Origin of the sequence: Actinoplanes cyaneus, from assembly GCF_016862095.1 — a bacterium.
GTDB lineage: Bacteria > Actinomycetota > Actinomycetes > Mycobacteriales > Micromonosporaceae > Actinoplanes > Actinoplanes cyaneus.
This window is the reverse complement of the sequence record NZ_BOMH01000011.1, coordinates 1-51,350: the sequence shown is the minus strand read 5'-3', so window position 1 is coordinate 51,350 and position 51,350 is coordinate 1. Positions and strand designations below refer to the sequence as shown.

The 51,350-nt window shown below is 71.6% G+C and carries 48 protein-coding genes; 23 read left to right on the top strand and 25 right to left on the bottom strand.

The window, feature by feature from the left end; translation table 11 throughout:
• Positions 1 to 113 precede the first annotated feature (113 nt).
• The 4 genes from Acy02nite_RS07470 to Acy02nite_RS07455 all read right to left on the bottom strand — a co-directional run bounded on the left by Acy02nite_RS07470 (position 114) and on the right by Acy02nite_RS07455 (position 2,443).
• Positions 114 to 353 carry a hypothetical protein gene (locus Acy02nite_RS07470; RefSeq protein ID WP_203739079.1) on the bottom strand — a complete coding sequence of 80 codons (240 nt, stop codon included), beginning with the start codon at positions 351 to 353 and terminating at the stop codon, positions 114 to 116.
• A gap of 150 nt (positions 354 to 503) precedes the next feature.
• Complete coding sequence (locus tag Acy02nite_RS07465) at positions 504 to 1,031, bottom strand: pyruvoyl-dependent arginine decarboxylase (RefSeq protein WP_203739078.1); 528 nt, start codon at positions 1,029 to 1,031, stop codon at positions 504 to 506.
• 94 nt (positions 1,032 to 1,125) lie between these two features.
• Positions 1,126 to 1,566 (bottom strand): MarR family winged helix-turn-helix transcriptional regulator, encoded by a 441-nt coding sequence (locus Acy02nite_RS07460; RefSeq protein ID WP_203739077.1) that lies wholly within the window; start codon positions 1,564 to 1,566, stop codon positions 1,126 to 1,128.
• Positions 1,567 to 1,570: 4 nt separating this feature from the next.
• Complete coding sequence (locus Acy02nite_RS07455; RefSeq protein ID WP_203739076.1) at positions 1,571 to 2,443, bottom strand: alpha/beta hydrolase family protein; 873 nt, start codon at positions 2,441 to 2,443, stop codon at positions 1,571 to 1,573.
• A gap of 23 nt (positions 2,444 to 2,466) precedes the next feature.
• Between Acy02nite_RS07455 and Acy02nite_RS07450 the strand changes: the two genes are divergently transcribed.
• Entirely contained in the window at positions 2,467 to 3,360 is an 894-nt protein-coding gene (locus Acy02nite_RS07450; protein ID WP_203739075.1) for an endonuclease/exonuclease/phosphatase family protein, read from the top strand.
• Positions 3,361 to 3,434: 74 nt separating this feature from the next.
• On the opposite strand, the gene Acy02nite_RS07445 is transcribed toward Acy02nite_RS07450, so the two are convergent.
• A complete protein-coding gene (locus tag Acy02nite_RS07445) occupies positions 3,435 to 4,127 on the bottom strand; it encodes a response regulator (RefSeq protein ID WP_239174397.1) in 693 nt (230 codons plus the stop codon).
• Positions 4,124 to 5,257 carry a sensor histidine kinase gene (locus Acy02nite_RS07440; protein ID WP_239174395.1) on the bottom strand — a complete coding sequence of 378 codons (1,134 nt, stop codon included), beginning with the start codon at positions 5,255 to 5,257 and terminating at the stop codon, positions 4,124 to 4,126. Before Acy02nite_RS07440 ends, Acy02nite_RS07445 begins: the two co-directional genes overlap by 4 nt.
• Positions 5,258 to 5,382: 125 nt before the next feature.
• Here Acy02nite_RS07440 and Acy02nite_RS07435 point away from each other — a divergent pair, with 125 nt between their 5' ends.
• The 3 genes from Acy02nite_RS07435 to Acy02nite_RS07425 all read left to right on the top strand — a co-directional run bounded on the left by Acy02nite_RS07435 (position 5,383) and on the right by Acy02nite_RS07425 (position 9,389).
• Entirely contained in the window at positions 5,383 to 6,132 is a 750-nt protein-coding gene (locus Acy02nite_RS07435; protein ID WP_203739074.1) for an ABC transporter ATP-binding protein, read from the top strand.
• Positions 6,129 to 8,573, top strand: a complete 2,445-nt coding sequence (locus Acy02nite_RS07430; protein WP_203739073.1) for an FtsX-like permease family protein — start codon at positions 6,129 to 6,131, stop codon at positions 8,571 to 8,573. The genes Acy02nite_RS07435 and Acy02nite_RS07430 overlap by 4 nt, the downstream gene beginning before the upstream one ends.
• 162 nt (positions 8,574 to 8,735) lie before the next feature.
• Positions 8,736 to 9,389 (top strand): LuxR C-terminal-related transcriptional regulator, encoded by a 654-nt coding sequence (locus tag Acy02nite_RS07425; protein ID WP_203739072.1) that lies wholly within the window; start codon positions 8,736 to 8,738, stop codon positions 9,387 to 9,389.
• Between the two features lie 42 nt (positions 9,390 to 9,431).
• On the opposite strand, the gene Acy02nite_RS07420 is transcribed toward Acy02nite_RS07425, so the two are convergent.
• The 5 genes from Acy02nite_RS07420 to Acy02nite_RS07400 form a co-directional block, all read right to left on the bottom strand.
• Positions 9,432 to 10,445, bottom strand: coding sequence for an LLM class flavin-dependent oxidoreductase (locus Acy02nite_RS07420; protein ID WP_203739071.1), 1,014 nt, complete (start codon positions 10,443 to 10,445; stop codon positions 9,432 to 9,434).
• A 78-nt stretch (positions 10,446 to 10,523) separates the two neighbouring features.
• Complete coding sequence (locus Acy02nite_RS07415) at positions 10,524 to 13,664, bottom strand: type 2 lanthipeptide synthetase LanM family protein (RefSeq protein WP_203739070.1); 3,141 nt, start codon at positions 13,662 to 13,664, stop codon at positions 10,524 to 10,526.
• Positions 13,665 to 13,736: 72 nt separating this feature from the next.
• Complete coding sequence (locus Acy02nite_RS07410; protein WP_203739069.1) at positions 13,737 to 13,931, bottom strand: hypothetical protein; 195 nt, start codon at positions 13,929 to 13,931, stop codon at positions 13,737 to 13,739.
• Between the two features lie 463 nt (positions 13,932 to 14,394).
• A complete protein-coding gene (locus Acy02nite_RS07405; RefSeq protein WP_203739068.1) occupies positions 14,395 to 15,249 on the bottom strand; it encodes a ParB/RepB/Spo0J family partition protein in 855 nt (284 codons plus the stop codon).
• A gap of 470 nt (positions 15,250 to 15,719) precedes the next feature.
• A complete protein-coding gene (locus Acy02nite_RS07400) occupies positions 15,720 to 16,193 on the bottom strand; it encodes a hypothetical protein (protein ID WP_203739067.1) in 474 nt (157 codons plus the stop codon).
• Positions 16,194 to 16,394: 201 nt separating this feature from the next.
• On the opposite strand from Acy02nite_RS07400, the gene Acy02nite_RS07395 reads away from it, so the two are divergent.
• From Acy02nite_RS07395 to Acy02nite_RS07355, 9 genes are read left to right on the top strand one after another with little or no spacing between them, the layout of a single operon-like run.
• Positions 16,395 to 16,805 (top strand): response regulator, encoded by a 411-nt coding sequence (locus tag Acy02nite_RS07395; protein WP_203739066.1) that lies wholly within the window; start codon positions 16,395 to 16,397, stop codon positions 16,803 to 16,805.
• The gene (locus Acy02nite_RS07390) at positions 16,705 to 17,202 is read left to right on the top strand and encodes a TadE/TadG family type IV pilus assembly protein (RefSeq protein WP_264653258.1); all 498 of its coding nucleotides are present in this window, start codon (positions 16,705 to 16,707) and stop codon (positions 17,200 to 17,202) included. The genes Acy02nite_RS07395 and Acy02nite_RS07390 overlap by 101 nt, the downstream gene beginning before the upstream one ends.
• The gene (locus tag Acy02nite_RS07385) at positions 17,190 to 18,521 is read left to right on the top strand and encodes a pilus assembly protein TadG-related protein (RefSeq protein ID WP_203739064.1); all 1,332 of its coding nucleotides are present in this window, start codon (positions 17,190 to 17,192) and stop codon (positions 18,519 to 18,521) included. Before Acy02nite_RS07390 ends, Acy02nite_RS07385 begins: the two co-directional genes overlap by 13 nt.
• A 23-nt stretch (positions 18,522 to 18,544) precedes the next feature.
• Positions 18,545 to 19,351: an RcpC/CpaB family pilus assembly protein gene (locus tag Acy02nite_RS07380; RefSeq protein WP_203739063.1), complete on the top strand. Its 807-nt coding sequence runs from the start codon at positions 18,545 to 18,547 to the stop codon at positions 19,349 to 19,351.
• 37 nt (positions 19,352 to 19,388) lie between these two features.
• On the top strand, positions 19,389 to 20,558 hold the full coding sequence (locus tag Acy02nite_RS07375) for a CpaE/TadZ family protein (RefSeq protein WP_203739062.1): 1,170 nt from the start codon (positions 19,389 to 19,391) through the stop codon (positions 20,556 to 20,558).
• Entirely contained in the window at positions 20,555 to 21,922 is a 1,368-nt protein-coding gene (locus Acy02nite_RS07370) for a TadA family conjugal transfer-associated ATPase (protein WP_203739061.1), read from the top strand. Before Acy02nite_RS07375 ends, Acy02nite_RS07370 begins: the two co-directional genes overlap by 4 nt.
• A 2-nt stretch (positions 21,923 to 21,924) precedes the next feature.
• The gene (locus Acy02nite_RS07365) at positions 21,925 to 22,887 is read left to right on the top strand and encodes a type II secretion system F family protein (RefSeq protein ID WP_203739060.1); all 963 of its coding nucleotides are present in this window, start codon (positions 21,925 to 21,927) and stop codon (positions 22,885 to 22,887) included.
• Between the two features lies 1 nt (position 22,888).
• On the top strand, positions 22,889 to 23,806 hold the full coding sequence (locus tag Acy02nite_RS07360) for a type II secretion system F family protein (protein WP_203739059.1): 918 nt from the start codon (positions 22,889 to 22,891) through the stop codon (positions 23,804 to 23,806).
• A 40-nt stretch (positions 23,807 to 23,846) separates the two neighbouring features.
• Positions 23,847 to 25,505: a sensor histidine kinase gene (locus Acy02nite_RS07355; protein ID WP_239174393.1), complete on the top strand. Its 1,659-nt coding sequence runs from the start codon at positions 23,847 to 23,849 to the stop codon at positions 25,503 to 25,505.
• On the opposite strand, the gene Acy02nite_RS07350 is transcribed toward Acy02nite_RS07355, so the two are convergent.
• The 4 genes from Acy02nite_RS07350 to Acy02nite_RS07335 all read right to left on the bottom strand — a co-directional run bounded on the left by Acy02nite_RS07350 (position 25,492) and on the right by Acy02nite_RS07335 (position 28,796).
• Complete coding sequence (locus Acy02nite_RS07350; protein WP_203739058.1) at positions 25,492 to 25,896, bottom strand: VOC family protein; 405 nt, start codon at positions 25,894 to 25,896, stop codon at positions 25,492 to 25,494. The genes Acy02nite_RS07355 and Acy02nite_RS07350 overlap by 14 nt on opposite strands.
• 10 nt (positions 25,897 to 25,906) lie before the next feature.
• Positions 25,907 to 26,341 (bottom strand): helix-turn-helix transcriptional regulator, encoded by a 435-nt coding sequence (locus tag Acy02nite_RS07345; RefSeq protein ID WP_203739057.1) that lies wholly within the window; start codon positions 26,339 to 26,341, stop codon positions 25,907 to 25,909.
• A gap of 100 nt (positions 26,342 to 26,441) precedes the next feature.
• Positions 26,442 to 27,008: an Rv1733c family protein gene (locus tag Acy02nite_RS07340; RefSeq protein ID WP_203739056.1), complete on the bottom strand. Its 567-nt coding sequence runs from the start codon at positions 27,006 to 27,008 to the stop codon at positions 26,442 to 26,444.
• Between the two features lie 330 nt (positions 27,009 to 27,338).
• Complete coding sequence (locus Acy02nite_RS07335; RefSeq protein ID WP_203739055.1) at positions 27,339 to 28,796, bottom strand: alpha-amylase family protein; 1,458 nt, start codon at positions 28,794 to 28,796, stop codon at positions 27,339 to 27,341.
• Positions 28,797 to 29,061: 265 nt separating this feature from the next.
• Between Acy02nite_RS07335 and Acy02nite_RS07330 the strand changes: the two genes are divergently transcribed.
• Positions 29,062 to 30,297, top strand: coding sequence for a pyridoxal phosphate-dependent aminotransferase (locus Acy02nite_RS07330; RefSeq protein WP_203739054.1), 1,236 nt, complete (start codon positions 29,062 to 29,064; stop codon positions 30,295 to 30,297).
• A gap of 128 nt (positions 30,298 to 30,425) precedes the next feature.
• On the opposite strand, the gene Acy02nite_RS07325 is transcribed toward Acy02nite_RS07330, so the two are convergent.
• Complete coding sequence (locus Acy02nite_RS07325; protein ID WP_203739053.1) at positions 30,426 to 31,412, bottom strand: aldo/keto reductase; 987 nt, start codon at positions 31,410 to 31,412, stop codon at positions 30,426 to 30,428.
• Positions 31,413 to 31,949: 537 nt separating this feature from the next.
• Positions 31,950 to 32,630: an SDR family NAD(P)-dependent oxidoreductase gene (locus Acy02nite_RS07320; RefSeq protein WP_203739052.1), complete on the bottom strand. Its 681-nt coding sequence runs from the start codon at positions 32,628 to 32,630 to the stop codon at positions 31,950 to 31,952.
• A gap of 111 nt (positions 32,631 to 32,741) precedes the next feature.
• Between Acy02nite_RS07320 and Acy02nite_RS07315 the strand changes: the two genes are divergently transcribed.
• Positions 32,742 to 33,152: a winged helix-turn-helix transcriptional regulator gene (locus tag Acy02nite_RS07315; protein ID WP_203739051.1), complete on the top strand. Its 411-nt coding sequence runs from the start codon at positions 32,742 to 32,744 to the stop codon at positions 33,150 to 33,152.
• A 10-nt stretch (positions 33,153 to 33,162) separates the two neighbouring features.
• Here the strand turns inward: Acy02nite_RS07315 and Acy02nite_RS07310 are convergent, their stop codons facing one another.
• The 6 genes from Acy02nite_RS07310 to Acy02nite_RS07285 all read right to left on the bottom strand — a co-directional run bounded on the left by Acy02nite_RS07310 (position 33,163) and on the right by Acy02nite_RS07285 (position 40,554).
• Complete coding sequence (locus Acy02nite_RS07310) at positions 33,163 to 33,798, bottom strand: RloB family protein (RefSeq protein WP_203739050.1); 636 nt, start codon at positions 33,796 to 33,798, stop codon at positions 33,163 to 33,165.
• A complete protein-coding gene (locus Acy02nite_RS07305) occupies positions 33,795 to 35,018 on the bottom strand; it encodes an AAA family ATPase (protein WP_203739049.1) in 1,224 nt (407 codons plus the stop codon). Before Acy02nite_RS07305 ends, Acy02nite_RS07310 begins: the two co-directional genes overlap by 4 nt.
• 200 nt (positions 35,019 to 35,218) lie before the next feature.
• Complete coding sequence (locus Acy02nite_RS07300; RefSeq protein ID WP_203739048.1) at positions 35,219 to 37,018, bottom strand: glycoside hydrolase family 15 protein; 1,800 nt, start codon at positions 37,016 to 37,018, stop codon at positions 35,219 to 35,221.
• 85 nt (positions 37,019 to 37,103) lie between these two features.
• Complete coding sequence (locus tag Acy02nite_RS07295) at positions 37,104 to 37,958, bottom strand: geranyl diphosphate 2-C-methyltransferase (protein ID WP_203739047.1); 855 nt, start codon at positions 37,956 to 37,958, stop codon at positions 37,104 to 37,106.
• Positions 37,955 to 39,142 (bottom strand): family 2 encapsulin nanocompartment cargo protein terpene cyclase, encoded by a 1,188-nt coding sequence (locus Acy02nite_RS07290; RefSeq protein WP_239174391.1) that lies wholly within the window; start codon positions 39,140 to 39,142, stop codon positions 37,955 to 37,957. Before Acy02nite_RS07290 ends, Acy02nite_RS07295 begins: the two co-directional genes overlap by 4 nt.
• A 2-nt stretch (positions 39,143 to 39,144) precedes the next feature.
• Positions 39,145 to 40,554, bottom strand: a complete 1,410-nt coding sequence (locus Acy02nite_RS07285) for a family 2B encapsulin nanocompartment shell protein (RefSeq protein ID WP_239174389.1) — start codon at positions 40,552 to 40,554, stop codon at positions 39,145 to 39,147.
• Between the two features lie 159 nt (positions 40,555 to 40,713).
• Here Acy02nite_RS07285 and Acy02nite_RS07280 point away from each other — a divergent pair, with 159 nt between their 5' ends.
• The 4 genes from Acy02nite_RS07280 (at position 40,714) to Acy02nite_RS07265 (ending at position 44,276) form a co-directional block, all read left to right on the top strand.
• Entirely contained in the window at positions 40,714 to 41,697 is a 984-nt protein-coding gene (locus Acy02nite_RS07280) for a hypothetical protein (RefSeq protein WP_203739045.1), read from the top strand.
• Positions 41,698 to 41,801: 104 nt separating this feature from the next.
• On the top strand, positions 41,802 to 42,311 hold the full coding sequence (locus Acy02nite_RS07275) for a hypothetical protein (RefSeq protein WP_203739044.1): 510 nt from the start codon (positions 41,802 to 41,804) through the stop codon (positions 42,309 to 42,311).
• Between the two features lie 173 nt (positions 42,312 to 42,484).
• Positions 42,485 to 43,678: a GAF domain-containing sensor histidine kinase gene (locus tag Acy02nite_RS07270; RefSeq protein ID WP_203739043.1), complete on the top strand. Its 1,194-nt coding sequence runs from the start codon at positions 42,485 to 42,487 to the stop codon at positions 43,676 to 43,678.
• A 19-nt stretch (positions 43,679 to 43,697) separates the two neighbouring features.
• Positions 43,698 to 44,276, top strand: a complete 579-nt coding sequence (locus Acy02nite_RS07265) for a hypothetical protein (protein ID WP_239174387.1) — start codon at positions 43,698 to 43,700, stop codon at positions 44,274 to 44,276.
• 393 nt (positions 44,277 to 44,669) lie between these two features.
• Here Acy02nite_RS07265 and Acy02nite_RS07260 read toward each other — a convergent pair whose 3' ends face one another.
• Positions 44,670 to 45,248: a cadmium resistance transporter gene (locus Acy02nite_RS07260; protein ID WP_203739042.1), complete on the bottom strand. Its 579-nt coding sequence runs from the start codon at positions 45,246 to 45,248 to the stop codon at positions 44,670 to 44,672.
• Positions 45,249 to 45,446: 198 nt separating this feature from the next.
• On the opposite strand from Acy02nite_RS07260, the gene Acy02nite_RS07255 reads away from it, so the two are divergent.
• Together Acy02nite_RS07255 and Acy02nite_RS07250 are read left to right on the top strand one after the other, a co-directional pair.
• Positions 45,447 to 47,774 carry a sensor histidine kinase gene (locus Acy02nite_RS07255; protein ID WP_239174385.1) on the top strand — a complete coding sequence of 776 codons (2,328 nt, stop codon included), beginning with the start codon at positions 45,447 to 45,449 and terminating at the stop codon, positions 47,772 to 47,774.
• A 32-nt stretch (positions 47,775 to 47,806) separates the two neighbouring features.
• Positions 47,807 to 48,379 (top strand): FBP domain-containing protein, encoded by a 573-nt coding sequence (locus Acy02nite_RS07250; RefSeq protein ID WP_203739041.1) that lies wholly within the window; start codon positions 47,807 to 47,809, stop codon positions 48,377 to 48,379.
• 80 nt (positions 48,380 to 48,459) lie between these two features.
• On the opposite strand, the gene Acy02nite_RS07245 is transcribed toward Acy02nite_RS07250, so the two are convergent.
• Positions 48,460 to 49,125 (bottom strand): TetR/AcrR family transcriptional regulator, encoded by a 666-nt coding sequence (locus Acy02nite_RS07245; protein WP_203739040.1) that lies wholly within the window; start codon positions 49,123 to 49,125, stop codon positions 48,460 to 48,462.
• 92 nt (positions 49,126 to 49,217) lie between these two features.
• On the opposite strand from Acy02nite_RS07245, the gene Acy02nite_RS07240 reads away from it, so the two are divergent.
• Both Acy02nite_RS07240 and Acy02nite_RS07235 read left to right on the top strand, forming a co-directional pair.
• Positions 49,218 to 50,201, top strand: a complete 984-nt coding sequence (locus tag Acy02nite_RS07240) for an NAD(P)-dependent alcohol dehydrogenase (protein ID WP_203739039.1) — start codon at positions 49,218 to 49,220, stop codon at positions 50,199 to 50,201.
• Between the two features lie 9 nt (positions 50,202 to 50,210).
• Complete coding sequence (locus Acy02nite_RS07235; RefSeq protein WP_203739038.1) at positions 50,211 to 51,005, top strand: isocitrate lyase/PEP mutase family protein; 795 nt, start codon at positions 50,211 to 50,213, stop codon at positions 51,003 to 51,005.
• The last annotated feature ends 345 nt before the right edge of the window (positions 51,006 to 51,350 follow it).

Genomic DNA, 51,350 nt, shown 5'->3' with positions numbered 1-51,350 from the left:
GGCGCGGGGCGGCGCGGGGCGGCGCGGGGCGGCGCGGCGCGGCGCGGCGCGGGGTGGCGCGGGGTGGCGCGGGGTGGCGCGGGGTGGCGCGGCGCGGGGCGGCGCGAATGCGGTCAGGCTTCGGCTGGGCGGGGCAGGCAGTGGAGGACTCCGGCGGAGGCGACGGCCGCTGCCAGCAGGGACATGACGGTGGGGACGTCGCCGAGGGCGTACGCGGCGGCCACCGGAATCGCGAACCCGGCGGTCAGCAGCGGGGTGAAGCGCCAGGCCCGGATGCGCGGCGTGCGGGCCGGGGACGAGAACAGCAGGAACGCCGCGGACGAGACCGTCCAGATGCTCAGAGCAATGACCACCGCACCCATCATCGGAGCATCACATCAGAACGAGGACCGTGGTACGGCCCGGATGCGGATTTCAATCATCACGGGTGACCCGGCGGACCGCGGCCGGACGTGGAAAGGCCTCGCTCCGAGAGCCGGAGCGAGGCCTTTGGGGTGCAACGATCAGTTCATGCCGGGCGGGTCGGTGGCGCGGATGCCCCGCCACGGAGCGGTCTCGTAGGGTGCGAGGACCATCGCGCAGACGGGCTCGCCGTCGGAGACCACGCCGTGGACGACGTAGTCCGGGCCGTCGAACTCGTCCTCGTGGCCCTTGACGAGGTCACCGAGGCTGGCCTTGATCTGCTCGCGGACGAACGCCTCGCTGGTGCCCTCGTGCTCGACGAACAGGCCACCCTGCCCGTCGCGCCGCTGGACCCAGCCGATGCCGGCCCACGCCTCCTCGCCGGGCTGGCTGGCGTGCTGCTCGGCGTAGACGCAGTAGAGCTTGTCGCCCCACGCGCCGACCGGGACCGGCGCCTTGCCGCTCGGGTCGACGGCGGTGCCGGGCGGGATGACGCTGGAGAGCCGGACGAGGTTGTAGAAACCGCACTCCATGGTCACCAGCGCGTCGTGGAAAGCGGCCAGCGAGGTGGTGCCTCGCCCGATGGCACGGACGACGGGGATCTGGTCGAAGACGACGGAGTCAGCCATGGGTCTCCTTAGAGGCGGTAGCGAGGCTTGCGACCTCCTCGTTCGGCGACCCGCCCCGGGGCTTTAGCCGGTTACCGGGACGGCACCCACGTGCTCACCGGTCCGCACCTGACTCACGATTGATGGAGACGCGCGTCACGTGCTCGAGCCAGCGCTGGATCACCGCGATCTCGGCATCGTCGAAGCCGGCTGTGAGCTGCACGTTCAGGTCGTCGACCAGGTCCCGGGCGCGGGCCACGGCCTGGTGCCCGCGCGGGGTCAGGGCGAGCCGGACGGCACGGGCGTCGGCCGGGTCCGGCGAGCGCGTCACGTACCCGCCGCGTTCCAGACGGTTGACCAGGCCGCTCATTCCGGAGGGGGACGCGCCGAGGGCCGCGGTCACGTCGCCGATCAGGGCGTTCTCGTGCCCGGCGAGGTAGAAGAGCACGCCGGCGCCGGACGCGCCGATCCCGGTGTCGGAGGAACGGGCGTCGATCCAGCGCCGGACCGCGCGGTCGGCGTTGAAGAGCAGAAAGATCAGGCGAGGCAGGCGCACGCGGTCATCTTGACGCCTTCTCCGCGTGAGCGTGCAACCAGGCCAGCAGTTCCGGCCAGACCGTGTCCCGCACGGCGCGCCGGAACAGGCCGTGATGACCGATCATCGGGACCCCCGTGGCCGCCGGCGTGTAGGTGCGCCGCTCCACGTCCGCGCTGGTCAGATGGTCGGTGAGAGCGTCCATCTGGGTCGGGGTGGACCACGGGTCGTCCGAGGTGCCGACGGCCAGGACCGGGCCGGTCAGGGTGGCGGTTCGTTCGCGGGCACGCATCGAGGGGTCGTCGAAGAAGTAGTTGCCCCGGCGCGCCCAGCCGCCCCATTCCAGCATCGCGGCGACCGGCAGGTCCTCGCCGAGGCCCAGGCTCTTGGCCGGCACATAGCCCAGAAGGCGGCCCAGGGCAGGGCCGAGGACGTGCAGCATGATGCGCACCCGGATCCGCTCCAGGCGGCTCGGGATGGTGCGCAGTGCCGCGATGTGCGAGGCGACGATCACCGAGGCGGCCAGGTCCGTGCCGGCCGCACCGAGCGCGATCACGTGCCCACCGAGGCTGTGCCCGACGGCCATCCTGGGCAGGCCGGGGAATCGCTCGGCGGCCCACGCCGCGACGGCCGGGGCGTCGGCGCCGATCCAGTCGCGCATGCCGAGGTCACGGTGGTCACGCGGGGAGCCGGACCGGCCGGTGCCCCGGTAGTCGTAGGTGACGGTGGCGATCCCGTTCTCCGCCAGGTACGTGGCGAACGACGTGTAGAACCCCTGCGGGGTCGCGGTCGCGGGGTGCACGACCAGCACGGCACGCGCGGACTCCGGGGCGAACAGCGTGGCCGTGACGGCGCCGCCGGTCGCCACCGGGATCCGTACCGTCTCATTATTTCGCATGCGAAATAAGATAACATCTCCCGATGCCGATCTTGTGGTCCGCGATTCTGGCCGCGGTGGTCCTTCTCGGTCACCGTCTGGTCCCCGACGGGATCGGCCGACTGGGCAGCCTGATCGAGGCGTTCCTGCCCTGGACCGGGCTGTCCATCCCGGTCCTGCTCGTGCTGGCGATGCTGCGGCGGTCACCGCGCGGGCTCGCGGCCGTCCTGCTGCCGCTGGTCGCGTGGCTGATCACTTTCGGCGGCTACCTGCTGCCCCGCGACACCGGCATGCCGGACCTTACGGTGCTGCAGCACAACGTCAGCGACGAGAACCCGGACCCGGCGGGGACCGCCCACGCGCTGCTGGCGGCGCATCCGGACCTGGTCGGGCTGGAGGAGGTGCTGCCGGAAACGGCGCCCGTCTACGACGGTGTGCTCGCCGGTGAGCTCCCGTTCCACGCCGTACGGGGAACCGTGGGGTTGTGGTCGCGTTATCCGCTCGTGGAGGCGGAAGCCATCGACATCCGGCCGCATGACCCCGGCGCGGACTGGAATCGCGGCTTGCGGGCGGTCGCGCGGACCCCGGCCGGGGACCTCGCGGTGTACGTCGCGCACCTGCCGTCGGTGCGGATCGGGGTCACGGGCTTCGCCTCGGCGCGGCGGGACGAGAGCCGGCGCAAGCTCGATGCCCTGCTCGCCGCCGACCGGGCCGCGCGGCTGCTCGTCATCGGCGACCTCAACACCACCGTTCACGACCGCGGCCTGGACACCCTCACCCCGCTGCCGGAGGACTTCGCGTTCACCTGGCCGGCGTCGGCACCCGTTGCCCGGATCGACCAGGTGCTGGCCCGGTCGATGACGGTCACCCGATTGACGGCCCGGCCGCGGACCGGCAGCGATCATCTGCCGCTGGCCGCCGAGATCCGGCTGTCCTAGGCGGCGTCTCGTAGTGCGGCCGAGTGCCGCAGCCCTGGCCGCACTACGAAACGCCGCCTGGAAGACCGCGCGCCTCAGGTCCGCGCGGCGCCGTTCTCGTAGGCCCAGATGACCACGTTCACCCGGTCGCGGACGCCGATCTTGGCCAGGACCCGGCCGACGTGGGTCTTGACAGTGACTTCCGCGAGGTTCAACCGGCCGGCGATCTCCGCGTTGCTGGCACCGGCCACGATCAGGTCGAAGACCTCCCGCTCCCGGGCGGTGAACGTCTCCAGCAGGGCGGACGGGCGTGCCGGGCGCGGGGGCCGGGCGGTCACCAGGCGGTGGGTGGTCGACGGCGCGAGGACCGAGCCGCCGCGGTGCACGGTCCGGATCGCCGCGGTCAGTCCTTCGGCGGTGGTGTCCTTGAGCAGGTATCCACTGGCGCCGGCGGCCAGGATCCGGGTGGCGTACTCATCGTTGTCGTAGGTGGTCAGCGCGACGATCTTCGGCGGCTGCTCGCTGCCCTCGAGAATCGCCCGGGCCGCGGTGATGCCGTCGACGCGGGGCATCCGGATGTCCATCAGCACCACGTCGGGACGGAACTCGGCGGTCAGCCTCACCGCCTCGGCGCCGTCCGAGGCGGTCGCGACTACCCGCATGTCCGAGGCCGCGTCGACGACCAGGGCGAAGCCGGTCCGGACCAGGTCCTGGTCGTCGGCGATCAACACGTCGATCCGCCGCGGCTGATGCTGCTCGGCCATCACCCGGCCGGGTCGCTCGGTCATGAGACGGCCACGTCCAGCGGGGTGAGCGGCCAGCGGGTGACCACGCTGAAGGTCTCGCCGGCCGCTATCTCGCAGTCGCCGTTGAACAACGAGCACCGCTGCCGGATCCCGGACAGCCCACGACCCTCCCGGGGCACCTCGGCGCCCGGCGCGGCCGGCGGGCTCGTCACGGTGACCTCCAGCCGCGCCGGTGTCCACACCAGGCTGAGCCGCGCCCGCCGCTGCGTGGCGTGTTTGAGCACGTTGGTCAGCGACTCCTGGATCACCCGGTACACCGCCAGGTCCATGCCGGACGCCAGCGGTTGTTCCGGGCCGGACACGTCGAGCGTCACGTCCAGGCCGGCGGCGGAGACCCCGGCCAGCAGGTCGGGCAGCTCCCGCAGACCCCTGGCGAAGTCGCCCGGCGAGTCGCAGTCGATCGAGTTCAGCAGTCGTTTCACATCGTTGAGGGCCTCCCGTCCGATCTGCGCGATGCGGTCGAACAGGGGGCCGGCGACGACCGCGTCGGCGCGCGCGGCGACGCGGCCGCCCTCGGCCTGCGCGATCACCGAGGCCAGCGAGTGGGCGATGATGTCGTGCATCTCCTGGCTGATCCGGGTGCGTTCCTCGATGGTCGCGAGCCGGGCGCGCATCGCGCTGTCCTGCTCCGCGAGGCGGCGGCGGTGGTCGGCCTCGATCACGTCGGCCCGCTGCCGCCGTTGCATCAGGCCGGTCGACCAGGCGGCCAGGGTCGCCGCGACGATCAGCGCGGCGGGCAGGGTCGCGGCCGACAGCAGCCCGTCGTGCAGCGCCCGGGCGGTCACCATCAGGCTGCCGGCCACGCCGAGCAGCAGGCCGAGGTGCCGGGACCGGGCCGGGCCATACCCCGCGACGGCGTGCACGGCGACCAGGTCGACCAGGTCGCCGGGGAACGCGAAGCTGCCGGACTGGACGAGGTGGACGCCGGAGAGCACCGCGACCAGCGCGAGGAAGACCAGCGGAGCCGAGCGCCGGATCACCAGGACGACGGAGAGCAGGGCCGACCAGTACCACTCGGCGAGACCGGCCAGCCCGAACAGCAGGCACACCATGACCGCGGCGCCGGCGATCACGGTATCGACCAGCAGCGTTCTCCTGTCCCAGCTTCCCACGCTCTCAGAGTAGGGACCGCAAGCGCTCACGGCACCATCCGCACGCCAGGTCGATACCTTGGTATCGCTCGCCGCGATGCCCCGGAGGGATGTGGGCGGCCCGCCTCTTCCCTAACGTCGCAACGGTGACGATGCAGACGAAGAGCAGCTCCATGGTCAGTTGCCACCACCTGCGTAAACGGTACGGGACCGGGGATGCCGCGGTGGTTGCCGTCGACGGGGTGTCGACCTCCTTCGCGGCGGGTGAGTTCACCGCGATCATGGGTCCGTCGGGCTCCGGCAAGACCACGCTGATGCACCTGCTCGCCGGCCTGGACACGCCGACCGAGGGTGAGGTCAGCCTGGCCGGCACCTCGCTCACCGGGCTGGACGACCGCGCGCTCACCGACCTGCGCCGGGATCGTGTCGGCTTCATCTTCCAGGCGTTCAACCTGTTGCCGACCCTGACCGCCGAGCAGAACATCGTGCTGCCGCTGCGGCTGGCCGGCCGGCCCGTCGACCGTGGGCGGCTGCAACGCATCGCCGCGTCGCTGCAGATCGCCGACCGGCTCGGGCACCGGCCCGCGGAGCTGTCCGGTGGTCAGCAGCAGCGCGTCGCGGTGGCTCGTGCGCTGCTCACCGAGCCGTCGGTGGTGTTCGCGGACGAGCCGACCGGCGCGCTGGACATCGCCACCGGCCGGGCACTGCTCGCCGGCCTGCAGAACGCCGCACGCCAGTCCGGCCAGACGATCATCATGGTGACCCATGACGCCGCCGCCGCGACGTACGCCGATCGAGTTCTGATCATGGCCGACGGGCGGCTCTGGGAAGAGCTCCGGGCACCCCGGCTGGAGTCGATCATGTCCGTGATGGCCTCGGTGACGGTGCCGTCATGATCTTCGCACTGGCCTGGTCGCAGGTGCGGGCGCATCCCGGCCGGCTGCTCGCGATCGTCGCCGCGGTGGTCCTGGCCACCGGCTTCCTGGCTGCCACCGCGACCTTCGCGAGCACCTCGGACGAGGGCCTGCGGCTCACCGCCGCGGCCCCGTTGACCACCGCGGACATCGTGCTCGATGCCGGTGACACGGTGCACGATCCGCACTGGTACCGGGCAGCCGCCGGGGTGCCGGGCGTGCGCAGCGTCGATCCGCAGTACGCGCGGACGGTCAGCGTGTTCGGCGGTGCCCGGCGCGGGTCGGCCAACGTGCAGAGCATCCCGGCGACCCCGTCGGTGCGATGGTTCACCGTCGACGAGGGGACCTGGCCGACCGCGGCCGGGCAGGTCGTCGCCGACCGGCGCACCCTCACCGACCTGGGCGTCGGCGTCGGCGCCCGCCTCGACTTCCGGCAGGGCACGGGCGCTCCGGTGGCGGTGGTCGTGGTCGGCTCGGCCGATCTCGGCTTCCGCCCGCTGACCGGCTCGGACTACCGCTTCTACGCCGCTCCGTCCTTCTTCGCCGGTGACACCCCGCCGGCCGCGCTGCTGACCGTCACCGACCGGGACCGGTTGCCCGCGACGGTCGACGCGGTCGGCCGGGCCATGCCCGCGGGGGTGACCGCCACCGACGCCGTGGCGGCGTCCGACGCGGCCGCCTCCCGGTTCGCCGGCGGCAACACCCAGCTGGTGGTGCTGATGCTGGCCTTCGCCGCGGTGGCGCTGCTCGCCTCGATCCTGGTCATCGCGAACACCTTCCAGGTGATCGTCTCCCAGCGGATCCGTCAGGTGGCACTGCTGCGCCTGGTCGGCGGGCATCGCCGGCAGGTGAGCCGGGTGGTGCTGGCGGAGGCGGCGATCGCCGGGACGATCGGCGCGGTGCTCGGTGCGGTGGCCGGTGTCGGGCTCGGCTATCTCGGGGCCGGGCTGCTCGACATCAACGGCGGCGGCCTGGCGATCAACCCGATCGTGCTGGCGCTGTGTGTGCTCACCGGGGTGGGCGCCACTGTCGTCGCAGCCTGGGCGCCGGCCCGTCGCGCGACCCGGGTCGCACCCGTGCGCGCGCTGCAGGAGGTGGCCGAGGCTCTTCCCGCACCGGTCCGCGGCGGCCGCCGGCTGGTCGCCGGGCTGATCCTGCTCGTCCTGGCCGTCGGTGTGCTGGGGCTGGCCGCGGTCGGCACGTCGCTGCCGCTGGCGCTGGCCGGCGGGGTGCTGCTCGCCGCCGGATTGCTGATCGCGCTGCCGCTGGGCATCGCGCTGCTGCTGTCGCCGGCCGCGCGGGGCCTGGAACGGTTCGGGGTGGCGGCCGGCCTGGCCGGCAGCAACCTCCGGCAGAACGCCCGGCGGACAGCGTCGGCGACGATGGCCGTGGTCGTCGGCGCCGCGCTGATCACCGGGCTCGCCGTGGCGTCGGCCAGTGGGCGGGCCACGGTGGAGGCGGACCTGGAGGCGCGTTATCCGGTGGCGGCCGGCGTGCACACCGACGGCGCCGCGATCGACGCTCGCACGGTTCAGGCGATGGCCGGGATCACCGGCCTGACCACGGCCACGGTGGCGACCGCCACCGCGACGTTCCCGGCTGCCGGCAAGCCCACGCCGGCCCGGATCGCGGCGCTTCCCGCCGAGCTGGCGGGCCGGGTGGCGCCGGAGCTGAGCGTCTCCGGGGGCGACCCGGTACTACTGGTGCCCGGCGCCTACCTGACGGCCCGCGGTTTGAAGGACGGTGCGCCGCTCACGGTCAAGGCCGGCGGACGGGACCTCCGCTTCACCGCCCGTGGCTCGCGGCTGGCCGACACCACCGGGCAGCTGCTCGGGGTCACCTCCGGCGAGGTGCTGACCGCCGCCGGGGTCCGGACCGTGCCGACCGCGGTCTGGGGCACCGCGTCCAGCGGTTTCGACCGCGAGACCCTGGCCGGTGACGTCAACGCGGTGGCGGCCCGCGACGCCGCGGTGGAGGTCGGCGGCGGCGTCACCGAGGGCGGCGACATCATGAACGTCCTGTCCATCCTGCTCGGACTGTCGCTGGGCATGCTGGCGGTCACCGTGGTGATCGCGCTGCTCGGCATCGCCAACCTGCTCGGCCTGTCGGTGATCGAACGGGGCCGGGAGATGGCGCTGTTGCGGGCGCTCGGCACCCGCCGGGGCCGGCTTCGCGCGATGGTCGCCGTCGAGGCGGTCACAATCACGCTGGTCGGCACGGTGGCCGGCATCGTCATCGGGGTGCCGGTCGGGCTGGTCGGCGTGATCGCCGCGGTGGGCCGGCAGGCCGAGCCGGTGATCATGCTGGCCTGGCCACAGCTGGGGCTGGTGCTGGTGGCCGCCGTGGTCACCGGGGTGCTGGCCAGTCTGGCGCCGGCTCGGCGAGCCACGCGGATCGCCCCCGCGCAGGGGCTCGTGCGATAGCCGCGCCCCAGGGACGATCCGAGACGCCGGCCCGGGCGTCTCGGATCGTCCTGGTTGGCGGACCGATAAATCACTTACATACATGTATGCTTCGATAGAGCAGCAATTCGATAGCTTTAGTGCACTATCGAATCCTGTACGGCTACATTGCCCGGGGGAGGCATGGCGGACGTACTGGTGGTGGCCGAGGAGGCCTTGGTATCGATCGGCATCAAGATGATTCTGGAGACGATGGGTGGCTTCACCGTCGTCGCCGCGGACCGGGACAGCGCGCTCGCCGCGGCCGGCGAGCACCGGCCCGCGGTCGTCCTCCTGGACGCCCACGCGACGCTGCCGGAGACCGTGCCGTTGCTGACCCGGTTGCGTGACCTGGAGTCCGGGGCGGCGCTGGTGGTGCTGGCCACGCTCGCGGCGCCCAGCACCGTGCTGGAGTCGCTGCGTGGTGGCGCGTGCGGGTTCCTGCTCAGGGACAGTCAGCCGGAGCAACTGGTGGCGGCGGTTCGCGCGCTGGCGTCCGGGGTGACCGTGCTGGCGCCGGAGGCCTCGTCGATCATGCTGGGCGCTGCCTGCCGGGGCACACCGGCCGCCGACAGCGCGGTCGACGAGATCAAACAGCTCTCCGACCGCGAACAGGCCATCGTGGGGCTGGTCGGGCAGGGACTGACCAATGCGGAGATCGCCCGCCGCCTGTTCGTCAGCGACTCCACCGTCAAGGAGTACGTCAGCGTCATCCTGCGCAAACTGGGCGTGGCCAACCGGGTGCAGGCCGCCGTGCTGGCGTACGCCGCCGGCCTCACCACCGACGATCTGGACTGATCCGACGATCGGGCCTGACGCGACAACCGGGACCGGCCCGCGTCAGGCCGTGGCGGTCAGCCCGAACTCGGCGGCCAGCAGCTCGTAGGATCGGCGCCGGGCGTCCGCGCCGGGACAGTTCGTGGTGAGCATGACCTCGGCGACGTCGTACACCTTGCGCAGCCGCCGGATCTCGTCACCGACCGTCTCAGCCGTGCCGGAGATCTGCAGGTACGGCCGGCTCGCGCGCAGCTCCAGGTCCTCGGCGGTCAGCCGATAGCGCTGGGCGTCCGCCAGGTTCGGCACGCCGCCCCGGTAGTCGTCCTCCGGCCGGACCTGGGCCCGCCACCCGGTGGTGCACGACATCCAGAAGCCGGTGGCCAGTTCCTCGGCCTCGTCCGTCGTGCCGGCCGCGAGCACCCGCAGCGCCAGCATCGCCTGCGGCTCGTCGAGCCACGGCGAGGGCCGGAAGGCCTCGTGGTAGGCCGCGACGGCCTCCGGGCACTCGTCGGCCGCGATGAACTGCGCGAAGCAGAACGGAACGCCCAGCATCCCGGCGAGGCGGGCACTGCCCCGGCCGGAGCCGAGCAGCCACGGCATCGGCGGATCCTGCACCTGCGGCGTGACCGAGACCCGGCTGACCGTCCGCGTGTCGCCGAGAAACGCGAGCAGGCGGCCGACCTGCTCGGCGTACGCCTCCTCGGTGGCGATCGTGTACGGGTTGAGCAGTTCCGCCATCACCGCCGGGCCGCCCTTGCCACGCCCGAACCCGAGGTCGATCCGGCCCGGGTGCAGTGCGGCCATCACCCGGAAGGTCTCCGCGACCTTGAGCGGGCTGTAGTACGGCAGCAGCACTCCCCCGGGACCGACCCGGATCCGTTCGGTGGCTCCGGCGACCGCCGCCACCAGCACCTCCGGCGCCGCACACGCGTTGGCGGCGCTGCCGTGATGCTCGGCGATCCAGAACCGGTGGTAGCCCAGCGATTCGGCGGCGCGGGCCAGCCCGACGGCCTCGCGGACCGCCGCGGCGGGGTCGTCGCCGCGGAACACGGGCACCTGGTCCAGGACACTGAGCATGGCGGACACCTCGATTTCAGGTCAGCGGTTGCTGGGTGGTGAACTCGCGACAGGCCGGGTCCTGCTCTGCCACAGGTCTCAGCCGTGCTCGCCCCGCGGCGGTTCCAGCCAGGCCACCGCGGGAACGTCGGCGGGCGCGGCCAGCCGGAGCAGACTCAGGCCGGCGCCCGCGGCGCCGAGCATCAGGCCGGGCATCCGGATGCCGTTGCCCAGCCCGCAGCGCAGGCCGGTCCCGGCGATGTCCCGCACGACCGCGCCGGCCCGGTCGTCGTGGCCGCCCGCGCCGGGCCACGCGCGGTCGGCCAGGTCGAGCAGGGCCAGAGCGCCGAAGTCGCCGTGGCACAGGCTGTGGTTGTGACCGAAGCCGTGCCGCCGGACCAGCGCCACCGCGGCGCGAGCCTCGGCGGCGAGCCGCTCGTCGGGCCGGATGCGGTGGATCAGCAGCCGGGACAGGCCGATGCCGGCGGCGCCGTGACACCAGAGCGCCGGGTACGCCTCGGTGCCGGCCATCTCGGGCCGCAGGTCGCGCCAGGCGCCGTCGGCGGGAACGTACAACCGCCGGTCGAAGCCGACCGCCCGGTCGGCCAGCTCGCGCAGGTCCCGGTCGCCGAACTCGCTCGCGAGCTCGTACAGTGCCCAGGCCGTTCCGGCCGAGCCGTGCGAGAACCCGCCGAGCATCACGCCGGTCCGGGTGGCGTACCAGCCGGCAGTGCCCTCGACGTCGACGGCCGTGCCGGACAGGCGTTCCCCGCAGATCGCGGCGACCTCGAGGTAACCGGCCATGCCGTGCCGCCGGTACAGCGACAGCGCGACGATCGCACAGCCGGCCAGGCCCGCGATCAGGTCCGGGCACTCCTCCCGGGTGGCGCACTCCCGCAACCAGGGCAGCGCGGCGTCGACGTCCTCCAGCAGCGACGTGTCGCCGGTGGCGTGTGCGACGTGATCCAGCGTGTAGAGCAGACCGGCCATCCCGCTGTAGGCGCCGACCGTCTCGACGATCCGGTGCTCGGCCAGGTACCGCAGATAGCCGGAGACCAGCTTGGCCGTACGCCGGGTCAGGTCGAGGTAGCGCTCGTCGCCGAGGGTGCGGGCGGCGTAGGCGTACGTCAGCGCCATTCCCGCGATGCCGTCGTACAGGCCGGTCGCCATCGGCTTGTAGCTGAACGTCTCCTGGTCCAGGCCCTCGATGCTCACGCCGATCCAGCCGGCGTCGTCCGCGCCGAGGATCGCCTCGTCGGCGAGTTCCCGTACGAGCCGGTCGCCGAGCTCGGCGGCCTCGCGGCGGTCGAGGCCGCCACGCCGATCGGAGGGTCGCTCCGGGGTGCCGGTGATCGGGCCGGGCGCGGGCATCGTCCCCATCGACTCGCGGATGATCCGAACCTGCGCGGCCCGATGCACCGGCCCGAACTGCCGCAGACGGCCGGCCAGCACCTCGATGCCGGGCGCGTCGAAGAACTCCGCCGCCACCGGGGCCGCCGCGGTGCGGATGTCCCGCGCGCCGGCCAGCGCGCGGAAGCACGGGATGTCCCCGGCCAGCAGCTGGCGTTTCTCCGACTCGATGATGGGGATCAGATCGGGACGGGCGCCCGCGGCGGTCCACAGCTTGTCGAGCAGCCGGTCACGGTCACGCGCGTCGCGCAGATAGTCCGGGTGGTAACTCTCGGTCAGGAACATGCTGTACCGGCGGGTGGGGCGGGGCAGGTAGCGCACCTCGACACCGCCGAAGCCGGCCAGCAGGTCGTCGAAGGTCTGACGGTGCCGGACGATCAGGTCGTACACCTCGGTGAAGCCGGCCACCACCGCCTCGGTGTGTTCCTCCGGCCGTACTTGGGCGCCGGCCAGCACCGGACGGTTCTGCGCGCCGAGCATGGTCGCGTCCACGGCCTCGATCCGCGCCACATCGGTGAACGGCTCGACGACCATCGGCACCGGCCGGGGTGCGGTCTGCGCCTCGCCACCGCCGATCGCGCTGACGTCGACGCTCTTGCGCTCCCGGCCGCCGAACGCCCGGGCGGGCAGGATCCCGATCGCCAGCACGCTCTGGTTGAGCAGGTCGAGCGCCCGGTGGTAGGCATCCTTCGCGTCGCCGGCCGGGACCCCGGGCTGCAGCAGCGTCTCCAGGTCGATGGGCATGCAGGAGGAGCCGGCCGCGATGACGTTCTCCATGTGCACGTCGACGGCGCCCAGCAGCAGGGTGGTGGCCAGGACCGCGCCGGTACGCCGGTAGAAGCGCTCCAGGTCGGCCCGGTCGGCGCACGGCTCGTGCCGGACGAACTCGCACCAGCCGTAGGAGCCGCGGTCCAGCACGTCCACCGCGGTGAGCGGCAGGCTCGGGCCCAGGCGGTTCAGGGTCGCCACCGTCTCGGCGTACGAGCGTTCCGGGCCCACCGGCCGCGGTTTGTACACCAGCCGGGCGCCGGACGCGAAGGTCAGGATCGCGACCGCGCGACCGCTGTTGTGCGGGTCGCCGAGGTCGGGCCGGAGCTCGGTGACCGCGCCCGCATCGGCCGGTAGCAGGCCGGCGCCGTGCAGGGCGGCCCGGTCGGCGTCCAGCCGCTGGAACAGCTCGGCCATCGCCGACGCCCATCGGCGGCCGCATTCCACCATGGCCCGGCCGAGCACCGGGTACTCGCCGAACAGCGAGCGCAGATAGTCAGGGTCGGTCAGCAGGACGCGGTCGTAGTACTCGTAGCGCTGCTCGGGGGTGTCCCCGGTCAGGCGGCCGTGCACCCGGGCGACGTTGAGCTCCAGCAGCAAGGTGCGGGTGGCCACCGTGAGCAGCCGGTTCGCCAGGCTCTCCAGCAGGGACACCCGCACGGCGCCGGATGTCCGCGGCAGCCGCGGCTCGTAGTGGGCGAGGAACCTCTCGATCAGCCCGGCGAACGGCAGCCGATCGAAGCCCTGCGCCCAGAGTTTGGCCGACCGGGCGAGTCCGGTGACCGCGCCGGTGCCGGTGGTCAGGATCGCTGCCAGTTCGCCGGCCCAGTCGAGGGCCGCGCTGTCGGCGTCGTACCCGCCGTCGGCGAGCAACCGGCCGAATTCGGCCCTGGTCAGACCGAGCTCACGCAGGCGGATGTCCAGGACCGGATCGTCCAGGAACGCGGACTCGCGCCACGACTCGATCCGCTCCCGCTCCAGCACGGGGTCGCCACCGGGACCGGCGGAACGCTCGTGCAGGTACGCGCTGGCCGGGGAGGCGGCGATCGCAAACGATGACATGCGGGCTCCTGCCGGGAGAAGGTGCCGGGACCGGGGGCGAACCCCGGTCCCGGCAGTACGATCGACCGTCGCTCAGCAGGCGCAGACCAGCGTGCCGCACTCGATGGTCAGGGTGCAGACCCAGCCGCTGCTGGCCGCGTAGATGGTGCGGTCCTCGCGCAGGTCCTCGAAGCTCAGCTCGCCGAAGCCGAGGCCGGCCGGGTGAGCGGTGAGGTCCTCCCGGAGGTCGGTGTTCTTCCAGGTCGTTTCCACGGTGATGGCCGACATGATGTCTCCTTCTGCGGGAACTCCGGACAGCTAAGCCGGAAGTACTTCGGGACGAATCCGCGGCCACGGCGCCATGGCCACGAAGGGTTCCGCCGAGTACCGCGGAGGTATTCGTTGCGGTATCGACGAGAGCCATTGGAGCAACCCTGATCGGTGAATGCCTACCCGCGCATCGGGCACCGGACGGATACGGTCGGCAGCCGCCCGGCGGAAGGATGTCGGGAACTACCCGCAGATCGGCGGGTTGACAACGAGAGTGAGCCGCTGAGCTGGGAAGACAGGCGACATGGCGTCCAACTGTGACAGCTGGGGAACGGCCGCTCGGACACCATTCGAGGACGGTTCCCGGCCGCGCTCAGGAACCTCTCGCGGCGCCATGATCGCGCCTGACGGAAACGGGGCAGGCTCACCACTGCCGACCGGCTGAGCGCCCACTCATGGGGCGTCCGTCGAGAAGGGCGGCTTACGCGGCGTCCCTCTCGAGGGTGTCCGCGAATTCCCGCCACTCACGCGAACAATGGCGGGCGATCCTGGCCAGCACTTGCGTGGAATGAGCGGGAATGGCGTCGACGAGACCTTTCCATTCGCCGTCCTGGACAGCGTGGGTAATCAACCAGCGCAGTAGATCACGCCCGGATTCACTGAATCGCAACGACGGGTCGCTCGCCAATCCTTGGACCAGTGACCGCAGCGGCGGAGAATCGCTCCCCGGCCGGGGACGCCGCGTCACCGGGATCGGGCTCTCGCCGCGGTGCAGCCGATCACGTACGTCGCGGGCGGTCGACGGGGAGACGCCGGCGTGCCGGGCGATCTCCCGCAGCGACGCCCCCGGCCGGCCCTGGAGGTAGTCGACCGCCTTCAGCCGGCCGGTGGTGCTGTCCACCGGCCGGACGCGGCCGCCCCTGCCGACCCGGGAACCAGCACCCGCCCGGTCGGCGCCGGAGGCCGCGCGCCGCCGGCGGATGCTGCCGACGGTCCGCGCGCCGAGCCCGCTGGACGCCGCGATCGCCCGGTCCGACCAGTCCGGATGCATGGCGACGATGCGCTCCGCGGCCCGGGTGCGCTCGGTGGCGGACAGTGGCAGCCCGTGCGCCACGTTGGCCTTGACGCTCAACACATAGGCTTCCTGCTCGGTGCCGTCGAACAGCACCGCCTTGATCCGCTCGTCGCCGCGCAGGCGGGCCGCGCTCAGCCGGTGCACGCCGTCGATGACCCGCATGGTCGCCCGGTGCACGATGATCGGTGGCAGTTCCGTGCCGATGCCGGCCAGCGCTTCGGTGTGCCGGCGGTCCTCACCGTTCAGTCGCGGGGAATCCACCACCCGCACCGCATCGATCGATAGGAATGCGATCCGCACCCCGGATTCGCGATCGGCGGGTTCCGGAACGCGCGCCCCACTCGCGACGGGAACGGGGTTGCGCCGGTCTCGACTTTCCGGAGTGAAATCCTGCCGATGCACCGCGGTCCCCCGAATACCTGGACGATGTCGCCCGACCGACATTAACGACTTGTCGCGAACCCGTAAAGCGCGGAACTCGCGGCTGCGCGGCATTGCGGCACGGCCATCGGGGCGCCGCCGATCGGGTCGTTTCCCGAGCGGCCGGACATTCATCCTGGTCACTTCATCATCGCGGAGGGTGCCCGGGTCGGCACACAAGGCAGCCGGCAAGGCATGAGGTGTCCGAAATCTGCAAGTTGCATACTGCGCACGGCCGCCGCGTCCACATCGGAACGGCACTCCGATCCCGCCCGCGCCGGACGGTCACCCCCGCGCGACGCCGTCCGCCGTCACCGATCCGCCCGGGCGCCGGCCCGGCCCCCGGGAACACTCGGAGAGCGGCGGGCCGCCCGGCTCTCCCGGAAGGCCAGCCCCGTCGCCGCGAGCGCGCCCAGCAGGCCGCCGATCATGCACATCCACAGGCCGGGCCCGATCGTCGTGCCGGTGTCGGCGGCGACCAGCGCGGCGGTCATCGAGGTCAGGTGCCGGCTGTCCCACAGCCCGAGGGCGAACAGCACGAGACCGGCGCCGACCGAGAAGACCGTCTCCCGGGCGGGCAGGCGGTCGCCGCGGACGGCGGGCACCGCGTAACCAGCGATCACGACCCCGAAGAACGCGGTGAACAGGTCCGACACGAGGCTTCCGGAGACCTTGCTGCTGCCGCTCACGGGAAAGTCGACATACGCCCACGGCAGGAATGAGCCGACGACCGCCGTGAAGCCGGCCACCAGCATAACCCACGCGAGAACCGGCCGCAGTCTCATGGCCCGTCAACCTACGCCATCGACGGGGCGCCGACGAACGAGGCAGGCGGCGGCGGACACGGCACACGGGCGTACGGAGTTGTCCGGCCGGAAGGCATTTCCACCGAACGGCGGCGGTCCGGGCGGACCGCTGGATAGCGTGAACGGAGGCAACGACGCGACGAGCCGTCGCCGGATTCCTCGTGCTCCGGGAGAGGAATGATGTGGAAAGCAACCGAGCGGCAGGGGCCGGTCGTCCTTCTGGTGGAGGACGACGAGGACCTGCGTGAGCTCGCCACCCAGATGCTGGAGATGCGCGGGTTCAGCGTGCTCGTCGCGAAGGACCCGGTCAGCGCCATCATGACGTGCCGGGTGCACAGCGGGGCGATCGACGTGCTGCTCACCGACCTGGGCCTGCCCGGCGTCTCCGGCGGGGAGCTCGCCCGCTCGGCCTCCGAGGTGCGACCGGGCATGAAGATCGTCTACGTCTCCGGTGTGCCGGAGGAAATCGCCGTCAAGAAGGGGCTGATCCGTGCCGGGTCGCCATTCGTCGCGAAACCGTACACGGCGGACCGGCTGGCCGGGATGTTGCGCATGGTGCTCGCCCAGGGAGCGGAGAGCACCGCGAGGTAACCGGGACCGGGGCGCGGCGGCGCTGGAGACCGCCGTGGTGATGCCGGTGATCCTGCTGATCCTGTTCGGCATCGTCGACATGGGCCGGCTGCTGCAGCAGTACATCCAGCTCACCGAGGCGGCCCGGGAGGGCGCCCGGCTCGGCGCGCTCAACGGCACGCCCGCGGCGGTGCAGACCAAGGTCAACGGCATCGTCGGGGCCGGCGGCGCGTCGTCGGTGACCCAGGCGGTCACGGTCTGCTCCGCCGCCTCGCTCGTCGGCGCCGACGCCAAGGTCGTCCTGACCCGCCAGTACCAGCCGATCACGCCGATGGTGGCGCTGGTCAAGCTCGTCGGCGGCCAGAGCATGGGCACGATCACGATGAGCGCCACCGGGGTGATGTCATGCGTCGGCTGATCCGCGCCCTGTCACCGCCGCGCGGCGAGCACGGCGTGGTCACCGCGCTGGTCGCCGCGCTGGCCGGCACCGGGGTGCTGCTCGGCATGGCGGCTCTGGTGATCGACATCGGCGCGCTCTACGCCGAGCGCGAGCAGTTGCAGAGCGGGGCGGACGCGGCCTCGTGGAAGATCGCCCAGGTCTGCGCCGCGACCGCCGACAGGAACCTGGTCTCGCCGTCCTGCACGGTCAGCGCCCAGCGGGACAACGCGCAGCAGTACGCCGACAAGAACGCCAAGGACCTCGTCTCCGACGTGCAGTTCTGCATCTACACGGTGTCCGCGGCCGGCGTCACCACCCCGGACAGCGGCTGCCCCGGCTCCTGGAACACCCCGGTCAGCTGTCCCGCGCTGCCCAGCACCTCCGGGCCGTACCGGTACGTCGAGGTCCGCACCACCACCCGCAACGCCGACAACACCACAGTGGTGCCGCCGCTGTTCGGCGCCGGGCTGGCCGGAGCGGCGTACGCCGGGGCGCGGATGGGCGCGTGCGGCCGGGTCGCCTGGGGGGTGCCGGCGATCAGTGACGTCTTCGCCCTCGGCATCTCCAGGTGCGACTTCCTGCGGATCACCGGCAACCACAGCAAGTTCTTCGCCCCGCCGCTGCTCGGCGGCCTGAACCCGCTGCTCCAGGGCACCGGCGTGTACCCGCTGCTCGGTCTCTCCAGCCCGGCCACCGACTACGTCTCGATCAGCAACGGCATCCTGTCGTCGTCCTGCCCGGCGGCGGTCACCGAGACGGTCGGCGGCTACGCCTGGCTGGGGCAGCCGAACGGCTCGACCGCGCTGCTGGGGATCCTGCCGGTCAGCGCGCCGAACCCGGCCACCTGCACGCTGGCCGACATCCCGGCGACCAACGGGACGGTGGACAGCTGGGTCGGCGGGTTCACCCTCGGCCTCGCCACCGCGACAGCGGCGACCGCCTGCGTCAACCGGCTGAACGCGCTGGTCACCTCGGGTCAGCCGGTGCTGGTGCCGATCTTCGACAGGCAGGCCGCGCTGATCAACATTCTGCCGTCCTACTACCGGATCGTCGGTTTCGCGCCGTTCGTCTTCACCGGTTACGAGACCCTGGTCAGCGGTCTCGGCGGGCTCCTGACCGGGCTGCTGGCGCCGAACTCCGCGATCCCCTCCGCGGTCTCCGGGGTCCAGAAGCTGCTGTGCGCCGCACAGTCCTGCGTCTACGGATACTTCACCAAGACGCTGGCGACCGACCATCTCCCGACGCGGTTCGCGACGTCGCAGTACTACGGCGCCATGGTGATCGGCCGTACGGGATGACCGGTGCCTGAGGGGATGACGCGATGCGCCGCCGCATCCTGATCCTGCTGGCCGCGCTGGCGCTGGCCGCGATCAGCGGGATGGCCGTGCTGTCCTACGCCCGCTCGGCCGACCGCCGGGCACTGAGCGGGAAGGAGGGCACCTGGGTCCTGGTGGCGAGCAGGCACATCGCGGCCGGGACCAGTGGCGCCGACATCCGCGGCCGGGGCCTGACCGAGCGGCTCCTGGTCCCGACCGTCACGGTGCCGGCCGGGGCGATGACCACCTGGGACGCTGCGCTCGACCGGCTCCGGCTCGGCGCTGACCTGCAGCCGCGGCAACTGATCATGCAGACGCTCTTCGTGCACGCGCCGCCGTCACCGTCGCACACCGGCCGCATCCCGGTGCCGCGCAAGTCGCTCGCCGTGTCGGTGGCGCTCAACGTCGCCCCGCAGGTCGCCGGGAACATCACGCCCGGCGACGAGGTGGCGGTCTATTACACGTACCAGCTGAGGGTCCTGACCGAGAGCGACAGGGACACCGTCCCGATGACCGAACTGCTGCTGCCGAAGGCACAGGTGATCACCATCGGGGAGGCGGCGCCCCAGCCTGCCGCCACCACGGCGGCGTCCCCCTCCGCGCCGGCCGGCGTCTCCCCCACCCCTGGGCCCACGACCTCGAACCAGCAAGAGACGACTCAGCGGTACGTCGTGACGCTCGCCGTCGGCGACACCGACGCCCTGCGGCTGGTGCACGCGGCGCAGAGCGGGTCCCTCTACCTCGCGCTGCTCGGCGCGGACGCCACCGCGAGCACCGGCCCGGCCGTCGACACCAGCTGGGTCGTCCGATGAGCGGGCCCGGGATCCGTGGTGCAGCGCTGGTGACGCCATGAGCCTGTACGTCTACGTGGAGCCTGACGACGAGCGCCGTCAGCACTGGGGCAACGACTTCCGCGCGATCGGCGGCACGATGCTCAAGAGCATGAGCGAGCTGGAGTCCTACCTGCCGCGATACCCGGAGACCCTGCTCGTGGTGCTCGGCCCGGAGGTGGATCTGGACGAGGCGCTGATGTTCACGGCGTACCAGCGGCTGCAGCGCCCGGTGATCGGGGTGGTGCTGATCCGCCGGGTGATCGAGGCCGGTGTGGTGCTGCGCTGTCTCCAGTCCGGCATCCGGGAGCTGGTCGCCGAGGATGACGAGGAGGGCCTGCGCAACGCGTCGGTACGGTCGGTCGACCTCTCCAAGGCGTTGAGCACCAGCATGCGCGGCTCCGGCGACCGCGCCCCGTACGCCCGGGTGGTGACGGTCTTCGCCGGCAAGGGCGGCTGCGGGCGCAGCGTGGTGGCGGTCAACCTGGCCGTCGCGCTGGCCGGTGCCGGGCGCCGGGTGCTGCTGATGGATCTGGACCTGCAGTTCGGTGACGTGGCGATCATGATGAAGCTGGCCCCGGAACGCAACATCGCCGGGGGCCTGCCGATGGCCGGGCGGCTGGACGAGCCCGGGCTGCGGTCCATCGTGACGACGTACCGCCAAGGTCTTGACGCTCTGCTGGCCCCGCCGAGCCCCGCCGAGGGCGAGCAGGTGCGCCGGGAGTTCGTCGTCGAGTTGCTGGACGTGGCCCGCCCGCTCTACGACTTCGTCGTGGTGGACACGCCGGCGGTGGTCACCGATCAGGTGCTCGCCGCGCTGGACATGTCCGACTGGTTCGTCCCGATCGTCACCCCGGACCTGCCCACGCTGAAGTCGGTGCGGCTCACCTCGGAGATGTTCGACCTGCTCGACTACCCGAAGGACAAGCGCCTGCTGGTCCTCAACCTGGCGAACACCCAGGCCGGCCTGAGCCCGTCCGAGGTGGAGGCGGCGGTCGGGATGCCGTTCACGGTGCAGGTGCCGGCCAGCCGGGACGTGCCGCTCTCGGTCGACAAGGGCGAGCCGATCGCCGCGTCCCACCCGCTGCACCCGGTCAGCCGGGCGATCCGGGAGCTCGGGGACCGGGTCGCCGGGGTCGACACCGGACCGCGGCGGCGGCGTGGCTTTCTCCGGAGGTTGTTCTCATGAGTCTCTCCAGCCGCCTGGGCGGCGCCGGCACGCCGCCACCACCGCCGGCCGAGACGCGCGGCGGCGAACGCTACCGGGCAGCCGGGCGGCAGCCGGTCGACCAGGTCGGCGAGGTGCGGCTGCGGATCCAGCGGCGGCTCGCCGACGAGCTGGGCCCGACCCTCTACGGCAGCGGTCACGGCGAGGACCTGGACGCGAAGGTCCGGGAGGTGCTCAACGACCTGCTGGCCCGGGAGGAGACCCCGCTCTCCGGCGCGGACCGGGCCCGGATCATCCGGGAGGTGACCGACGAGGTGCTCGGCCACGGCCCGATCGAGTCGCTGCTGCGCGACCCGTCGGTGAACGAGGTGATGGTGAACGGGCCGCACTCGGTCTACATCGAACGGTTCGGCCGGCTCGAGAAGGTGGCCGCCGAGTTCGACGACGAGCAGCACCTGCGCCGGATCATCGACCGGATCTGTTCCCGGGTCGGCCGGCGCGTGGACGAGGCCAGCCCGACCGTCGACGCGCGGTTGCCGGACGGGAGCCGGGTCAACGCCGTGGTCCCGCCGATCGCGCTGGACGGGCCGACGCTGACCATCCGTAAGTTCGCCGCGGTGCCGCTGACCGTCGGGGACCTGCTGCAGTACGGCACGCTGACCCGGCAGGCCGCGGAGTTCCTGGACGCGTGCGTGCGCGGCCGGCGCAACATCCTGGTCAGCGGCGGCACCGGCTCCGGCAAGACCACGATCCTGAACATCCTCTCCGGATTCGTCCCGGCCGACGAGCGCATCGTCACCATCGAGGACGCCGCCGAGCTGCAACTGGTCCAGGACCACGTGGTGCGCCTGGAGTCACGCCCGCCGAACTCCGAGGGCCGGGGCACGATCACCACCCGCGATCTGGTCCGCAACGCCCTGCGGATGCGCCCGGACCGGATCGTGGTCGGCGAGGTCCGCGACGCGGCAGCGCTGGACATGCTGCAGGCGATGAACACCGGCCACGACGGCTCGCTGACCACCCTGCACGCGAACACGCCGCGCGACGCGGTGTCCCGCCTCGAGACGATGGTGCTGATGGCCGGCATGGACCTGCCGATCCGTGCGATCCGCGACCAGATCAGCTCCGCGGTCGACCTGATCCTGCAGGTCAGCCGCTTCAAGGACGGCGCCCGCAAGGTCACCCACATCACCGAGGTGGTGGGCATGGAGGGCGACGTCGTCACGCTGCAGGACCTGTTCGTCTACGACGCGGCGGCCGGCGCCGAGCTCCCGGGCGGTTCCGGGGTCCTGCGCACCACCGGGATCCGCCCGCATTTCACCGACACCCTTCAGATGTACGGCGTGACGCTCCCGTCCGGGATGTTCGCCACCCGGCGGCGGTGACCATGAGCGCCCTGGTCACGGCGGTCGTCGCCGGCGCGGCAGCGGTGTTCGTGATCGCGTTCGTGATCCTGCGGGCCACCCTCGGCCGGACCCCGGTCCAGCGCCGGCTCGCCACGCTGCGGCGCTTCTCGGCGCACCGCGAGGCGGAACCGGAACCGCCGCTGCGCCGGGTGCTCGCGGCCCTGGGCCGCCGGGTGGAGCAGCGCCCGGGCCTGGCTCGGCTGGCCGGGCGCAGCGCCCCGATGCTGGACCGGCTCGGCGGCACGCTGCGGCCGTCCGAGTGGCTGGTGCTCCGGGCGCTCGCCGCCGCGGCGATGGCACTGGCGGCGGGTCTGCTGCTGAGCCCGGTCACCGCCGTGGTCCTCGGGCTGCCCGCCGGCTTCGCCGGTGCGAACAGTGTGCTGCGCTCCCGGGTCCGCCGCCGGGAGCAGGCGTTCTCCGACGAGCTTCCGGGCGTCCTCCAGCTCATGATCAGCTCGCTGCGATCCGGCTTCACGCTGCACCAGTCGGTCGAGGCGACGGTCCGGGACGACGACGGGCCGGTCGCCGGTGAGCTGCGCCGGGCGCTGTCCGAGACCAGGATCAGCGGCGAGTTCGAGGACGCGCTGGAGCGCGTCGGCGACCGGATGAACAGCACCGAGATGCTCTGGCTGGTCATGGCGTTGCGCCTGCAGAAGGAGGTCGGCGGCAGCCTGGTCGAGGTGATGCAGACGACCGCCGACACCATGCGGGAGCGGGCCTACCTGCGACGACAGGTGCGGTCGTTGTCCGGCGAGGGGCGGGTTTCGGCGTACGTCCTCGGAGCCATGCCCTTTCTCGCCGCCGGCGGGATCTGGGTGACCCAGCCGGGCTACCTGCGTCCCCTGTTCCAGCAGCCGATCGGCCTGGTGATGGTGGCCGCCGCGGTCGTCCTCATGGCGATCGGGGCGGTCTGGCTGCGCGCCGTGGTCAAGGTCGAGGTCTGAGGTGGACGCGTCCGTCGTCGCGGTCGCCGGCGCCCTCGGGACGGCCCTCGCCGTGCTGCTCGCCGCCACCGCCGCGGTCCTGCCACCGCCCCGACGGGACCGGATCCTGCGCGCCCTCGCCCCCTACGGCCCGAACGCCGCGATCCCGGCCGGGACCGGCCACTCGCCCGGCGGCCGGCTCGGTTCGCTCGTCCGGTCCGCGGCGACGCGCTGCGGTGACGTGCTCACCTCCGGCCGCGATCGACGCCGGCTGATCCTGGGGCTGGACCGCGCCGGAAACCCGCCCGCCTGGCCGCTGGCCCGGGTGATCCGGATCCGGCCGCTCGCGTCAGTGGCCGCCGCCGCGTTCTGCGCCGCGGTCGGCCACGCCCTCGGCGGCGGCCGGGGCGGGCTGCTCGGCGCTCCGGCCGGGCTGATCGCCGGTTTCCTGCTGCCCCGGCTGCTGCTCTACAACGCGGGGCTCAAACGCCAGCAGTTGCTGCTGCGGTCGCTGCCGGACGTGATGGACGCGCTGGTCATCGGCGTGGAGGCGGGCCTGGGCCTGGACTCCGCGATGGATCACGTGGGCCGTGGCATGGCCGGGCCGATGGCCGACGAACTGCGCCGGGTGCTGCAGGAGATGCGGCTCGGCGTGGCCCGCGCCGACGCGCTGCGCGCGCTCGCCGACCGTACCACCGTCCGCGACCTGAAACGCCTGGTCACCGCGTTGGTGCAGGCCGGCGAACTGGGCATCTCGGTGGCGAACATCCTCCGCGAGCACGCCCAGGACCAGCGGGTCCGGCGCCGGCAGCGGGCCGAGGAACTGGCCCAGAAGGTGCCGGTCAAGCTGATCTTCCCGGTGATGTTCTGCATGCTGCCGGCGATCTTCGTGATCCTGATCGGGCCGGCCGTCCTGCAACTCATCAAGTCCTTTGAATAGGAGCGCTAAGAATCGTCGCCGGGCGGCCGATGAACGAGGGGTGACCCTGCTGATCGACGTGCCGTTCCGGGACCTCGAACAGGACCGGCTGGCGGCGCTGCACGAGTACCAGCTGCTCGACGAGCCGGCCGACGACGAGCTGGAGGCGGTCGTCCGGGTCGCGGCGATGGTGGCTGACGTCCCGCACGCCACCCTGAACCTGATCGACGCGAATCGGCAGTGCCAGCTCACGGCGGTCGGCTTCGAGTGCGGTGAGCAGCCCCGCACCGAGTCGATGTGCAACGTGCACTTCCTGGCCGGTGACACCATCCAGATCACGGACGCGAGCAAGCACCCGGCGTACGCGGGCAATCCCTTCGTCGACGGCCGTCGCGGCGACATCCGGTTCTACGCCTCCACGTCGCTGATCACCCCGTCCGGCTACGCTCTCGGCACGCTCTGCGTGTTCGACGACGTGCCCAAGACCCTCGGCGAACGGCAGATGGCCCGGCTCGCCGACCTGGGCGACGTGGTGGTCGGGCTCTTCGAGCGGCGTCGTCAGGCCCGGCTCAACGCCGAGCTGGCCGAGCAGGCGCAGCGCGACCGCAAGTTCATCGACACCGTGCTCGAGACGGTCGGGGTCGGTATCGCCGCGGCCGACGAGACCGGCCGGATGACCGTGCTGAACCGGGCCGCCCGCCGGTGGGCGGGCGTCGAGAACGACGTTCACACTCCGCCCGATCAGTTGCCGATGGAGTTCGGCCTGTATCAGCCGGACGGGGTGACGCCGATGCGGGAGCAGGACATCCCGCTCAACCGCGCCCTGCACGAGGACGCGGTCGACGACGCCGAGTTCATCATCCGGACCGCCGCCGGTCAGCACATCACTGTGGTCGCCACCGGCCGCAGCATGTTCGCCGACAGCGGTGAGCGGATCGGCGCGGTCGTCGCCGTCACCGACGTCACCCAGGACCGCGTCTACCGCCGGCGGCTGGAGCAGGCGCACGCCGAGGTGGCCGCCGCGGTCGTCGAGCTGAAACGCTCCAACAACGAGCTGGAGGGTTTCGCCGCCGCGGTCAGCCACGACCTGGTCCGGCCGCTCGCCGGGGCGCACGGCTACCTCGAGCTGCTCCACGAGGAGTATCACGACCAGCTGGACGCCCGCGCCGCCAAGTGGGCCGGCGGGGCGCTGCGCGCGGTGGAACGGATGCAGCAGCTCGTGCAGGCTTTGCTCAGTTACGCCCGGGCCGGGCACGCGCCGTGCCAGATCGGCGACGTCGACCTGGCCGGGGTGCTCGAACAGGTGACCGCGGACCTGCGGACGCTGATCGAGCACACCGGCGCCGAGGTGCTGACGCAGGGCCCGATGCCGGTGGTCACCGGGGACCGGACGTTGCTGCGCCAGCTCCTGCAGAACCTCGTCGACAACGCGATCAAGTACCGCGACCCGCACCGGCCGCCGCGCGTGCGGATCGGCTACTCGGCCGGGCCCGGCGCCTGGCTCCTGACGATCGCCGACAACGGCCTCGGCATCCCGGCCGAGCACCGGGACCGGATCTTCGACATGTTCGCGCAGGTGGATCCGGACTCGCGCACCGGGCACGGAATCGGACTCTCCACCTGCCTGCGCATCGTGGAACGGCACCACGGGACGATCCGGCTCGACGACGCTCCCGGCGGCGGAACCGTCGTGAGCCTGACGCTGCCTAGAGCTGGTTGATCCGGATCAGGTTCCCGGCCGGGTCGCGGAAGGCACAATCCCGGATCCCGTACGGCTGATCGGCCGGCTCCTGCACCACCTCCGCGCCCGCGGCGACCAACCGTTCGAAGACGTCGTCGAGGTTGTCGGAGGCGAGGGTCAGCGCCGCGAAGCTGCCCTTCGCCATCAGCTCGGCGATCACCCGCCGCTCGTCGTCGGTGATGCCCGGGTCGGCGGCCGGCGGATGCAGCACGATCGACACCGGCTGGCCCTTCGGCCCGACCGTGATCCAGCGCATGTCCTGGAAACCGACGTCCTTGCGCACCTCGAAACCGAGCACGTCACGGTAGAACTTGATGGCCGCCTCCGCGTCGTCGTGCGGGAGGAAACTCGCGTGAATACTGATGTCCATGCCGCCCAGCCTAGGAACGCGGCACGGCCCGGGCTTCTCGATTCCTGACCGGTCTGGTCACCTGTTTCGCGACACACGCCGGAATGCCCTCGACCGTGTCCGCGGCCGTCTTCTTGTAGGCGCTCGGCGAGATCCCGACCAGCTGCGTGAACCGGGTGCTGAACGTGCCCAGTGACGAACACCCGACGGCGAAACAGACCTCGGTCACGCTCAGGTCGCCACGACGCAGCAACGACATGGCACGCTCGATGCGGCGGGTCATCAGATAGCCGTACGGCGATTCGCCGAAGGCGGTCCTGAACTCGCGGCTCAGATGGCCGGCCGACATGTGCGCGCCGCGGGCCAGTGCCTCGACGTCCAGGGGCTGGGCGTAGTCACGGTCGATCCGGTCCCGAACCCGGCGCAACACTCTGAGGTCGCGCAACCGCTGCTCGTGGCTGGTCACGCCCCCATCCTGACACGTTCGCGCCCGCGCGTGCCCTCAGCACCAGCGCCCTTCCCGCCTCCCGACGCGGGCCACGACTCCAGCTTCCGGCGCCCGCCCGTCAACGCCAGCGCGGGTCACGACTCCAGCGCGGCCCGACCTGCGCCCACTCCCGTGTCCACGCCCGGTCCCGCCTGCGGTCCAGCAGCCCGCGGCCGGCCCGATGAACCCCGATCAATGCCACGAGCAGGCACAACACCGCTGCCACCGCGAGCAGAACGCCCTGCGACGCCGGGCTGTGCCGGCCGGGTGGCATGTGCGGGCTGCCGGTGTCGTCGACCCAGATCGCGATCCGTGCGCCGGCCCGCACCTCCGTCTCGGTCTGCACGATCCCGCTGCGCGCCGAGCCGTCCGGAGCCGTCCAGGTGGCCCGCGCGGCCCGGGGCGCCACCGTCCGAGGCCCGGTCGCGCCGAACGTCCCGGAATCCTCCACCAGTACGGCGTCGACCCGGAAGACGTGCGCCCGCTCCCAGTCCCGCGCCCGCATGTCCGACGAGTACCCGGCCTTCCCGGCCCGCCAGGCCAGCAGCGGCGCCCCCGCCAGGAAGACCAGGACCAGCAGGAACACCAGCAGGCTCTCGATCCGGTCCTCGGGGCGGCGCAGGACGTTGCGGTCCCAGCCGATCATGTGCTCGCTCCCTCTCCCCTTTTGGGGCAAGCATCACCCGGAAGCAACCCCCGCCGACGCACATCGCCGCACTCCGGCCGACCCCTCCACCACCACCTGCCGCGGGCGAGCTGAGGTAGGTGCGGCACGCAGGGCAGGCGGGCACTCCGGGTCCGCGGCGCGGCCCGCCCTCCGGGCTGGTTCTCATGGGCGTTATTCGTCCCGAATAACGCCCATGAGAACCAGCCGAAGAGCCCGGGCCGCGCCGCAAGCCGAGGCCACAGCGGCCTTCGCGCACCAGACCGTGACGCGAGCCCGGCGGACCTCCAGGCCGCCCGCGCGGGGCACGGCCTAGGAAAGGGTGAGGACGTGGAATCCCCACGGCGGCAGGTCGACGTAGAGACCGTCGGCCGCCAATTCACTCCCGGACCGCTCGAACACCCGCCCGTCGAGCCGGTCCGTCATCCGCCACGCCCGCCCGGCCAGCCCCGCGAACGGCAGCTCCACCCGCCCCTGCGAGGCGTGCCCGGAGAAGTTGACCACCACCACTGACGAGTCCCAGGACCAGGCGAGCAGGTCACGGTGCGACGGATTGTCGGGCCACCCGTGGGCCGGCAGCAGCCGCCACTCCCCCTGCCGCACGCTCGCCGCGACCTCGATCAGCCGCCGGTGGAAGTCGCGCAGCCCGTGGTCGACCGGCTCGTCCGGGTAACGGCCCAGGAAGACCGGCAGATGGGTGCGCCGGCCCTCGAACTGCCCGTCGTGCCAGAGCGCCGCCCCCGGCAGGGTCGCCATCGCCACCGCCGCCGCCCGATTGCGCCCGCCGGGCATGCTGGCCGCCGCGCGCGGCTCGTCATGGTTCTCCAGGAAGCGGATCAGGCCGTCCTGATACTCCCGGCCCGCCGCCAGGTGCTCGCGGACCGCCGCGGCGCCCTCGTGCGCCAGCCGGTCGTAGAGCCGCTTGTCGTAGCAGAAGTCGAACCCCTGCTGCTGCAACAGCCACTCGGTGTCCCAGTAGACCTCGGCGATCAGCACCACCTCGGGGTGCCGCCGGCGCAGCTCCCCGACGATCGGTGGCCAGAACTCGGTGTCCGGGACGGGGCCGGCGCGGTCACCCCACGTACGCGCGAAGATGTCGTTGGTGAGAAGCATGGCCATGTCGCACCGCATGCCGTCACATTGACCCGCGATGTCGGTCATTCCGGCCAGGGTGGCGGCGCGCATCCCCGGCGAGAACGCGTTGAGCTGGGCGACGTCCGGCCAGGGCGGGAAGTAGGGATCCCGCCCGTGCGCGATCACCCGCCCGCCCGCGCGGAACCAGCCGGCCGGATCGTCGGCCAGGTCCTGCTCGGTGCCCTGGATGAACCAGTCGGGGTGCCGGGTCACCGCGGGATGGTCCGGCGCGACGTGGTTCGGCACATAGTCCAGGATCAGCCTCAGCCCACGGCGGCGCAGCTCGGCACGGGCCAGCGCGAGCCCGGCCGGCCCGCCGAGCCGGTCGTCGGCACGGTAACGCCGCACGCAGTAGGGCGAGCCCACCACATCCGCCGGCGTCAGGTCGGGCAGCGCGTGCCGGAACGCCCGTTGCAGCCCGTCGTTGACGCGCGCGACCGCGAGACCGGCCGGGCTGCGCTCCCAGACACCCATCAGCCAGACCGCGTCCATGCCGCGGGCGGCGACCTCGTCCCACACCACGGCCGGCACGTCGGCCAGGGTGACGGGACGGCCGAACCGCCGGGACAGGCCGGTCAGCCACGGCCAGGTGTCGATCTCGTAGATCGCCGGAGCAGTCGGCCAGCCGGTCTTCACGATCACACCGTAGCGCCTCAGCCGCGCCGATCAGCAGCGTCCACGCTGATCGTGATCCCGGTCCCGCAGATGGCACGGGCCTCGTCCGTCACGGTGACCGAACCCAGCACCACACAAGCGATCAGACCTGCACGCAGGAGCCCCCGCATGGCGTTCCTTTCCTCCGGCTTAAACCTCCGCGAGGATCAACGATGTTGTGAACGATCGGGCAGCGACTCCCGTATCCCGCGGCGGCAAAGTCACCGAGGCGCACCGGGAGGGCACCGTGGCACGGACCGGAATCGACACCTCGATCCTGCACAAGGGATCGCACAGCGCTTCCTACTTCGACCTGGCCAGAGCGGCCGGCGACGGCGCGGAGATCGTCGACTTCTGCATTCCGTGCAACCCCTACTTCCCTACCCCGGAGATGTTCGACGAGCTCAGCCGCGAGCTGAAGAGCATCCTCAAGTACTACCCGAGCGACTCGGCGACCATCACGAAGAAGCTGGCCTCCGTGCTGAACCTGCACCCGCAGACGGTCGCGATGGCGAACGGCTCCACCGAGCTGATCACCTGGATCGACCATCTGCTGGTCAAGGAGAGTCTGGCCGTCCCGATCCCGACGTTCGGCCGGTGGACCGACCAGCCGCTGGAGACCGGCAAGCGGGTCGACATGTTCCCGCTGCAGGAACGCGACGGCTTCCGGCTCGACCTCGACGAGTACGTCGAGTTCATCCGCGAGCGCCGCTCCCGGGTGGCGGTCGTCTGCAACGTCAACAACCCGGACGGCAACTACCTCCCGCGCCGCGACGTCATCCGTTTCATGGACCAGCTCAGTGACCTGGACCTGGTCGTCGTCGACGAATCCTTCATCGATTTCTCCGACGCCGAGCGTTACCCGTCGGTCGGCCCGGACGCGGTGATCCGCCCGAACACGGTCGTCCTCAAGTCGCTCGGCAAGAACTTCGGCCTGCACGGCATCCGCTTCGGGTACATGCTGGCCAACCCCGCGATCGCCGGCAAGATCGCGAAGATGCTGCCGAAGTGGAACCTGAACTCCCTCGCGGAGAAGGTCGTCCACATGATCCAGGACCACGAGATGGAGTACGAGGAGAGCCTGCGCCTGCTCAGCCGCGACCGCCGCTCGATGGGCCGCGAGCTGCAGCGCATCCCCGGCCTCACGGTCTTCCCCTCACAGGGCAACTTCTACCTGGTCAAACTCCCCACCGAATGGTCCGGCGTGGCACTGCGCGACTTCCTCGTCGCCAACCACGGCATCATGACCCGCGAGTGCGGCAACAAACTCGGCATGACCAGCCAGTTCATGCGCCTCGTCGTCCGGACGGGGCAGGACGTGGACCGTCTCGTCGACGGCATGCTCGACTACTCCCAGCGCTTCCACGGACGGTCCGTCTATGACGCCGACCAACTGGAGAGCACCAGCCGGCGCTGGGCAGAGTCCTACGAGGAGCAGCGCAGCACCGGCGAGTACACCGCGCGTCGCGCCGCTGCCGGATAAGACCTTTCCTTGCCCATCTCCGCTGTGGTCCGGATCGTCGCTCCCGCGGGGACCCTTGCGGGCTTCGCAGGGCCGTGGCCGGCCCCGAACGCGAAACCCGGAAGGGCGAGGTCCGCGGGTGGGCGCGGTCAGAGATTGGTCATGTTCTCCATCTGCTCCGGGTAGCGCTCGCCGACCACTTTGACCCGGGCCGCCGCGGCCTCGATCTCCTCGAGGTCGGCGGCGGTCAGCGTCAGCTCGGCGGCCCCGAGGTTCTCGTCCAGCCGCTCCAGCCGCCGCGTGCCCGGAATCGGCACGATCCACGGCCGCTGCGCCAGCAGCCAGGCGAGCGCCACCTGCGCCGGAGTCGCGCCGCGGGCCGCGCCCAGCCGCCCGATCACCTCGACCAGCGCTTGGTTCGCCTCCCGCGCCTGCGCCGAGAACCGCGGCAGCCCGTTGCGCATGTCGTTCTCCGCGAAGACCGTGTCCGCCCCGATCTTCCCGGTCAGGAAGCCCCGGCCCAGCGGGCTGAACGGCACGAACCCGATCCCCAGCTCACCCAGGGTGTCCAGCAGCTCGTCCTCGGGTCGGCGCCACCACAGCGAATACTCACTCTGCACCGCGGTGACCTCCTGCACGGCGTGCGCCCGCCGGATCGTCCCGGCCGCCGCCTCGGACAGCCCGAAATGCCGCACCTTGCCGGCCTCGATCAGCTCCCGCACCGCCCCGGCGACCTCCTCGATCGGCACGTCAGGGTCCACCCGATGCTGGTAGAACAGGTCAATCGCGTCCACCCGCAGCCGCTTCAGCGACGCGTCGGCGACCTTGCGGATGTTCTCCGGGCGGCTGTCAGTGCCCGGCTGCTGCTTGCCGTCCGCGTCGATGACGAAGCCGAACTTGGTGGCGATCACCACCTGCCCGCGGAACGGCTCCAGCGCCTCCCCGACCAGTTCCTCGTTCACCCACGGCCCGTACACCTCGGCGGTGTCGAAGAGCGTGACCCCGCGCTCGACCGCCGCCCTGAGCAGCCCGATGTTCGCGTCCCGATCCGGCCCCGGCCCGTATCCGTGGCTCATCCCCATGGCCCCGAACCCGATGCCCGAAACCGTCAGCTTCCCCAGTGCTCTCTGCTGCATGCCCTCACGCTACCCAGCCGATCACCCCGCCCACGCCCGTCAGCAAGCGAGCCCCGCCACCCCCGGCAACGCAAGCCCCACCCCGCAAGCCGTCCCGCGGCAAGACAAGCCCCGCCGTGCGGGAACGCGAGCCCCGCCGCGCGCACGGCCGCAGCGCGCCTCACGGTTCCGGCTGGTTCTCATGGGCGTTATTCGTCCCTCATAACGCCCATGAGAACCAGCCGGGACCGCAACCCGCCGGACGCCATCCGCCCGGCACCGCCCGGCACCGCCGAGCAAGCCACGCACCGCCGGGCGAGCCGGCTGGCGCTCACGGCTGTGATCCGGTCCGGGAACAACCCTCAGCGCCAGCCGGGATCGGACTGCGCGGCGCGGGCCGCGCGGCGGCCCGGGCACGGACCGAGCGGCTCGCCCCAGCCCCGGGGCGGAGTGAATCCCGGGCGGGTGGACGGGTCCATCCGCGCGCCGCGTCACGGCGGGTCCATCCGCGCGCCGGCACCAGGGCGGGTCTACCCGCGCACCGACGCCACACCGGGTCTACCCGCCCGCGGGCGTCAGGGCGGCGAGGCGGGCGCGGAGATCGTCGAGGTCGCCGATCAAGTGTTCCGGTGTGGCGGATCGCCACATGGCGACGTACTGGGCGGCGACCTCGGTCAGGTTGCTCTCGGCCAGGCCGGTGGCGATGGTGACAGTGCCGACGTGGACTCCGCGGGAGGCGAGTTGCTCGTGCAGCGACAGCGCCCAGTTGCGGAGGGCCGCCATCGCCAGGCCGGCGCTGCCCAGGATGCCGATGGGCAGGATCGACGAGGCGCCCGTGGTGAAGATCAGGGTGCCGGCGCCGCGTGCGAGCATCGCGGGCAGGACGGTGTCGGCCGCGACGATGGCGCCGAGGACGTTCAACTCGAACTGGGCGGTGGCGGACTCCACGGTGGTGGCCTCGGCCGTGGTGATCGGGGCGCCCTGCGGGCCGGGGCTGAACTCGAGGACGTCGACCGGACCGAGACGTTCGAGGGCGGCTCGGAGCGCGGTGCGGTCGCGGATGTCGGCGGGGTGGGCGGAAGCGGTCACGCCCTCGGCGGCGAGCGTGGTGACGTCCGCGGCCAGGCGAGCGGCGTCACGCGCGATCAGGCCGACGTGGAAGCCTTCGCGGCCGAAAGCGCGCGCCACGGCGAGGCCGAGACCCGGGCCGGCGCCGACCACAGCGATCGTTCGGGGCATGGAGAAGCTCCTTACCAACGGTTACTTTTAGTGCCTTGCCTGATGCTCCGTGAGTGGCAGAGACCGCACAAGACCGCATGAAAAGGTGCGTTACGCACGCGGAGGTAACCGATGTTCGAGACGGCCGATCCAGAGACGTGCCAGCGGGTCCTCAAGGTGCTCACCCTGGTCGGGGACAAGTGGACCCTGCTGGTCATCGGGCATCTGGAGCACGGGCCGGTGCGGTTCGGGGCCTTGCAGCGGGCCGTCACCGGGATCTCCCACCGGATGCTCACGGTGACCCTGCGCGCCCTGGAGCGCGACGGCCTGGTCGACCGGACCGCCTATCCGAGCGTTCCACCCCGGGTGGAGTACCAGCTCACCGACCTGGGCCGGACGCTGCTGCCGCCGGTGCGGGCGCTGGGTGAGTGGGCGTGGACCCACCTCGACGAGATCGCCGAGAACCAGGGACGGTTCACGGCGGCCGGAGCAACCGCGGGCCTGAGCACGGACACCCCGCGGTCTGTTCACCCAGAGCGGTGACCGCACTCGGTCAGCGACCGGAGAACGCTCCTCCTCCCTCGATGGCATTCAGAAACAGGTGCATTCCGGACGACGGATTGTCATCCGGAAAGCGTGTCCCGTCCTTGGTGTGCCGCCTCTCCAACAACTCTGCCCGCCGAGCGGCTGCCTGCCGTAACGGCACGTACCGGGCCGCATCGATCGTCTTGCCCTTCCGCCCGTCAAGCCGACGGCTCTCGCTCTCCGCCGAGCCGGTGTCCACGAACTGGGTGTGGTCCCTGTGGTGCAGGATCAGCCACAGCTCGAAGCACGGGTTGGAGATCGCCAGCCGGACACCGGCCCGCTTCGCCAGGTCCACCGCTTCGGACAGGTTCGGATGGTGCTTGGGCCACTCGACGTCGAAGAGACACCAGCACTCGTCGACCTCGGGATCCTTTCTCCGCTCCGCCGCCATTCTCACCAGGGTCATCGGCGTGCCGTGCTCCGGATGGATCTCGATGTTCAGCGCGGTGTTCCGCAGTACGTGGGGCAGGCGTTTGAGTCCGGTGACGTAGTCCGGCTCGGAGTTCGCGCCTTCGCAGAAGACCAGCACGGTACGGAGTTCGGGGCGCGTTGCCGTGGCGCGCCGAAGCGGTTTGCCGCCGCGCCGACGCCGCGTCGCGCTCACCCGATCAGCCCGAGCGCCCGCAGGAAAGCCGCCTGATCGACGTGTGGAAGGGCACCGAATCGCCCGTGCAGGTACGCGGACTCCAGATTCTGCGACTTGCGCACCCGTTCGCCGGCGAACTCGGCCAGCGCGCCGAGCCGGGTCGAGCCGTCCGGCCGTTTCTCGGTGAGCCAGACCTCATCGCGGTTCAGATGATTCAGCAGACTCGTGTCGTGTGACGTGAAGATGAGCTGTGCGCCCTTCGGATTGAGTGATCGGCTGGCGAAGATCCGCAACAACTCCGACGAGAGCGTCGGGTGCAGGCTCGCGTCCAACTCGTCGAGGAGCAGGAGCGATCCACGTGACAGGGCTTCGAGAACCGGTTCGATGAGTTCCAGCCACGTTCGCGTCCCCTGCGACTCGGCCACGAGATCGAACGGGACGACGCCGCTCGCTGTCTTGTGAAGCAGACGGACCCGGCGGTCGAGAAAGGAGGAGTGGCCGGGGACCTTCCGCGCCGAGTCGGAGATCTCGACGTCGTCGATGCCGAGATCTGCCATCCGCAACATGGTCAGTGCCTTCTGCCGCTCTTCCGGCGGCTGGGAGTCGAGGAACGGCCCCTGATTGCGCAGGAGATCCGGCCGAATCGTCAGCGGTTCGCCGAAGGACATCCCGAACGCCTGGATCTGTGTGATCTCGTCAGCGAACCGGGTCACCAACGGCTCACCGAACCGGCGCGCGGCGGAGAGCGCAACGGTCCGGCGGGTCAGCAACTCCCGTGTCCCGGACAGTGCGCCGAGGCCACGCTGCAGCTTGAGGTCGTCGCCTTCCCGCTCGAAGACCCGTCGCCGCTTCTTCTCGGGGTAGTGGAACAGAGCCTCGTAATGGATGCGGTCGGCGTCGACCTCCAAGAAATACTCGAACCGGACGCCGTCGACCACGGCCTCGAAGACGAACTCGCTCGCCGGCGGCTCCGCGGCGAAGACGAACGGCTCCACGGGGATGAGCAGATCCCAGGCCCGGAGCGACTCCTGCACCGCGTCGCTCAACCAGTTCAACGCGGAGAGGACGTTCGACTTGCCCGAGGCGTTGGGGCCGTAGATCGCCGCTCGGGTCAGCAGGCTCTCGCCCAGCATCGGCTGATCACGCGCCGCGTCGCGATCACGGTCGACCGCCACCATCGACAACTCGACCGACTCCGCGATGGACCGGAAGTTGGACGCCTCGAAACGAATCAGCACAGCATCAGCCTACTGACGCTGATGGCGCTTACTGAGCATGGATTTCGTGCCATCTTGACGAATTCATGCTTCTGACGACTTCATGACCGTCATTTCATGACTGACAGCCGCGCGGAAGTGAGGTGGACAGGGCGGTGAGCGGGTGCCCGGGGAAGCCGCCCGGGACAACGGCGGCGGGGCGTGCGAGAAGCGCTGAGCGTTCAGCGGGAGTTCTCTCCGGCTCGGGCCTCGGTCGGCGCGAGGGCGTTGCTCAGGGTCCGGGCCGTGTCGATGAGCGGGACGTGGCTGAACGCCTGCGGGAAGTTGCCGACGAGGCGGCCGGCCGTGGTGTCGTACTCCTCGGAGAGCAGGCCCACGTCGTTGCGGAGCGCGAGCAGCCGGGCGAAGGTCTCCCGGGCCTCCTCGTGGCGGCCCATCAGGGCGTAGTTGTCGGCGAGCCAGAACGTGCAGGCCAGGAACGCGCCCTCGCCGGGCGGGAGGCCGTCCACCTCGGTGTCCGGGTGCTGGGTGTACCGCTGCACGAAACCGTCCACCATCAGGTGTTCCTCGATCGCCTTGACGGTGCCGCGGACGTGCTCGTCGCCGGCCGGGAGGAAGCCGACGAGCGGGACCATGAGCATCGCCGCGTCGAGCTCCTCGGAGCCGTAGTACTGCGTGAACGTCTTGCGGACCGGGTCGTAGCCCTTCTCCAGGATGTCGGCGCGGATCGTGTCCCGCAGGACGGTCCACCGCTCCAGCGGCCCGTCCAGGCCGAACTCCTCGATCGCCTTGACCGCGCGGTCGGCCGCCACCCACGCCATCAGCTTGGAGTGGGTGAAGTGCTGGGAGCCGCCGCGCACCTCCCAGATGCCCTCGTCCGGCTCCTGCCAGTGCTCCTCGACGAACTCCATCAGTTTGACCTGCAGGCCCCACGCCGGGTCGTCGGCTTTCAGCCCGGCCCGCCGGCCCTGGTGCAGCGCGTCCATCACCTCGCCGTAGACGTCGAGCTGGAACTGCTCCGCGGCGGCGTTGCCGATCCGGACCGGATTGCCGTCGTAGCCGGTCAGCCAGTCGGCGATGTACTCGTCGAGGCGGCGCTCACCGGCCACGCCGTACATGATCTGCAGTTCGGCGGGGTTTCCGGCGATCGCCCGCAGGAGCCATTTGCGCCAGGCGATGGCCTCGCTCTGGAAGCCGGAGAACAGCAGCGACTGCAGGGTGATGGTGGCGTCGCGCAGCCAGCAGAACCGGTAGTCCCAGTTGCGGACGCCACCCAGTTTCTCGGGCAGGCTGGTGGTGGCCGCGGCGACGATGCCGCCGGTGGGCGCGTAGGTCAGCGCCTTCAGTGTGAGCAGGGAGCGTACGACGGCGTCCCGCCACTCCCCCTCGTACGTGCAGGCGGAGACCCATCCGCGCCAGTAGCCCTCGGTGACGCCGAGCTCGTGGGCGGGGTCGAGCGGCTCGGGCGGCGGAAGGTGCGACGGGCGCCAGGTCAGGACGAACGGCACGCGCTCCCCCGCCCGTACGGCGAAATCGGCTTTGGTGGTGAGGTTCTCGCCGAAGAGCGTGGCCGGGGTACGGAGCCAGGCCGCGTCCGGGCCGGCGACCGCGACCAGGGCCTCGCCTTCGCGGTAGACCCACGGCACCACGTGCCCGTAGTCGAAGCGCAGCCGCAGCTCCATGTCGAAGTGGACCTCGCCGCGCACCCCCTCGACGATCCGGATGACCGACGGCGACTCGGTGCGCGGCGGCATGAAGTCGATGATGCGCGCCACCCCGCCGGGGGTCTCGAACTCGGTCTCCAGGACCAGCGTCTCGTCGCGGTAGCGGCGCCGCGTGGTCACGACGTCCCGCGGGCGCAGGCTCCAATGACCGTTGTCGGCCGTGCCGAGCAGGGCCGCGAAGATGGCACCGGAGTCGAAGCGCGGCACGCACAGCCAGTCGATCGATCCGTTGCGGCCGACGAGCGCGGAGGTGTGGGTGTCGGCGATGATCGCGTAGTCCTCGATCGGCAGAGGCATGCGAGACCTGTACCCGGGCAGCGGAACAGGAAACCGCCGCCGGGGGCCGGCCGGCCCCCGGCGGCGGCAATTCCGGCCGGGCTGGTCAGACCCGGTCGGCGGCGATCAGGAGGTAGTGGAAACTGCCCTCCCGGTACGCCGTGAGGAAAGCCTGCTCGATCCCGGTGGCGACCTCCGAGCGGGCGCGCAGTTCCCAGTACGGGATGGTCGCCGCGGTCAGGTCGACCACGGTGATCGGGACGAGATCGTGCGCCGCGAGCGCTTTGAAGTAGTCGCTGCGCGGGTGGATGTCGCAGGTGTAGTGCTCGTTGATCCTGCTGACCGACTTGGAGCGCCGCCCGGTCACGTCGTTCGCGCAACCGGTGACGCAGACGTACCGGCCGCCGAAGCGCAGCATGCGGGCGAATTCCGCGTAGAGGTCGAACAGGTCGACGTACATCGTCGTCTCGTTGGTCCAGATCGCCTGCCGGCTGCCGGAGGCGATGCCGGCGTCGAGCATGTTGCGGAAGTGGAACTGCACCCGGTCGGCAACACCGCGCAGCGCGGCCTGCTCGTTGGCGAACCCCACCTGGTACTCCGAGATCGACACGCCGTCGACCCGGCAGCCGAACCGCGCGTTCGCCATGATGCTGGTGCCGCCGCGCCCGGATCCGCCGTCCAGCAGCGCGTCGGCCGGCGTGATCGGCCCGAGATGGTCGAGCAGCAGGTCGGCCTGCGCGTTCTCCAGCCGGTGCAGCTCGGCGATGATGCGCTGCTCCCGGGTCTCGGGCGGCCCCTCCAGCACGGACCGGTCGGGCTCGCCGACGCCGTAGTGGTGGTGGTAGAGCCCGTCGACCTCGCCGAGCCGCAGGTTGACCGGGTCGGCCCGGTTGGTGTTCCAGTAGTTCGCCACCGAGCGCTCGAAGTCGGTGCGCAACGGGGAGACCGCGGTGGTCGTCATGGCTTGCCCTCCTTGGAATCGTGATAACGGCCGCTGGTCGCGTGCCACTCCCGGCTGCCGCCCAGGTACGCCCACGTGTCGGCGAAGAACCGCCGCAGAGCGGGCGACCCGGTCGCACTCAGGCGCGCGGCCCGGCTCACGAACGTCTCCATCAGCTCGTTGTGGATCTCCACCGTGCGGAACACCGCCTCCCGGTGGGTGAGACGCTCCTCGGCGGCGAGCACACTCGGCAGATTGTGATCGGTCTCGGACTCGTTCTTCTGCGAGTAGAGGTCGTTGATCAGCACGGCGGCGTTGCCCGCCGTCGTGAACGCCGCACGGACCTCCGGGTGGAAGAACTCGCCGGGCGGCAGTTCGTAGCCGCCCAGCACGTCCATCAGGATCATCGGCGGCAGGTAGCTGTTGAGGTGCCGCTGCACCAGGTACTCCCAGACCGGCGGCGTGCGCCGGTTCACGTGCCAGTCGGCCTCCTGGGTCCAGGCCAGGAACAGGATGGCCAGCTGGTGCCGGAAGCGGGCCAGCTGGGTGACGCTGGCGTACCGGGCCAGGTGCTCCATCGCGGTGCGGAACGCCGTCGAGATCGGCTGGAGCCGGTGATACGCGTCCTTCTGGCTCGCGTATCCGCCCGGCAGCGACGGCGGGTCGACCACCGCGTAGAGGTTGGCCAGCCGCGAGCCGACCACCATCGGGTCGGCGCCCAGCGACACCTCGTCCACGTAGTAGTCGTCCGCAGCCCACTCCGCCACCAGGCATTTCGTCGCGGCGAGGAGCCGGTCCGGGTCGCTCGTGGCCGGATGGGCGAGCATCATGTAGCGACCGAAATCGGCCTCGCGCAGCTTGTCCAGCCGTCCGGGGTAGATCCCGGTCTCCGCGGCCCACCGCAGCATCTCCTCGTTGACCCGCTCACCCAGCGCGCGGTCGTCCCGCAGCGGCCCCGGGCAGAAGAGCCGAGGCTGCGACCGCTGCCGGAAAGCCCGGGCGGCAGACGTGCCGAGACCCTTCAGATCAAGATCGAATTGCTGGCGTACGTCGTGAGGAGCGCGACCACTTCCGGTCACGCCACTCCTGGGCGCGGCCGCGAGCACCGCACCGAGATCGGCAGGTGGCGCGTGGTCGAAATCGGACAGGATCGCGCGTCCGAGATCGTGCAACGACGGCTCGGGCGCCAGCCGGGTGCCGATCATGATCAGTGCGACAGCTCGACGTGGTCCAGGATGCCCAGCGCGTCCGGCACCAGTACCGCCGCCGAGTAGTACGCGCTGACCAGGTAGGACATGATCGCCTGCTCGTTGATCCCCATGAAGCGCACCGAGAGGCTCGGCTGGTACTCGTCGGGGATCCCGGTCTGGTGCAGCCCGACCACACCCTGGTCCGCCTCCCCGGTACGCATCGCCAGGATCGACGTCGTGTGCGTCTCGGTCACCGGGATCTTGCCGCACGGCAGGATCGGCACGCCGCGCCAGGACAGGAAGGTGCCGCCGTCCCGCTCCACCATCGGCGGGTAGATGCCGCGCTTGGTGCACTCCCTGCCGAACGCCGCGATCGCCTGCGGGTGGGCCACGAACATCTTCGTGGCGCGCCGCATGCTGAGCAGCTCGTCCAGGTCGTCGGGGGTCGGCGGGCCGCCCCGGGTGTGGATGCGCTGCCGCAGGTCGGCGTTGTGCAGCAGGCCGAACTCGCGGTTGTTGATCATTTCGTACTCCTGGCGCTCGCGCAGCGCCTCGACGGTCAGCCGGAGCTGCTGCTCCACCTGGTTCATCGGCTCGTTGTAGAGGTCGGCGACCCGGGTGTGCACGCGCAGGATGGTCTGCGCGACGCTGAGCTCGTACTCGCGGGGCGTCAGCTCGTAGTCGACGTACGTGCCGTCGAGTTCCGGCTCGCCCTTGTGTCCCGCCGCGACCGCGATCGCCGCCTCGCCGTGCTTGTTCTGCGGCCGGCGGTTCTTGGCGCGGAACTTCTCGACGTGGGCGCGCAGGTGGTCGCTGTGCCCGAGGATCTCGGTGAAGGCCCGGCGCGGCAGGGTCAGCAGGGTCACCGCGGTCATCGCCTTGGCGGTGTAGTCCCAGATCCCGGCGTCGTCGGTCAGCGCGTGCTCCCCGAACGCCTCGCCGTCCGCGACCACGCCGAGGTTGACCGGGTCGCCGTATGCGCCCACGCCGATCTTGCTGACCTTGCCGTGCGCGATCAGGTAGACCTGGTCGGCGACCGAGCCGAACTCGACGATCACCTGGCCGGGCTCGTACTCGTGCTGCTCGAACCGGTCCGCCATGGCGGCGAGGACCTCGGCGTCGTCGAACTCGCTGAGCACCGAGAGCTCCCGCAGCTCGGCCGGGACGACCCGGACCTGGGCGCCGACGTTGGTGAAGCTGAGCCGGCCGTCACCGATCCGGTAGGTCATCCGCCGGTTCACCCGGTACACGCCGCCGGCGACCTGGACCCACGGAAGCTTGCGCAGCAGCCAGCGGGAGGTGATCTCCTGCATCTGCGGAGCCGTCTTGGTGGTCGTCGTGAGGTTGCGCGCGGCCGCCGTGCTGAGGCTCTGCCGCTGCTGCTCCAACTCTTCCGCGCGGATCTCGGACTGCGTGGGAGTAGCCACCGTCGTACCCCGTTCGTCGGTTTTCATTCCTGCTGTCTCTTGGTCGTTCTATCGCACCGTCCGGGGAGTTTGTCGGGTTTCACCGAATCTGCACACGTGCTCTGACCAGCGCTTCTAGGCTCGAACCGGCTCCTGCCCCGTACAGAAAGGACACCTACGGTGTTCCGTGCTCTTCTCGCCACCGCGTCGCTCGCGGCCGGCATCCTCACCGCACCCGGCGCCGCGCTCGCCGAGGACACCACCACGCCGCTGACCGCCGCGGAGATGTCCGCCGCGCTCAAAGGCGTGGCCGGCACGACCGCGCCGGCCGAGCTGTCCGGCTTCGGCGGCGACCTGCGACTCAGCATCACCGCGAACGGCACCACGCAGAAGGGCACCGCGAAGTTCGCAGCCGACCCCGCGCACGGGCTCGGCTACTTCACCGCCACCGGACTCATCGGCGCGGTCGGCGCGTTCGCCCAGGCCGGCAAGGGTCAGTGGATCTACTTCAACGGCAAGACCGAGCGGGCCGCCGTCGCGATGGCCGGCCGGCCCGCCGCCCGCTACGCCTTCCAGGCGGACACCAAGCTCACCCTGGGCGCCTGGACGAGGGACAACCTGCCGGTCCCGTCCGAGCTGGTGGCCGAGGACACCCTGCACGCCGGCACCAAGACCGTCCACGACGACGGGACTGTCGACTACTCGTACACCGACGACGAGCTCCTGACGATCACCTTCACGGCCGGCTCCGGCGGGGTGCTGACCGCCGCCAAGGCCGGCATGCCCCAGATCGACGAGGCGTTCACCTGGAACTACGGCCCCCAGACGGTGACCCTCCCGACGACGGCGAAGTCGATCGGTATGCCGACGCTGATGAAGGCCCTCGCCTACCTGGACATGGCCGGCAAGGTGAAGCGGGCCGCCACCGGCAGCGCCAAGGTCGTCGAGACCAAGTCGAAGAAGAAGACCGTCAAGGTCGCCAACCTGCGCAAGTGGACACGCGCCGAGGTCAGCACGGCGAACCGGAACCTCGGCGTGAACGTCCTCGTGGTCGCCGACATCAAGGGCGGCGTCCGGATCAGCGCGATCAACCCGTTCACCAAGGCCACCGCCGCATACACGGTCACGGCCTCCGGCAAGCACGCCGTAGCCCGCAAGGCCTGACGCGTCCGCGGGATCGGTTCCCGGATTCCGGCGATCCGTCAGATGGCGCGCTACACGACGCCGGCGATGGCCACCGGGTCACGGTCGCTGCGACAGTGCGAGGGGTGAGGCATTTCGCGCGTACGTCGTCAGCCTGCGTGATCCTGGCGCTGGGCGCCTGCACCGCCCCCGGGCCCGGGCCCGGTGCGGCGCCCGCGCCCTCCCCGTCCCTGCCGGCCACGTCCCGGGCCGCGGCCCCCGTCCGGTCCGGTGACTGCGACGCCGGCGTCAGCCGGGACGCGCTCCCGGAGTGGGCGCTGGCCGGTTTCAACTACGACGGCTCCGGCACCCCGCACGTGCTTGGCGACCGCGGTGACCTGATGGCGATCACGTTCCAGTACCCGCCGGTGGCCGACCCGGAGAACGGCACCAAGATCCTCTGGGTGTCCCGGCTGCCGGTCGAGACGGCCAGCCCCCTGGTCATCGACGCGGTGCGCGCCGACGGCCGGACGGCTCACCAGGAACTGCCGAACGGCGCCGGCCCGTCCAGCGTCACCATCCCGGCGGCCGGCTGCTGGGAACTCACCCTCACCTGGTCCGGCCACACCGACACCATGCGGCTCCGCTTCACCTAGCGGCGTTTCGGAGTACGACCGGGGCTGCGGCGTGGCCCGGAGTGTGGCCGGGGCTGCGGCGTGGTCCGGAGTACGACCGGGGCTGCGGCGTGGCCCGGAGTGTGGCCGGTCCGGCCGGCGAAACACCGTCTGGGCGGCCTCAGCAATCGCGGGGCAGGGCCGATGGGCAGGCTGTGAGCGACGAGGTCAACGACGAGGCTCGGCTGGCCGCGCTGCGGACGTACCGGGTGCTGGACCAGCCGCGCCCGGCCGTGCTCGACGATCTGACCCGGCTCGCGGCCACCATGTTCGACACCCCGATGGCCGCGGTCTCCCTCGTCGAGCGGGACCGGCAGTGGTTCGCCGGCAACGTCGGTCTCGCCGACCGGGAGACGCCGCTCGACGTGTCGTTCTGCGCGACGCTCGTCCCCACCCGCAAGCCGCTGGTCGTCCCGGACGCCACGCTGCACCCGCGCTTCTCCGCCTACCGCAACGTGATCGACGCGCCCCACATCCGGTTCTACGCCGGCGCCCCGGTCGTCGACGAGGACGGTCACGTGCTCGGCGCGATGTGCGTGATCGACGACCAGCCGCGCGAGGTCGCCGACCGGCAGATCGACGCGCTCACCACGTTCGCCGGGCAGGCCGCGCAGCACCTCGCCGCGATTCGCAGCCGGCTGCGGATGGCCGAGCTCGGCGATCACCTGGCCCGCGCCGCGCAGCGCGAGGAGGATCTGGTCGCCACGATCACGCACGAGCTGCGCACCCCCGTGACCAGCATCCAGGGATACCTCGAGCTGCTCGCCGAGAACGAGGAGCTGGAACCCTACCGCCGGCTGATCGAGCCGATCCACCGCAACGGGCGGCGCCTGGTCGCGATGGTCGACCACATCCTGGCCGGCACCCGCCCGCACGACGCGCCGCTGCCCGCCCCGATCGGCCCGGTCGACCTGAACACCGTGGTCGCCGCGGCGCTCACCTCCTGCCGGGCGCTCGCCGCGCTGCGGGCCGAGCCGATCGACGTACGGCCCGGGCCGCCGCTGCCGGTCCGCGCCGACCTGGCCCGGCTCGCGCACGCCGTCGAGCAGCTGCTGAGCAACGCGCTGCTGTTCACCCCGGCCGACCGGCCGATCACCGTCCGGGTCACCGGCACTCCGCAGCCCACGATCGAGATCATCGACAGTGGGATGGGAATTCCCGAGGACGAGCTGCCGTACGTCTTCGACCGCTTCTACCGCGGCCGGTACGCCCGTGAACAGGCCGTCCCCGGCGTCGGGCTGGGCCTGACGATCGCTCGCGCCGCGATCGCCGCGCACCTGGGTTCACTCGAGGTGACCAGCGACATGTGCGGCACCACCGCCCGGGTCACCCTGCCCGCCGCGGCCTGAGCCCGGTTACGGTAGGTGGATGGAGCCGTCGATGACCCCGGACGACGTCGTCGAGGTGATCATGCGGCGGCTCACCGAGCACGGGCGTGTGGTGCCGGGCTACGTGATCCGGGACGCGGTCGAGGCCGCGCTGCGCCGCCAGTTCCCCGGCGTCCCGCCGGCCGGTCTCACGGTCCCGCCGGAGCTCGCGGCCGAGCTCGTCACCAGCTTCGGCGACGGCGCCGCGGTGGTCGAGGACGACTCGGCGACCATGCCGGCGGTGCTCAGCGGCGACGAGACCGGGCGGCTGATGGCCGGCCTCGGGCTGGCCGTGCACGTCGCCGCCTTCAACCTCGACCGGGACAGGCTGCACGTCGCCCAGATCCTGAACGGCTCGGCCGCCGCGCTGGTCGCCCTCGGCGCCGCGTCCCGGGCCGCGCACGCGGACGGCACGTCGGCGGTCCTGCTCTCCCCGGCCACGCTGCGCACCGTGCGGACCACGATGATCGCGGTGCTGCAGGGCGTGCGGAGCCGCGGCTGGCAGGCCGAGCACCTGAACCCGGTGGCGACGACCACGATGTTCACCGACGTGCTGACCATGCTGGGCGCGGTCCCCTGACAGCCGGCCCCGCCGCTCCCCACAGCCTGCTCGCTGCCCGCCGACGGCCCGCTCTCCCCGTCGCCGATCCCGACGGCCGGCTCTCCCGGTCGCCGATCCCGACGGCCGGCTCTCCCAGTCGCCGTTCACGCGTCGTGACCGCCACGGGGATCCCCCGCGCGATATCGAGCAGCGCCTTCCCCGCGCGGGTCCCGGCAGCGGCGCGGCTGCGGGTTCGGGCTGGTTCTCATGGACGTTATTCGTGCCTCATAACGCCCATGAGAACCAGCCGGAGGGGTGCGCCGCGCTGCTGCCGGGAGTCAGGACGGCCTCGCGACGGCCGCGGAGCGGGCGGGCTGTCGGGGTTCCTGCTGGAAGGTCCCGCTCGGGAACCACACAGTGGACAGGGCTGCGCTAACCGAGCAGGATCAGCAGACCGATACCGATCAGGACGACGGGCAGCACGACGTGACCTCGGCGGCTCAGGGCGCGGGCGATCAGGGGGCGCGTGGCGAAGAAGCGCCCCGCCGCGACCCAGACACCGACCAGGATCAGGAACACGATGACGTACGTCGTCATCCCGCCGATGCCGGCGGTGGCAAACACCGGGACGTAGACCCCGACGTTGTCCCCGCCGTTCGCGAACGTCACCGCGGCGATCTCCAGCGGGCGCGGCCCGCCGTCCCGGGACTCGGACTCCTCGTCCCGGTCGTGGCGGTGCCGCCACGCCTGCACGGCGGCCTTGACACCCAGCGCGAGCGGCAGCAGCCCGAGCAACGGAACGGCCCGCTCCGGCAGGAACGTCGCGCCGAACGCGGCAGTGCTCGCCACCACCAGGATCGCGGCGAAACCGAGGTACTGCCCGAGCGCGATGTCCCGGACGGCGTGCCGGCGGCCGGCGGCCCGCCCGAAGAACAGCGCCAGGATGAGGAGGTCGTCGACGTTGGTGACCGCAAAGAGCCCGATCGCCTGACCGATGATGCCCACACTCATGCCGTCTCCCCTCGCTCGCGCCCGACCATCCTGCCCGGTGGCCGCACCGGCGGGTGCCCGAGGTCGTGCGCGCGCTGCCCGGCCGGCGCGGGATCGGTGCCGGGTCCTGAGGGCGGCCGGGGCGCCGTACCGGCAAATCGGTAGAAGAATGACAAAGGTCGCGCTCAGTTGGCAGCCGGGACTGCCGAAGAACGGAGCGTGGCAGTGCGTCTGGTGGACAGGCCGGAGCGGGTGGCGGCGGTGCGCGCGACCGGGCTGCTCGACGCCGGCGAGCCTCCCGGGCTGCGGAGACTGACGCGGCTGGCGGCGCGGCTGCTCGGCACACCGACCGCGCTGGTCTCGCTCGTCCTCGACGACCGTCAGGTGTTCGCGAGCCAGATCGGGCTGCCACAGCCGTGGGCCGAGCGCGGGCAGACGCCGCTGTCACACTCGTTCTGCCAGCACGTCGTCGACGCCGACCAGCCCCTCGTGGTGACCAACGCCCGGGAACATCCGCTGGTCAGGGACAATCTGGCGATCGACGAGATCGGCGTGGTCGCGTACGCGGGAATGCCTGTCCGGGTCGGCGGGCAGACCCTCGGCTCGTTCTGTGCGATCGACAGCACTCCCCGCGAATGGTCCGAGAACGACCTGGCCGTGCTGAACGACCTCGCGGCCGCGGTGGCGTCCGAGATCGAGCTGGTCCGGGTCGCGCAGCATGCGGAGGAGACGTCCGCCGTCGTCCGGCGGATCCTGGAGGTCTCGCAGGACGCGTACGTGTCGATCGACGCGGACGGCCTGGTCCAGGAGTGGAATCCGGCCGCCGAGCGGCTGTTCGGCTGGCAGCGCGACGAGGCGGTCGGCGCCGATCTGAGCAAGCTGATCGTGCCCGACGAGCACCGCGACGCGCACCGGCGCGGGCTGGACCGGGTTCGTGAGACCGGCAGGTCGGTGCTGGCCGGGAAGCGTCTCGAGCTGCCCGCGATCGACCGGGACGGGCGGACGTTCCCGGTCGAGTTCACGTTGCAGGCCACGAACATGACCGGCGGGCGGCCGGTGTTCCACGCGTTCCTGCACGACATCAGCGACCGCCGGGCCGCCGAGGCGCAACTGCGGCGGCAGGCCGAACTGATCGACGCGGCGCCGGCCGCGATCATCGTGCGCGACCCGGACGGGACGATCCGCTTCTGGAATCAGGGCGCCGAGCAGATGTACGGCTGGCCGGCCGGCGCCGCGGTCGGGCGCAACATCCACCGGCTGCTCTCCGCGCGCTTCCCCACCCACCTGCCCGAGCTGGAACGGTCCCTGCGGGAGACCGGCGCCTGGGCCGGTGAGCTGGAGCATCGGCGCTCCGACGGCCGCACCGTCGTCGTGCTCAGCCGGCACGTGTCGCGTCCCGCCGCGAACGGCGCGGAGCACGAGATCATCGAGACGAACACGGACATCACCGCGCGCCGGCGTGCCGAGGAGGCCCGGGAGGAGAGCGAGCGGCGCTTCCGGGTGCAGTTCCACCAGTCCACGATCGGGCAGGTGATCGTCGGGCTGGACGGGAACATCCTGCACGTCAACGACGCGTACGCGCGGATGGTCGGCCGATCCCCGGCCGACCTCGCCGGGTACGGCGTGTTCCTGCTGACCCACCCGGACGACCGGCCCGGCGACACCGAGGCGCTCGCCGGGCTCTTCGCCGAGGAGGGCGACTCCTACGAGCGGGTCAAACGCCTGGTGCACGCCGACGGTCACACGATCGACGTGCACACCGGGGTGCGCCTGATCCGCGACGCCGACGGACGGCCGCTGCACCTGATCGGGATCGTCCAGGACATCACCGAGCAGGTTCGGGCCCAGCGTGAACGGGACGCGGCGCAGACCGTGCTCGCCGAGCGCAACGAGCAACTGCTCCGCGCCAACCAGCTGAAACTCGACCTGATGGGGATGCTGTCGCACGACATCGGCACGCCCCTGACCGCGATCATGGGCTTCGGTGAGATGCTCGGCGACGCCGGGCTCCCGCCCGACCTGGCCAACCTCACGAGCCGGATCATCACCGCCGGACGCCGGATCGACGAACTGCGGCACAACGTGCTGGCGATGTGCCAGCTCGACGCCGGGGAACTGTCGGCGGTGCGCCAGCCGGTCCCGCTGGCCCCGGCACTGCGGGACGCGGCGGACGCGGCCGACACGGTGGTGCCGATCTCCTGCCCGGACGACGTGACGGTGCTGGTCAACCCGGCACATCTGCGCCAGATCATCGTCAACTTCCTGACCAACGCCCGGAAGTACGGCGGTGGAGCGACAGCCGTCACCGTCACCGCCGATGACGGGCCGGTGCGGATCAGCGTGCACGACGAGGGCTCCGGAGTGCCCGAAGAGATGCGAACACGGCTGTTCGAGCGATACACGCGGGCCTCGGAGAGTGCCGCCGAGGGGCACGGGCTCGGGCTGCACATCGTCGCGAGCCTCGCCGAGGCCAACAGCGGTCGCGTCTCCTACCAGCCGGGTACGCCGACCGGCAGTGTGTTCACGTTGCACCTGGAAATCGGGTGACGGCCCCGCATCGATGTGCAAAGGTCCGACCTATGGAGCCGATCAGCGAGGCAGCGATCCGGGCCTCGTTCGTCAACTGCAGCAAGGGCGAGGCGGCGCGGATCAAGCTGCCTGCCGACTTCCGCGACGTGCCCTGGGGTGACCTGGACTTCTTCGGCTGGATCGACCCGTCCGCCCCGCAGCGCGCGGCGATCGTGGTGCCCGGCGCTGCCTCTGCGTCCGGCCCCGGCCCCGGCGCGGCCTCAGCGTCCGGCACCGGCGCGGCGATCGGCTCGGCGCCGGTCGCCATCCTGCTGCGGAAGGCGGAACGTGGCGGCGGCCGGGGCAGTGCGGCCCGCTCCAGCATGTGCCAGGTCTGCCTGACCGACCACTCCGCCGGCGGGGTGAGCCTGTTCACGGCGCCGCTCGCCGGCGCGGCCGGTCGCAACGGCAACTCGGTCGGCGAGTACCTGTGCTCGGACCTCGCGTGCTCTCTCTACCTGCGCGGCAAGCGACGCCCGAGGATGCGGCTGGTCCGCTTCGAGGAGACGCTCACCCAGACCGAGAAGATCGACCGTGCGCTGCTGAAACTGACCGCCTTCACCACCCGCATCACCGCCGCCTGAGCCGGCATCCCGGACGACTGCCACGTGCCCGGGCCGGGCGTTCGGGCGCAGCCCGGGCAGAACAGTCAAAGAGTCCACAGTCAGCGGCGCAGGCGTTCGAAGCCGTCGAGCAGCAGGTCCAGGGCGAACTCGAACTCGAACTGGTCGTCGCAGCCCGAGCCGACCACCGACGACTCGTCGTGCGCCGCGGCCGTGGCCATCGCGGCCAGGTTCGGGTAGGTCGCGGCCATCGCCTGCGCCGCCGCGCGCTGCACCTCGGGCGGCGTCGGCTGCGAGTCGGCGAACAGGTCCTGGGTGTAGCCGAGCATCCGCGTGCCCAGCGCGTGCACGATGTGGTGCGTCTGGTCCGGGGTGAAGCCGCCGACCAGGAAGAGGCCGATCACCGAGTCCAGGTAGGCGAGCATCGCCGGCGTCGGATCGGTCCGCGAGTCGATCAGCCGCCAGGCCCACGGGTGCCGCAGCAGGGCCCGGCGGGCGCCGAGGACGCGGGCCCGGACCGCGGCTTTCCAGCCTGATCCCGGCGTACCCGGATCGGGGGTGATGTCGGCGATCACCGCATCGAGCATCGCGTCCAGCAGCTCGTCCTTGCCGGCGACGTGCTTGTAGAGCGCCATCGGGACCACGCCCAGCTCCTGCGCCAGGTTGCGCATGCTCAGCGCCTCGAGACCGACGCGATCGGCCAGCTCCAGCGCGGCTCGCAGCACCCGCGCCCGGTTCAGCGGGGTTCGCCGCTCCACGACATCCACGTGCCAACCCTAATGCCGGCGATTGACGGGTGTACGGCGTACACCTACTCTCGACCTGAAGGTGTACGCCGTACACCTGAGAGGAGACCACCGTGAAAGCGATCGTTCAGGACCAGTACGGCGGCCCCGAGCGGCTCCGGCTCGCCGAGGTCGGCACCCCGATCCCGAGTCACGGCGAAGTGCTCGTCCGGGTACGGGCGGCGGCGCTCAACGCGGCCGACTGGCACCTCATGCGCGGCGACCCGTACGTGATGCGCGCCGCCATGGGCCTGTCCCGCCCGGGCCGCCGCATCCGCGGGCGCGACCTGGCCGGCGAGGTCGTCGACGTCGGCCCCGGCGTGACCGATTTCGACAAGGGTGACGAGGTCTTCGCCGACGCCGGTGACGCGCAGGGCGCCTTCGCCGAGTTCGTCTGCGTCCCGCAGCGGTTCGCCGCCCCGAAACCCGCGCATCTGACCTTCGCCGAGGCCGCCGCCCTGCCCCTGGCCGGCGCAACCGCCCTGGTCTGCCTCCGTGAGTCCGGGCTGACCGGCGGCCAGCAGGCCCTGATCAACGGCGCGTCCGGCGGTGTCGGCACCTTCGCCGTGCAGATCGCCACGGCGTCCGGCGCCGCGGTCACCGCCGTGTGCAGCGGCCGCAACGCCGATCTGGTCGCGGGCCTCGGCGCCGACCACGTGATCGACTACACGATCGACGATTTCACCAGGAGCCCGCGGCGGTACGACGTGATCCTCGACCTGGTCGGCAACCGCCGCCTGCGCGACCTGCTCCGGCTGCTCACGCCCAGCGGCACGCTCGTCCTGTCCGGGGGCGGGGTCTCCACCGGGGGCAGCCTGGCCGGCCCGATGCCGCTGTTCGTCAGGGCCAAGCTGCTCGCCCCGTTCCTCCGCGGCCGGCGGCTGATCACGCCGACCCCGTCCCCGAGCCGCGAGACCCTCGACGAGCTGCGCCGCCTGACCGAGTCGGGTCAGGTCACCCCGGCGATCGACCGGACGTTCCCGCTGGCCGAGACGGCCGCCGCGATCCGCTATCTGGAGACGGAGCACGCGCGCGCCAAGGTCATCCTGACCGTCTAGGGTCGGGCCATGAGTGGGCTGCGTGAACGCTTCAGGGAACTGCACGAGACCGGCACGTTCATCATGCCGAACCCGTGGGACGCCGGCTCGGCCCGGCTGCTGGCGAGCCTGGGGTTCGCGGCGCTGGCCACCACGTCGTCCGGGTTCGCGGCCACCCTCGGCAAGCAGGATCAGCACGTCACCCGGGACGAGCTGGTCGCGCACGTGGCCGCGCTGACCGCCGCGGCCGGGATCCCGCTGAACGTGGACGCCGAGCGGTGCTTCGCGGAGACCGCGGCCGGCATCCGGGAGACGGTGGACCTGCTGGCCGCGGCCGGCGCGGCGGGCATCTCGATCGAGGACTACGACCCGGCGACCGGTCGCCTCGAGACCCGCACGGCCGGCGCCGAGCGGGTGGCAGCGGCCGCCGAGGCCTGCGCGCGTCACGGGATCGTGCTGACCGCACGGGCCGAGAACCATTTGTACGGTCACGACGATCTCGACGACACGATCGCTCGCCTCCAGGCGTACCGGGAGGCGGGCGCCGACGTCGTCTACGCGCCCGGTCTGCGCGCCGCGGCCGACATCGCCCGGGTCGTCGCGGAGGTGCCCGCCCCGGTGAACGTCCTGGCTGTCGGCGGGGCACCGGCCGTTCCCGAGCTGGCCGGGCTGGGTGTCCGCCGGGTCTCCACGGGCGGCGCCCTGGCGTGGGCCGCCTACGGCGCCATGCGTGACGCCGCCCAGGAGCTTCTGACCGCGGGGACCACGACGTTCCGCGCCCGGTCGCTGCGCGACGACGAGATCACAGCCGCCTTCCCCGCCTGAAGCAGCAGCCGCGACCGCACACCGACCGCGCAACACCGACCAGCAACACAGCACACCAACCACGCAACGCCGCCAGCAGCACAGGCGCCGGCCCCGAGCTGGTTCTCATGGGCGTTATGAGGCACGAATAACGCCCATGAGAACCAGCCGGAACCCGCGGCCGCGCCGCCGAGCCCGACCCACAGCATGGCCGCGAACGCACAGCGCGCCAACCGCACAGCACCCGGCACCCGGCACGAGCGGGAGGTTCGCGGGCGGGCGGGTTCTGCGGGCTGGGCCGGTGAGCGGGTCTGTTGCTCTGACCGTGCCCAGCCGCGGAGATCGCCCTTGTGGGTTTCGCGTTCT

Coding starts and splice junctions, on each gene's coding strand:
- Acy02nite_RS07465 (WP_203739078.1), bottom strand. CDS start 1,031: ATGGCTGACTCCGTCGTCTTCGACCAGATCCCCGTCGTCCGTGCCATC.
- Acy02nite_RS07455 (WP_203739076.1), bottom strand. CDS start 2,443: ATGCGAAATAATGAGACGGTACGGATCCCGGTGGCGACCGGCGGCGCC.
- Acy02nite_RS07450 (WP_203739075.1), top strand. CDS start 2,467: ATGCCGATCTTGTGGTCCGCGATTCTGGCCGCGGTGGTCCTTCTCGGT.
- Acy02nite_RS07445 (WP_239174397.1), bottom strand. CDS start 4,127: ATGACCGAGCGACCCGGCCGGGTGATGGCCGAGCAGCATCAGCCGCGG.
- Acy02nite_RS07430 (WP_203739073.1), top strand. CDS start 6,129: ATGATCTTCGCACTGGCCTGGTCGCAGGTGCGGGCGCATCCCGGCCGG.
- Acy02nite_RS07425 (WP_203739072.1), top strand. CDS start 8,736: ATGGCGGACGTACTGGTGGTGGCCGAGGAGGCCTTGGTATCGATCGGC.
- Acy02nite_RS07420 (WP_203739071.1), bottom strand. CDS start 10,445: ATGCTCAGTGTCCTGGACCAGGTGCCCGTGTTCCGCGGCGACGACCCC.
- Acy02nite_RS07415 (WP_203739070.1), bottom strand. CDS start 13,664: ATGTCATCGTTTGCGATCGCCGCCTCCCCGGCCAGCGCGTACCTGCAC.
- Acy02nite_RS07410 (WP_203739069.1), bottom strand. CDS start 13,931: ATGTCGGCCATCACCGTGGAAACGACCTGGAAGAACACCGACCTCCGG.
- Acy02nite_RS07400 (WP_203739067.1), bottom strand. CDS start 16,193: ATGAGACTGCGGCCGGTTCTCGCGTGGGTTATGCTGGTGGCCGGCTTC.
- Acy02nite_RS07395 (WP_203739066.1), top strand. CDS start 16,395: ATGTGGAAAGCAACCGAGCGGCAGGGGCCGGTCGTCCTTCTGGTGGAG.
- Acy02nite_RS07385 (WP_203739064.1), top strand. CDS start 17,190: ATGCGTCGGCTGATCCGCGCCCTGTCACCGCCGCGCGGCGAGCACGGC.
- Acy02nite_RS07380 (WP_203739063.1), top strand. CDS start 18,545: ATGCGCCGCCGCATCCTGATCCTGCTGGCCGCGCTGGCGCTGGCCGCG.
- Acy02nite_RS07375 (WP_203739062.1), top strand. CDS start 19,389: ATGAGCCTGTACGTCTACGTGGAGCCTGACGACGAGCGCCGTCAGCAC.
- Acy02nite_RS07370 (WP_203739061.1), top strand. CDS start 20,555: ATGAGTCTCTCCAGCCGCCTGGGCGGCGCCGGCACGCCGCCACCACCG.
- Acy02nite_RS07365 (WP_203739060.1), top strand. CDS start 21,925: ATGAGCGCCCTGGTCACGGCGGTCGTCGCCGGCGCGGCAGCGGTGTTC.
- Acy02nite_RS07350 (WP_203739058.1), bottom strand. CDS start 25,896: ATGGACATCAGTATTCACGCGAGTTTCCTCCCGCACGACGACGCGGAG.
- Acy02nite_RS07340 (WP_203739056.1), bottom strand. CDS start 27,008: ATGATCGGCTGGGACCGCAACGTCCTGCGCCGCCCCGAGGACCGGATC.
- Acy02nite_RS07325 (WP_203739053.1), bottom strand. CDS start 31,412: ATGCAGCAGAGAGCACTGGGGAAGCTGACGGTTTCGGGCATCGGGTTC.
- Acy02nite_RS07320 (WP_203739052.1), bottom strand. CDS start 32,630: ATGCCCCGAACGATCGCTGTGGTCGGCGCCGGCCCGGGTCTCGGCCTC.
- Acy02nite_RS07315 (WP_203739051.1), top strand. CDS start 32,742: ATGTTCGAGACGGCCGATCCAGAGACGTGCCAGCGGGTCCTCAAGGTG.
- Acy02nite_RS07300 (WP_203739048.1), bottom strand. CDS start 37,018: ATGCCTCTGCCGATCGAGGACTACGCGATCATCGCCGACACCCACACC.
- Acy02nite_RS07295 (WP_203739047.1), bottom strand. CDS start 37,958: ATGACGACCACCGCGGTCTCCCCGTTGCGCACCGACTTCGAGCGCTCG.
- Acy02nite_RS07290 (WP_239174391.1), bottom strand. CDS start 39,142: ATGATCGGCACCCGGCTGGCGCCCGAGCCGTCGTTGCACGATCTCGGA.
- Acy02nite_RS07265 (WP_239174387.1), top strand. CDS start 43,698: ATGGAGCCGTCGATGACCCCGGACGACGTCGTCGAGGTGATCATGCGG.
- Acy02nite_RS07260 (WP_203739042.1), bottom strand. CDS start 45,248: ATGAGTGTGGGCATCATCGGTCAGGCGATCGGGCTCTTTGCGGTCACC.
- Acy02nite_RS07250 (WP_203739041.1), top strand. CDS start 47,807: ATGGAGCCGATCAGCGAGGCAGCGATCCGGGCCTCGTTCGTCAACTGC.
- Acy02nite_RS07235 (WP_203739038.1), top strand. CDS start 50,211: ATGAGTGGGCTGCGTGAACGCTTCAGGGAACTGCACGAGACCGGCACG.